General features: G+C 44.8%; 48 protein-coding genes, 4 tRNA genes and 2 rRNA genes (2 of these 54 cut by a window edge). 8 read left to right on the forward strand and 46 right to left on the reverse strand.

What is annotated here, in order from left to right; all coding sequences use genetic code 11:
- From OCU74_RS12200 to trmJ, 16 genes are all read right to left on the reverse strand, one after another.
- Positions 1-38 carry the beginning of a YfgM family protein gene (locus OCU74_RS12200; protein ID WP_087479989.1) on the reverse strand. 577 nt of this gene lie to the left of the window's left edge, so only the first 38 of its 615 coding nucleotides appear in the window; the start codon lies at positions 36-38; its stop codon lies off the left edge, out of view.
- Between the two features lie 47 nt (positions 39-85).
- On the reverse strand, positions 86-1360 hold the full coding sequence (hisS, locus tag OCU74_RS12205; protein ID WP_087479990.1) for a histidine--tRNA ligase: 1275 nt from the start codon (positions 1358-1360) through the stop codon (positions 86-88).
- Positions 1361-1387: 27 nt separating this feature from the next.
- On the reverse strand, positions 1388-2512 hold the full coding sequence (gene ispG / locus OCU74_RS12210) for a flavodoxin-dependent (E)-4-hydroxy-3-methylbut-2-enyl-diphosphate synthase (RefSeq protein WP_087479991.1): 1125 nt from the start codon (positions 2510-2512) through the stop codon (positions 1388-1390).
- A gap of 8 nt (positions 2513-2520) precedes the next feature.
- Positions 2521-3474: a cytoskeleton protein RodZ gene (gene rodZ / locus OCU74_RS12215; RefSeq protein WP_087479992.1), complete on the reverse strand. Its 954-nt coding sequence runs from the start codon at positions 3472-3474 to the stop codon at positions 2521-2523.
- Between the two features lie 456 nt (positions 3475-3930).
- Complete coding sequence (locus OCU74_RS12220; protein ID WP_087479993.1) at positions 3931-5058, reverse strand: bifunctional tRNA (adenosine(37)-C2)-methyltransferase TrmG/ribosomal RNA large subunit methyltransferase RlmN; 1128 nt, start codon at positions 5056-5058, stop codon at positions 3931-3933.
- Positions 5059-5183: 125 nt separating this feature from the next.
- Complete coding sequence (gene ndk, locus OCU74_RS12225; RefSeq protein ID WP_087479994.1) at positions 5184-5621, reverse strand: nucleoside-diphosphate kinase; 438 nt, start codon at positions 5619-5621, stop codon at positions 5184-5186.
- A gap of 81 nt (positions 5622-5702) precedes the next feature.
- The gene (pepB, locus tag OCU74_RS12230) at positions 5703-6989 is read right to left on the reverse strand and encodes an aminopeptidase PepB (RefSeq protein ID WP_087479995.1); all 1287 of its coding nucleotides are present in this window, start codon (positions 6987-6989) and stop codon (positions 5703-5705) included.
- Positions 6990-7159: 170 nt separating this feature from the next.
- Positions 7160-7354, reverse strand: a complete 195-nt coding sequence (gene iscX / locus OCU74_RS12235) for a Fe-S cluster assembly protein IscX (protein WP_087479996.1) — start codon at positions 7352-7354, stop codon at positions 7160-7162.
- Between the two features lie 36 nt (positions 7355-7390).
- A complete protein-coding gene (gene fdx, locus OCU74_RS12240) occupies positions 7391-7729 on the reverse strand; it encodes an ISC system 2Fe-2S type ferredoxin (protein ID WP_087479997.1) in 339 nt (112 codons plus the stop codon).
- 13 nt (positions 7730-7742) lie between these two features.
- Entirely contained in the window at positions 7743-9599 is a 1857-nt protein-coding gene (gene hscA / locus OCU74_RS12245) for a Fe-S protein assembly chaperone HscA (RefSeq protein ID WP_087479998.1), read from the reverse strand.
- Positions 9600-9619: 20 nt separating this feature from the next.
- Positions 9620-10135: a co-chaperone HscB gene (hscB, locus tag OCU74_RS12250; protein WP_087479999.1), complete on the reverse strand. Its 516-nt coding sequence runs from the start codon at positions 10133-10135 to the stop codon at positions 9620-9622.
- Positions 10136-10257: 122 nt separating this feature from the next.
- Positions 10258-10581: an iron-sulfur cluster assembly protein IscA gene (gene iscA, locus OCU74_RS12255; RefSeq protein WP_087480000.1), complete on the reverse strand. Its 324-nt coding sequence runs from the start codon at positions 10579-10581 to the stop codon at positions 10258-10260.
- 64 nt (positions 10582-10645) lie between these two features.
- Positions 10646-11029, reverse strand: coding sequence for a Fe-S cluster assembly scaffold IscU (gene iscU / locus OCU74_RS12260; protein ID WP_087480001.1), 384 nt, complete (start codon positions 11027-11029; stop codon positions 10646-10648).
- A gap of 36 nt (positions 11030-11065) precedes the next feature.
- Entirely contained in the window at positions 11066-12280 is a 1215-nt protein-coding gene (locus OCU74_RS12265) for an IscS subfamily cysteine desulfurase (RefSeq protein WP_087480002.1), read from the reverse strand.
- Positions 12281-12306: 26 nt separating this feature from the next.
- Complete coding sequence (gene iscR / locus OCU74_RS12270; RefSeq protein ID WP_087480003.1) at positions 12307-12828, reverse strand: Fe-S cluster assembly transcriptional regulator IscR; 522 nt, start codon at positions 12826-12828, stop codon at positions 12307-12309.
- A gap of 113 nt (positions 12829-12941) precedes the next feature.
- Positions 12942-13667: a tRNA (cytosine(32)/uridine(32)-2'-O)-methyltransferase TrmJ gene (gene trmJ / locus OCU74_RS12275; protein ID WP_087480004.1), complete on the reverse strand. Its 726-nt coding sequence runs from the start codon at positions 13665-13667 to the stop codon at positions 12942-12944.
- A 199-nt stretch (positions 13668-13866) separates the two neighbouring features.
- Between trmJ and suhB the strand changes: the two genes are divergently transcribed.
- Positions 13867-14670: an inositol-1-monophosphatase gene (gene suhB / locus OCU74_RS12280; RefSeq protein WP_087480005.1), complete on the forward strand. Its 804-nt coding sequence runs from the start codon at positions 13867-13869 to the stop codon at positions 14668-14670.
- A 208-nt stretch (positions 14671-14878) separates the two neighbouring features.
- On the opposite strand, the gene secF is transcribed toward suhB, so the two are convergent.
- From secF to queA, 5 genes are all read right to left on the reverse strand, one after another.
- Entirely contained in the window at positions 14879-15826 is a 948-nt protein-coding gene (gene secF, locus OCU74_RS12285; protein WP_087480006.1) for a protein translocase subunit SecF, read from the reverse strand.
- A 31-nt stretch (positions 15827-15857) separates the two neighbouring features.
- Entirely contained in the window at positions 15858-17714 is a 1857-nt protein-coding gene (secD, locus tag OCU74_RS12290; RefSeq protein WP_087480007.1) for a protein translocase subunit SecD, read from the reverse strand.
- A gap of 19 nt (positions 17715-17733) precedes the next feature.
- Positions 17734-18066 (reverse strand): preprotein translocase subunit YajC, encoded by a 333-nt coding sequence (gene yajC / locus OCU74_RS12295; RefSeq protein WP_087480008.1) that lies wholly within the window; start codon positions 18064-18066, stop codon positions 17734-17736.
- A 111-nt stretch (positions 18067-18177) separates the two neighbouring features.
- Positions 18178-19311 carry a tRNA guanosine(34) transglycosylase Tgt gene (gene tgt / locus OCU74_RS12300; protein ID WP_087480009.1) on the reverse strand — a complete coding sequence of 378 codons (1134 nt, stop codon included), beginning with the start codon at positions 19309-19311 and terminating at the stop codon, positions 18178-18180.
- A 131-nt stretch (positions 19312-19442) separates the two neighbouring features.
- On the reverse strand, positions 19443-20495 hold the full coding sequence (queA, locus tag OCU74_RS12305) for a tRNA preQ1(34) S-adenosylmethionine ribosyltransferase-isomerase QueA (RefSeq protein WP_087480010.1): 1053 nt from the start codon (positions 20493-20495) through the stop codon (positions 19443-19445).
- A gap of 218 nt (positions 20496-20713) precedes the next feature.
- On the opposite strand from queA, the gene OCU74_RS12310 reads away from it, so the two are divergent.
- Entirely contained in the window at positions 20714-21175 is a 462-nt protein-coding gene (locus OCU74_RS12310) for a CBS domain-containing protein (protein WP_087480011.1), read from the forward strand.
- Positions 21176-21265: 90 nt separating this feature from the next.
- On the opposite strand, the gene aceA is transcribed toward OCU74_RS12310, so the two are convergent.
- The 3 genes from aceA to OCU74_RS12325 form a co-directional block, all read right to left on the reverse strand.
- Positions 21266-22576 (reverse strand): isocitrate lyase, encoded by a 1311-nt coding sequence (aceA, locus tag OCU74_RS12315; RefSeq protein WP_087480012.1) that lies wholly within the window; start codon positions 22574-22576, stop codon positions 21266-21268.
- Between the two features lie 234 nt (positions 22577-22810).
- The gene (gene aceB, locus OCU74_RS12320) at positions 22811-24448 is read right to left on the reverse strand and encodes a malate synthase A (RefSeq protein ID WP_315972448.1); all 1638 of its coding nucleotides are present in this window, start codon (positions 24446-24448) and stop codon (positions 22811-22813) included.
- A 564-nt stretch (positions 24449-25012) separates the two neighbouring features.
- Positions 25013-25918, reverse strand: a complete 906-nt coding sequence (locus OCU74_RS12325) for a hydrogen peroxide-inducible genes activator (protein ID WP_087480014.1) — start codon at positions 25916-25918, stop codon at positions 25013-25015.
- A gap of 193 nt (positions 25919-26111) precedes the next feature.
- On the opposite strand from OCU74_RS12325, the gene OCU74_RS12330 reads away from it, so the two are divergent.
- Positions 26112-26723 carry a peroxiredoxin C gene (locus OCU74_RS12330; RefSeq protein ID WP_087480015.1) on the forward strand — a complete coding sequence of 204 codons (612 nt, stop codon included), beginning with the start codon at positions 26112-26114 and terminating at the stop codon, positions 26721-26723.
- 153 nt (positions 26724-26876) lie between these two features.
- Here OCU74_RS12330 and phoU read toward each other — a convergent pair whose 3' ends face one another.
- From phoU to OCU74_RS12350, 4 genes are read right to left on the reverse strand one after another with little or no spacing between them, the layout of a single operon-like run.
- Positions 26877-27584 (reverse strand): phosphate signaling complex protein PhoU, encoded by a 708-nt coding sequence (phoU, locus tag OCU74_RS12335; protein WP_087480016.1) that lies wholly within the window; start codon positions 27582-27584, stop codon positions 26877-26879.
- 34 nt (positions 27585-27618) lie between these two features.
- Positions 27619-28437, reverse strand: a complete 819-nt coding sequence (pstB, locus tag OCU74_RS12340) for a phosphate ABC transporter ATP-binding protein PstB (protein ID WP_087480017.1) — start codon at positions 28435-28437, stop codon at positions 27619-27621.
- 2 nt (positions 28438-28439) lie between these two features.
- Positions 28440-30083: a phosphate ABC transporter permease PstA gene (pstA, locus tag OCU74_RS12345; protein ID WP_087480018.1), complete on the reverse strand. Its 1644-nt coding sequence runs from the start codon at positions 30081-30083 to the stop codon at positions 28440-28442.
- A gap of 17 nt (positions 30084-30100) precedes the next feature.
- Entirely contained in the window at positions 30101-32287 is a 2187-nt protein-coding gene (locus tag OCU74_RS12350; protein ID WP_087480019.1) for an ABC transporter permease subunit, read from the reverse strand.
- Positions 32288-32743: 456 nt separating this feature from the next.
- Here OCU74_RS12350 and ppk1 point away from each other — a divergent pair, with 456 nt between their 5' ends.
- A complete protein-coding gene (ppk1, locus tag OCU74_RS12355; protein WP_087480020.1) occupies positions 32744-34849 on the forward strand; it encodes a polyphosphate kinase 1 in 2106 nt (701 codons plus the stop codon).
- Positions 34830-36335: an exopolyphosphatase gene (gene ppx / locus OCU74_RS12360; protein ID WP_087480021.1), complete on the forward strand. Its 1506-nt coding sequence runs from the start codon at positions 34830-34832 to the stop codon at positions 36333-36335. The genes ppk1 and ppx overlap by 20 nt, the downstream gene beginning before the upstream one ends.
- Positions 36336-36371: 36 nt before the next feature.
- Here ppx and OCU74_RS12365 read toward each other — a convergent pair whose 3' ends face one another.
- From OCU74_RS12365 to phoB, 3 genes are read right to left on the reverse strand one after another with little or no spacing between them, the layout of a single operon-like run.
- Complete coding sequence (locus tag OCU74_RS12365) at positions 36372-37289, reverse strand: PstS family phosphate ABC transporter substrate-binding protein (RefSeq protein WP_234993553.1); 918 nt, start codon at positions 37287-37289, stop codon at positions 36372-36374.
- 38 nt (positions 37290-37327) lie between these two features.
- A complete protein-coding gene (gene phoR, locus OCU74_RS12370; RefSeq protein WP_087480023.1) occupies positions 37328-38629 on the reverse strand; it encodes a phosphate regulon sensor histidine kinase PhoR in 1302 nt (433 codons plus the stop codon).
- Positions 38630-38670: 41 nt separating this feature from the next.
- Complete coding sequence (gene phoB / locus OCU74_RS12375; RefSeq protein ID WP_087480024.1) at positions 38671-39360, reverse strand: phosphate regulon transcriptional regulator PhoB; 690 nt, start codon at positions 39358-39360, stop codon at positions 38671-38673.
- A gap of 293 nt (positions 39361-39653) precedes the next feature.
- On the opposite strand from phoB, the gene rdgC reads away from it, so the two are divergent.
- The 3 genes from rdgC (at position 39654) to OCU74_RS12390 (ending at position 42476) form a co-directional block, all read left to right on the forward strand.
- Positions 39654-40565, forward strand: a complete 912-nt coding sequence (rdgC, locus tag OCU74_RS12380; RefSeq protein WP_087480025.1) for a recombination-associated protein RdgC — start codon at positions 39654-39656, stop codon at positions 40563-40565.
- Positions 40566-40816: 251 nt separating this feature from the next.
- Positions 40817-42217 (forward strand): prephenate-dependent tRNA uridine(34) hydroxylase TrhP, encoded by a 1401-nt coding sequence (trhP, locus tag OCU74_RS12385; RefSeq protein WP_087480026.1) that lies wholly within the window; start codon positions 40817-40819, stop codon positions 42215-42217.
- A gap of 1 nt (position 42218) precedes the next feature.
- The gene (locus OCU74_RS12390) at positions 42219-42476 is read left to right on the forward strand and encodes a YfhL family 4Fe-4S dicluster ferredoxin (protein ID WP_087480027.1); all 258 of its coding nucleotides are present in this window, start codon (positions 42219-42221) and stop codon (positions 42474-42476) included.
- 90 nt (positions 42477-42566) lie between these two features.
- Here OCU74_RS12390 and nfsA read toward each other — a convergent pair whose 3' ends face one another.
- The 15 genes from nfsA to OCU74_RS12465 all read right to left on the reverse strand — a co-directional run.
- Positions 42567-43289, reverse strand: a complete 723-nt coding sequence (gene nfsA / locus OCU74_RS12395) for an oxygen-insensitive NADPH nitroreductase (RefSeq protein WP_087480136.1) — start codon at positions 43287-43289, stop codon at positions 42567-42569.
- A 23-nt stretch (positions 43290-43312) separates the two neighbouring features.
- Entirely contained in the window at positions 43313-43645 is a 333-nt protein-coding gene (locus OCU74_RS12400) for a DUF1904 domain-containing protein (protein WP_087480028.1), read from the reverse strand.
- A gap of 94 nt (positions 43646-43739) precedes the next feature.
- Positions 43740-44048 (reverse strand): PTS lactose/cellobiose transporter subunit IIA, encoded by a 309-nt coding sequence (locus OCU74_RS12405; RefSeq protein WP_087480029.1) that lies wholly within the window; start codon positions 44046-44048, stop codon positions 43740-43742.
- A gap of 513 nt (positions 44049-44561) precedes the next feature.
- Positions 44562-44867 (reverse strand): PTS sugar transporter subunit IIB, encoded by a 306-nt coding sequence (locus tag OCU74_RS12410; protein WP_087480030.1) that lies wholly within the window; start codon positions 44865-44867, stop codon positions 44562-44564.
- Between the two features lie 343 nt (positions 44868-45210).
- A complete protein-coding gene (locus OCU74_RS12415; protein ID WP_234993544.1) occupies positions 45211-46167 on the reverse strand; it encodes an alpha/beta hydrolase in 957 nt (318 codons plus the stop codon).
- Positions 46168-46245: 78 nt separating this feature from the next.
- Positions 46246-47529 carry a carbohydrate porin gene (locus OCU74_RS12420; RefSeq protein WP_087480031.1) on the reverse strand — a complete coding sequence of 428 codons (1284 nt, stop codon included), beginning with the start codon at positions 47527-47529 and terminating at the stop codon, positions 46246-46248.
- A gap of 740 nt (positions 47530-48269) precedes the next feature.
- The gene (locus tag OCU74_RS12425; protein WP_087480032.1) at positions 48270-49214 is read right to left on the reverse strand and encodes an AraC family transcriptional regulator; all 945 of its coding nucleotides are present in this window, start codon (positions 49212-49214) and stop codon (positions 48270-48272) included.
- 3 nt (positions 49215-49217) lie between these two features.
- Positions 49218-51947: a family 78 glycoside hydrolase catalytic domain gene (locus tag OCU74_RS12430; protein ID WP_200807672.1), complete on the reverse strand. Its 2730-nt coding sequence runs from the start codon at positions 51945-51947 to the stop codon at positions 49218-49220.
- Positions 51907-53238, reverse strand: coding sequence for a PTS sugar transporter subunit IIC (locus OCU74_RS12435; protein ID WP_087480139.1), 1332 nt, complete (start codon positions 53236-53238; stop codon positions 51907-51909). Before OCU74_RS12435 ends, OCU74_RS12430 begins: the two co-directional genes overlap by 41 nt.
- A gap of 551 nt (positions 53239-53789) precedes the next feature.
- A tRNA-Trp gene (locus OCU74_RS12440) sits at positions 53790-53866 on the reverse strand.
- A 34-nt stretch (positions 53867-53900) separates the two neighbouring features.
- Positions 53901-53977: transfer RNA gene (locus OCU74_RS12445), tRNA-Asp, on the reverse strand.
- A gap of 92 nt (positions 53978-54069) precedes the next feature.
- Positions 54070-54185 (reverse strand): 5S ribosomal RNA (rrf, locus tag OCU74_RS12450).
- Positions 54186-54266: 81 nt separating this feature from the next.
- A 23S ribosomal RNA gene (locus tag OCU74_RS12455) occupies positions 54267-57155 on the reverse strand.
- Between the two features lie 317 nt (positions 57156-57472).
- Positions 57473-57548, reverse strand: a tRNA-Ala gene (locus tag OCU74_RS12460).
- 95 nt (positions 57549-57643) lie between these two features.
- Positions 57644-57671 (reverse strand) — tRNA-Ile (locus tag OCU74_RS12465); it runs 49 nt beyond the window's last position.

Here is a 57671-nt window from a genome sequence, read left to right on the forward strand (position 1 = left end):
GCTTCAACTTGTTGTTCTTCGGTATCGTAGAGTTCCACGTTTTGCCCTCTTTATTAAACTTCCCAGCTGAATTTCCCGGCAGTCATCACTTGAAAAAATGAGTCAGTTTTTCAATGACATCTGACTGTGCCACTGTTTCCTGAGTTCCGCCGTTCAAATCTTTGAGTACCACCATCTGTTGTGCGACTTCGTCCTCTCCCAGAACCAGCGCAACAGCAGCCCCAACCTTATCAGCCCGCTTAAATTGTTTCTTAAAATTACCGCCACCACAGTGATTCATTACCCGCAGTCCCGGCATTGACTCCCGTACCTGTTCGGCCAGCTTCATTCCTGCTGACAATGTACCTTCTCCGGCAGTCACCATGTAAACATCAACCTGACGTGCAACATCTTCTGTCAGTTCAAGTGCTTCAACCATCAGAACCAGACGTTCCAGCCCCATGGCAAAACCAACCGCCGGTGTCGCCTTACCACCCATCTGCTCAACCAGACCATCATAACGACCGCCACCACATACAGTTCCCTGAGCACCAAGACTTTCAGTCACCCATTCGAATACAGTGCGGTTGTAATAATCCAGACCACGAACCAGACGTTCATTCACCGAGTATTCGATACCGGCAGCGTCAAGAAGTTCACATAAACCGGCAAAATGAGCTCTGGAATCACCATCAAGATAATCTGACAGCTTTGGTGCGTCATTTAAAATCGCCTGAATTTCAGGATTTTTGGTATCCAGAACACGTAATGGGTTGGTATACATGCGACGCTTACTGTCTTCATCCAAAACAGATTCATGTTGTTCCAGAAATTCAATCAGCGCAGTCCGGTATTCCGCACGCGCATCAGGAGAACCAATCGAATTCAGTTCCAGCCGGACATACTGAGCAATCCCCAACTCCCGCCATAAGCGGGCCGTCATCATAATCAATTCCGCATCGATATCCGGCCCATCAAGACCAAACACCTCAACACCACACTGATGAAACTGACGATATCGTCCTTTCTGAGGGCGTTCATGGCGGAACATCGGTCCCATATACCACAGACGCTGTTCCTGGTTATACAGCAATCCATGCTGGATTCCGGCACGAACACATCCAGCTGTACCTTCAGGACGTAAAGTCAGGCTATCGCCATTACGATCTTCAAAGGTGTACATCTCTTTTTCAACCACATCGGTCACTTCACCGATTGCACGACTGAACAGATGTGTCACTTCCACGATCGGCATGCGAATTTCGCTATAGCCGTATGCATTAATAACTTGTTTTACTGCGCCCTCAACCTTTTGCCAGAGCGGTGATTGTGTCGGAAGGCAGTCGTTCATGCCCCGAATTGCTTGAATTGTTTTTGCCACAAGGATTACCGTAAATTCATAATAATGTTAATTGTCTTCGATCTGAGTGACCTGAATACGATTCTGCTGGTCAAGTACTGCTGCTTTGGCCCGGATTCTAGCTTCAAGCTGATGAACTAAATCATCATTGTCGAACCGCTCTTTCTGGCGGACGCCGTCCTCATAAAATGCACTTTTCCGGTTACTGCCAGCCAACCCCAGATGTGAAGCTTCAGCTTCTCCGGGACCGTTTACCACACAACCAATAATAGAAACATCCATCGGCGTAAGAACATCTTCAAGGCGTTCTTCCAGTGCATTGACCGTTCCGATGACATCAAACTCCTGACGGGAGCAGCTAGGACAGGCGATAAAATTAATTCCCCGGGAACGAATCCTCAGTGATTTGAGGATATCAAATCCGACTTTAATTTCTTCTACGGGATTGGCAGCCAGAGAAATACGCAATGTATCGCCGATACCTTCAGCAAGCAACATCCCGAGACCGACGGATGATTTGACCGCTCCGGCTCGAGCACCACCGGCTTCAGTAATACCGAGATGCAACGGTTGATCGATTTTCTGAGCCAGCAGACGATAAGAATCAACAGCCAGAAAAACGTCGGAAGCCTTCACACTCACCTTAAACTGATCGAAGTTAAGACGATCCAGAATGTCGACATGACGCATAGCAGATTCTACCAGAGCTTCTGCTGTCGGCTCTCCATACTTCTGTTGAATATCTTTTTCCAGTGAACCACCGTTGACACCAATCCGGATAGGAATGCCTTTATCCCGGGCACAGTCAACAACAGCACGAATCCGTTCTTCCCGACCGATATTCCCCGGATTGATCCGTAGGCAATCAACGCCGTATTCAGCAACCTGCAGAGCGATGCGGTAATCAAAATGAATATCAGCGACCAAAGGAACGGACACCTGTTTTTTGATTTCCCGGAATGCTTCCGCCGCATCCATCGTCGGAACTGAAACACGGACGATATCAGCTCCCACTTTTTCCAGTGAACGAATTTGAGCGACCGTTGCATCCACATCGGTCGTTCTGGTATTTGTCATCGACTGAACAGCGATGGGAGCACCATCGCCGATAGGAACATCACCGACGTAAATACGTGTCGAACGGCGACGTTTTATTGGGGACTCATGTTGCATATTTTTATCTAAGGTAAACTAAATCTGGCCACTTTGCCGGAAGTATACCCAGAAAGGTCGACAGGTTCACCTGCAAATGTCATTGAAACGCTTTCCGGCGCTCCCAAAATGACTTTAAATGGTGCCTCTCCCCGGAGATGAATGGACTGGTTTGCTTTCTTTAACCCGACGAACAGAGTTTTGCCATTCGCATCACTGATACGAACCCAGCAATCATCCTCAAAGTTCATGGTTAGTGCTTTCAGATCAGCAGAAGAAACTGTCTCGTCTGCTGCGGTCCCAGAAACCGTGCCGGATGAAGTTGCAACAGGTTCTTCTGCAGGTACAGAATCATCCGCGGCCGTGGCCGAATCCTGAACATCCTGAGAAACAGATTCAGTTGTATCAGGTGTCGCAATGTTTTCAGGCTCTGGCTCAACCGGATTCTCAGCTTCAGAAGATTCCTGAGTCAGATCGCTGACCGTAGTAAAATCATCCTTAGTCGCATCGTCTTGTTGACTCTCCGGCGCTTTTTCCTCTTGAATACGCTGAGACGGAACAAGTGTGTCCTGCTCCTGATTCTGATACCACCAAACGGATGAAATACCGATCACAATGGCAACAATGCCAACCGTGATCAGGTTAATACGACTGTTATGTTGCTCACGAGTTGTCTTTCTGGAAAAACTCGTCATGGATAATTCTTGTGCACCACCACCGCAATAATGATCATATGCAGAAAGAATAACCTGATCTTCAATCCCGACCAGTTTGGCATAAGATCGGACATAACCTCTTGTAAATGTTGATACCTTATCGATATCAAAATTATTTTCTTCGAGAGACTGAACAACCGTCAGACGTAACCGAAGCTTGTCCGCGATCTGTTTTTGGGTCAATCCGAGAGACTCTCGCTTTTGCTTCAGGAGTGTCCCGGGTTTAATCTGGTTATCTTCTTCTTTGACTATTTCTGATTCTGTCATCACGTGGCATCTATCTCATGTCTCTTTGCTGTAACCCTATATAAGCATAGCGCTTTATTGATTTTAGTTCTTATTGGTTAACTTATTACTATTACAGCCCAAAATAAAGTTCATATTAGCGTCAAAATTATCAATAACTCAAATAATTTTGATATATGCAATTAAACATTCTAAAGGATATTAGAACTGAAACAACAATGAATTAAGGACGAAAACTCGGTTAAATCAAGGTTTTTCGAGAAATTGACAAAAAACAGGGGCAAATGCAGGATAAAGAGGGCAAGAACGCGACTTTTGTCAACTCATCACACTTCTGATAATTAGTGAAATACCCACCCGGAATTGACAACTAACGGTGATTTATTGAACAAAAATGATTAATTTTTTATACAGGATACCTGCAATTATTGTGAACAGATATCCCATTATAAAAATAACAATAGATAAAACGCTGAATCAGTTAACTGCTTTTACCGGAATTGCATTTTGCTCTTGCTCAGCCAGAATCTTCGTCCGTTTGGTTCGATCGATGACATCACCAACAAGCTGCCCACAGGCGGCATCGATATCATCACCACGTGTTTTACGCACCGTTACCGTGTAGTCATATCCCATCAATGTTTTCATAAAACGATCAATCCGGGAATTACTGGGTTTCCGGTAAGGAGAACCGGGATAAGGATTAAACGGAATCAGATTAATCTTACATGGCGTATCTTTCATTAGCTCGGCTAATTCGTGCGCATGTTCGGTACCATCGTTGACATGATCCAGCAGGATATATTCAACGGTTACTTTTCCACGGTTGGCGTTGGATGAAGCAATATAGTTACGGACCGACGCCAGAAAGTCCTGAATATCCCAACGATCGTTAATCGGCATAATTTCACTGCGTAGTGCATCATTCGGAGCATGGAGAGAAATAGCCAGCGCAACGTCAATTCGCCCGGTCATCTGCTCCAGTCCCGAAACAACTCCAGATGTAGAAACCGTCACCCTGCGCTTGGACAGACCGAATCCAAAGTCATCCAGCATAATTTCTAATGCAGGAAGCAGATTCTTCATATTAAGCAACGGTTCACCCATTCCCATCATCACCACATTGGTGATTGGACGTCGACCCGTCTCTTTTTCCAGGCCAATTTCCCGTGCGGCACGCCAGACCTGACCAATGATCTCAGAAACCCGTAAATTACGGTTAAAACCTTGCTGGGCTGTCGAACAGAACTTACATTCCAGAGCACAGCCGACCTGAGACGACACACATAAAGTTGCCCGGTCATCTTCCGGGATGTAGACAGTTTCTACATCCTGATCACCAACCCGCATCGCCCACTTAATCGTTCCATCCGACGAATGCTGAGCTTCTGAAACCAATGGTGCTCTGATTTCACAGCGGTTTTTCAGCTTCTCTATCAACTTTTTGTTAATGTTGGTCATCTTCTCAAAGTCATCACAACCAAAGTGATAAATCCACTTCATGATTTGATCGGCACGAAACGCTTTTTCGTTCAGCTCTTCAGTGAAAAACTGACGTAATGCGGGGCGATCAAAGTCGAGCAGATTGATTTTTTGTGTGGTCATGGAACCTCTCAGAAACACCGGACATCAAATTCAGGGCGCGAATTGTACAGCCTTTAAGCACTGACAACAAGTCCTCTTCTTCGGTCGACAGATAGTAAAAACCCCGGTCTGGCCGGGGTTTCTCGTTATAAATTAGAGACTCTCGGGCAAATTTCCGAATCAGGGAAAAAGAAAGCAATCTCCCGAGCTGCCGATTCAGGGCTATCACTGCCATGAACCGAATTCAGACGCATACTGATTGCGTAATCAGCACGAAGCGTACCGCAAGCCGCTTCTTCCGGGTTGGTTTTTCCCATTAATTCCCGATAACGGACAATCGCATTCTCACCTTCAAGCACCTGCACCATAATTGGTCCGGAAGTCATGAACTCTTTCAGCGATTCAAAAAATGGTTTTCCCTCATGTTCGGCATAAAAACCACTGGCTTGTTCTTCAGTTAAATGCACCATTTTTGCCGCAACAATCTGCAAACCGGCTTTTTCAATGCGATGATAGATTTCACCAATCAGATTACGCTCAACAGCATCTGGCTTTACGATAGAAAAGGTTCTCTCTAAGGCCATAAAATTATCCTTTCATTTTGTATTTATAGTCATTCAGATATTCAGGCTTAAAGGCCTGAACTGAATTTTATTTCGCCCGTTTTATTCATTCAGTAAACGAGCCAGGGTACGAATACCGATTCCTGTCGCCCCTGCCGACCACTTATCCGTTGCTGACTTACGATAAGTTGCTGCACAGTCAATATGTAACCAACCTTTCTGGTAATTGTCCACAAAGTTCGATAAAAATGCAGCAGCTGTACTCGCTCCCGGTGTATAGTCAGCAGAACTGATATTTGACAGGTCAGCAAAACTGGAAGACAGCATATCCCGATGGAACGATTCCAGTGGCAACGGCCATAATCTTTCATTTTCTGCTTTTGCCACAGAGAGTGCGTGATGACTCAGCGTCTCATCAAAACTCAATAAAGCATGATAATCGACACCCAGAGCATTCTTCGCAGCACCAGTCAGCGTCGCACAGTCAATAATCATTTCCGGATTCTGTTCGCAGGCATAGATCAGACCATCGGCCAGAACCAGCCGACCTTCGGCATCGGTATTCATGATTTCAACTGTTTTACCATTCTTATAAGTAATGATATCTCCCAGCTTCAGAGCCCGTCCGGAAACCATATTTTCAGCACAACATAAAATCAGTTTCACCCGCTTATTCAGACCGCGCAAAATTGCCAGCCCTAGACCGCCGGTAACCAATGCAGCTCCGCCCATGTCAGACTTCATTGTTGTCATGAAGTTTGAAGGTTTCAGGCTATAGCCACCCGAATCGAATGTAATCCCTTTCCCTACAAGACAGGCATAAACCGGTGCATTTTCATCTCCGGTCGGGTTGTAATCCAGTTGCAACATTGCTGAAGTTCTTTCTGAACCACGCCCAACGGCAAAAATACCAGCCCAGCCTTCAGCAAGCAGATCTTTATCTTTCACAATACGATAAGTAACCGTATCAGGTGCCAGTGACTTCACAAACTCCGCTGCCATTGTTGCCAGTTGCCGGGGAGCAACTTCTTCAGCACTCTTGTTAATCACATCCCTAGTCCAGCCTGAAGTTTTGATTCTGGCATCCAATTCCTGCTGCTCATCTTCAGCAAGAGCTTCCCAAGTCAGAGTGTTTAATTTTTTCGGATCCCGGTATCCCTGATAGAAAGCCCAGATAGTTTCCAAGTCCCATTCACTTCCGAGCAATGAAATATTACGCAGACCTTGCCCGTCCATCTTGCGGGCTGCTTTCTGAATGGTCACTAGAGGGGAAGATGATGGATCAATATGAATCGTTATACCGGATTCGGAATAGGAAATCGTCGCATTTTCTCCCCACTGTTCGGGAGCTTTTTCCTGACTTATATATACTGACATATTTACAGACATGGTCTCTCCTTGTCTTTAATTCGCTTTTTTGCCGCTTATTTTTCTGGTTTATTCAGTCAATTTACCATTATATCCGGCAAACATGTCAAATTGATAAAAAGCGGACCTGTAAAGATCCGCTTTCACCTTCATTTATTTTTACAGACAACAACTGTGAAACAACAGTCATACTAATCAATTTCTTCCATCCAGCACAGAATAATTGCCTCTAAAATTTTTTCATTCGAGTGATTCGGATCATCATCGAAACCATCCAAATCCATGACCCACTGATGTAAGTCGGTAAAACGTACATTCTTCGGGTCAATCTCAGGATAAAGTTCGCATAGCTCTATCGCAATATCCCGTGAATCGGTCCATTTCATCATTTATTCCTGTTTAATACCTGGCAGCAATAAAGCTTAATGATCTTCAGCTGCGTGGTTCAATGTATATTTAGGGATTTCGATCACCAGATCTTCATCAGCAACTTTTGCCTGACAGCCAAGCCGGGATTCGGGTTCCAGCCCCCAGGCTTTATCCAGCATGTCATCTTCCAGCTCATCACTTTCTTCAAGCGAATCAAAACCTTCCCGTACGATAACATGGCAAGTGGTGCACGCACACGACTTCTCGCATGCATGCTCAATCCCAATACCGTTTTTCAGCGCTACATCAAGAACTGTTTCTCCGGTTTCAGCCTCAAGTACTGCGCCTTCCGGACACAACTCTTCATGAGGTAAAACAATAATCTTTGGCATGTTTGTATCTCAACTACTCAATATCATCCACAGACTGACCAGCCAGCGCTTCACGAATCGATTTATCCATACGACGTGAAGCAAACGGCTGACTTACTTTATCAATGTCTTTGATTCCCTGCTCAATCGCATCGGCATCATCACCATTTCTCAAAGCGATCAGCGTCTCTATCGCCGTCAGAAGCTCGCCTCTTTCCTGCTCATTCAATAGTTCGTCACCATCAGCCTGCATTGCAGCAATCAAACCTTCAATGACCCGGTCAGCTTCTACACACTGTTCCATCAATGCTCTGGCTCTCATATCTTCTTCTGCATGAGCCATAGAATCTTTGAGCATGTTTGCAACTTCGTCATCACTTAAACCATAAGACGGTTTCACCTGAATTTCAGCCTGAATTCCGGTACTTTTTTCCATCGCCGTCACGGAAAGCAGACCATCAGCATCAACCTGATAAGTTACCCGGATATGCGCAGCGCCAGCAGTCATTGGTGGAATGCCTTTCAGAGAGAAACGCGCCAGCGATCGACAATCGTCAACCATTTCCCGTTCTCCCTGAACCGTATGGATCATCATGGCTGTCTGACCATCTTTAAATGTTGTAAATTCCTGAGCACGGGCAACAGGAATAGTCGTGTTACGGGGAATAATTTTTTCCACCAGACCACCCATGGTTTCAATTCCCAGAGACAACGGAATAACATCCAGTAACAACATTTCCGAATCCGGTTTATTACCAGCCAGAATATCCGCCTGAGTCGCAGCACCAATAGCAACAACTTCATCGGGATTAATACTGGTCAGCGGCTGGCGACCAAAAAATTCACCAACCATTTCACGTACGAATGGCGTCCGGGTTGAACCACCGACCATCACGACTTCAATCACGTCTTCGGCATCAACATCCGCATCTTTCAGAGCCCGGCGGCAAGACATCAGCGTTTTTTTCACCAAAGGCTGAATCAGTGCTTCAAACTGGGTACGGCTCAGTTGTCCGTTCCATCCCAGAACAGAAATATCTGCTGTTTCAGCATCAGAAAGATCAATTTTCGCCTGAGATGCCGCATCCAGTAACATCCGGTACTCTTCAGCACTCAGAGCATGTTCAATCGCAATACACTCTTTCAGATGATCCGCAATAAGATGGTCAAAATCATCACCACCAAGAGCGGAGTCTCCTCCGGTCGCTAATACTTCAAATACACCTTTTGACAGACGCAGAATAGAAATATCAAATGTACCGCCCCCCAAATCGTAGACCGCAATGACGCCTTCCTGACCTGAATCGAGACCATAAGCAATCGCAGCAGCAGTTGGTTCATTCAGTAACCGCAAGACATGCAGCCCGGCGAGTTTAGCGGCTTCTTTGGTTCCGGCACGCTGAGCATCGTCAAAATAAGCGGGAACGGTAATGACAACACCAGCCAGCTCACCACCAAGCGTTTGCTCCGCCCGACGAGCCAGTGTTCTGAGGATATCCGCGGAAACCTGAATTGGATTTTTGTCACCCTGTGCGGTCTGTAACACAGGTAAACCATGATCACTGGATTTAAACCGATAGGGTAAATGAGGATAACGCTGTTCAACGTCATGCAAAGAACGACCGATCAGTCGTTTCACCGAAATAACTGTATTTTCTGGATCTCGCTGTGCTTTTTTTCTGGCCTCAATACCGACCAGTATTTCTTCCTGAGAATAATTCACGACAGAAGGGACAATACTCTGCCCATTCGCATCAGGTAGTGTCTCGGCCGAACCACTCCGGACCGAAGCCACCAGAGAATTTGTTGTACCTAAGTCAATGCCTGCAGCCAGCTTGTGTTGATGAGGTGAAGCACTCTGACCAGGCTCAGCAATTTGCAGTAATGCCATTGGGCTTTCCTTTTTCTGAACTAACCGAGAAGTTTCTCTTCGGCCCGTTCGATTTCATGTCTTAGTTTGGCAATAAACTTGAGTTTCCGGACTGAATCAGCAGCAACTTCCCATTGAGATTGCTCCAGTTCTTCTCGCAGGCCAGTCAATTGCGTTTTATACATTTTGCTGACTTTGCCTTCAAAATCGATCAGTTTATCATGGGCATCAGTATCGCTTTCAAGCATTTCCAGCTCTTCACGTAACAACATCTGCTCCATCAGGAATTCCGGATCCTGCATAGTCTGCTGCTCGCTGCGAAGATCAATTCCCTGAAGGATTAACAGATATTCAGCGCGGCGAATATCATTTTTCAGTGTCTGGTAGGCATCATTAATCTCAGATGCTTTCTGTACCGCAACTAAACGCTCCCGTTCTGAAGCCGTCGCAAAATTGTCCGGATGAAAGCGTTTCTGCAATTCCCGGAACTGAGAAGAAAGAAGGCTACCATCCAGATTAAACTGAATTGGTAGCCCAAATAATTCAAAGTAATTCATGTTAATATCAGTCCTGACTCATCGGCTATCCAATTCAACATTAACGCTTCCTGACTTCCGATGTCGTCGTACACTCGATTGTTGTACGCATGGATGTTGTCATATGAATGGGAACTGCTATGTTAAACATTAAAGCTTTCACCACAACCACATTCACTTTTCACATTCGGATTGTTGAATTCAAAGCCTTCGTTTAACCCCTGCTTGACATAATCTAACTGAGTGCCGTCAAGATAAACCAGACTCTTTGGATCAATGATAACTTTGACACCATGTTCCTCAAAGATCTGATCTTCTTCGTTTACTTCGTCAACAAATTCCAGTACATATGCCATGCCGGAACAACCCGTTGTTCTGACACCTAAACGTAAGCCAATTCCCTTTCCCCGGTTTTCTAAAAAGGTACGGACTCGATCTGCTGCAGTTTCAGTTAAGGTGATGGCCATACAACTCTAACCTTAAAATCTAGTGGGTTTGAGGAGGGAATCTCAAAGATTCCCTCGATTTCTTTTAAAGCTCGTGCTTTTTCTTGTAGTCCGCAACGGCTGCTTTAATCGCATCTTCAGCAAGAATTGAACAATGCACTTTGACAGGAGGCAATTCAAGTTCTTCCGCAATTTCAGCATTCTTTATTGCTGCAGCTTCATCAATTGATTTACCTTTAACCCACTCAGTTACCAGCGAGCTGGAAGCAATCGCACTACCACACCCATAGGTCTTAAATTTTGCATCTTCAATGATGCCTTCCGGTGAAACTTTAATCTGCAGTTTCATAACGTCACCACACGCCGGAGCACCTACCATACCACTTCCGACACTCGGATCTTCTTTATCAAAAGAACCGACATTGCGTGGATTCTCATAGTGGTCAATTACTTTATCACTATATGCCATGATGATTACCTCATATCCTCTATCGCCGGGAAGAAATTAATGATGAGCCCACTCAACAGAACTCAAATCAACGCCTTCCTTGTACATATCCCATAGAGGAGACATGTCGCGTAATTTATCTACAGCTACACGGATTTGCTCAACCGCGTAGTCTACCTCTTCTTCCGTCGTAAAACGACCAAACGAAAAACGAATCGAGCTATGAGCCAGTTCATCGTCCATCCCCAGAGCACGTAAGACATACGAAGGCTCCAGACTGGCAGAAGTACAGGCACTGCCTGATGAAACAGCCAGATCTTTCAGAGACATCAGTAACGATTCACCTTCAACATACGCAAAACTGATGTTCAGGTTATTCGGAAGACGCTGTTCTAGATCGCCATTGATCGTTACCGCTTCCATCCCTTCAAGCCCGGCCAGCATACGATCCCGCAATTTCTTCGCATGATCATAGTCTTGCTGCATTTCTTCTTTGGCAATCCGAAAGGCTTCGCCCATCCCAACAATTTGATGTGTTGGAAGTGTACCGGAACGGAATCCACGCTCGTGGCCGCCACCATGCATTTGAGCTTCCAGACGAATCCGTGGTTTACGGCGAACATAAAGCGCACCAATACCTTTCGGCCCATATACTTTGTGGGCGGACAAAGAAATCAGATCAACTTTCAGCTTCTGCACGTCGATCGGTAATTTTCCGGCTGATTGTGCTGCATCGACATGAAAAACGATTTTGCGCTCCCGACACAGTTCACCGATTGCTTCAATATCCTGAATCACACCGATCTCATTGTTCACATGCATAATAGAGACAAGAACTGTGTCATCACGCATTGCAGCTTCCAGCTTGTTCAAATCGATCAGACCATTTGATTCCGGCTCAAGGTATGTGACTTCAAAGCCTTCACGCTCAAGCTGACGACAGGTATCCAGAACGGCTTTATGCTCTGTTTTACAGGTAATGATATGTTTACCTTTCTTGCCGTAAAAGTGTGCTGCACCTTTAATCGCAAGGTTATCAGACTCAGTTGCGCCCGATGTAAAAACAATTTCTCTTGAATCAGCATTCAGCAATGCTGCAATCTGCTCACGTGCCGTATCAACAGCTTCTTCTGCCTGCCAGCCATAACGGTGAGAACGAGATGCCGGGTTACCATAAATACCATCGACCGTCATGTACTGAACCATTTTTTCAGCAACACGAGGATCAACCGGGCATGTCGCTGAATAGTCAAAATAAATAGGCAGTTTCATTTTCTACTCCAATGTAAAACTAGCAACTATGACCGCGCATTCGCTTCAAGAGACACAGGCTCGGTCGGAACCAAAGATGAATTCTGCTGTGTGCGCCCCTGAGTAACTGCAAGGTCTACATTCTGTCGATCTGAAATTTCTATTACTTCGTTATCATTCATCAGATCGCCCAGTGTGATGTTATTGAGAAAATCACTGATTCGGGAACTTAAATCACACCAAAGTGTATGAGTCAGGCAGCGGGTTCCTCCCTGACAATCCCCTTTTCCTGAACATTTGGTTGCATCGACGGATTCATCGACCGCACCAATTACATGTCCGACAGAAATAGCATAAGCTTCAGCACCCAGGCGATATCCGCCTCCCGGTCCCCGAACACTTGCTACCAGCCCTGCTTTACGCAGTTTTGCAAATAACTGCTCCAGATAGGACAAAGAAATCCCCTGGCGCTCAGAAATATCAGCCAGCGGTACTGGATTTTGTTGCGAATGCAGAGCCACATCAAGCATGGCGGTCACTGCATATCTTCCTTTTGATGTTAATCTCATAATCACTTGTATCCACACCGTTTATGTGGATAGCAGTGTGACATAACCAACCAAATGGGTCAAGTATTTGTTTGACTAATTTAGTCAGGTATTTAACCTTTCGTTTACAGTGGTTATTTTGACACCTTTTCAATCGAAGTCAAAATACCTCTTAATATATTGATTTCCTGAGATTCAGGTCGGGCACGACTAAACAAACGACGAAGTTTATTCATCACCAGATTTGGCTGATCTTCGGAAATAAACTGAGTCTGAAGCAGAACTTTTTCCAGATGCTGATAAAAGCGTTCCAACTCTTCATGACGCGGATAATCCACTGTGTCCTTCTGATGAGGAAAAGCTGATGCCTGCCACTCCAGATGAGCAACTCTGATCTCATAACAAAGGGTTTGTACCGCCATCGCCAGATTCAGAGAACTGTACTCCGGGTTTGCAGGAATCGCCACATGATAGTGACACTTTTGTAGTTCTTCATTCGTCAGACCGGTGCGCTCCCGACCAAAAACTAATGCTACCGGGGCTTGTTCACTTTCCAGAACAAAACGTTCTCCACATTCTCTCGGTGTCAGCATCGGCCAGGATAAAGTTCGGGAACGGGCACTACTGCCAACCACAAACTGACAATCAGCAACCGCTTTTTCAAGAGAATCCACGACAGTCGCATTCAATGCGATTTCACTGGCTCCGGCTGCCATTGCAATCGCCTGAGCATCAACTTCACATTGAGGATCAACCAAAACCATCTGTCTGAGTCCCATGACCTTCATCGCCCGGGCTGCTGAACCTATATTGCCTGAATGGGAAGTGCCGACCAGAACGACTTTCACTTGACTGAGCATGTGTAATTCTACTTTCTTCGAGATTAAACGACTTTATAATTAAGTGGCTGCCGATATTATCATAAAGCAGACAAAAATAGTCAGGTTCTGAGAGAAATAATCACCACTACAGAACACAATTTAACCACTTCCCTTTTCAGAGAACTCTGGTATACTTCGCCCGCTTTTTTCGTTCTTTAACATCCGTTGGGAAACTCGTATGCATCCAATGCTTAATATTGCTATTCGTGCCGCACGAAAAGCAGGCAATCATATTGCTAAATCACTAGAAAATGCTGAAAAAATTCAGTCCACTCAAAAAGGTACGAACGATTTCGTTACTAATGTAGACAAAGAAGCTGAGTCTATTATTGTTGACGTTATCAAAAACTCATATCCGGAACATGTCATTATCGCAGAAGAAAATGGTGTGATTGAAGGAAAAGATCAAGACGTACAATGGATCATCGACCCACTGGATGGCACCACTAACTTTCTCAAAGGACTTCCCCATTTCTCCGTCTCCATTGCTGTTCGCATCAAAGGGAGAACAGAAGTTGCCTGTGTTTATGACCCAATGCTGAATGAGTTGTTTACAGCACAACGCGGTGCGGGTGCACAGCTAAACAATTCCCGAATTCGGGTCAATGCACTCAAAGATTTACAAGGCACTGTTCTGGCAACCGGTTTTCCTTTCAAACAGAAACAACATGCTGAATCTTATCTGAAAATCGTTTCTGCACTGTTCACTGAATGCGCAGACTTCCGCAGAACAGGTTCTGCTGCTCTGGATTTATGCTACGTAGCAGCCAACCGTGTCGACGGTTTCTTTGAACTGGGTCTGAAGCCATGGGATATGGCTGCCGGTGACTTGATTGCCCGCGAAGCCGGCGCAATTGTCACTGACTTTGCCGGTGGAACTGAGTATATGAAATCAGGCAATATCGTTGCTTCCAGTGCTAAAGTAACCAAAGCAATCCTGAAACATGTCCGCGAACAGGGTAATGAAGCAATTCTGAAGTAATTATTTCCTGCCATGCACTCACTGCATGATAAATACGTGAGAATGGATGGTCTGAACACAAAAAAACCGCTGCAATCAGCGGTTTTTTTATATCTGACAATTAACGCGTCATATGAACATCACTCATGCAACTGTTCCATCCTGCTCATCAGAATGGTCACTTCCACCAATCCAATGAGCAAAATGACATGCTGTGTGAGTTTAGCCGTTAAGGCAACTCGTCAAACTCTGCCCCTTCTTTTTCAATCTGAGGCTGAAGTAAGTGCTCACGCTGAATACCCAGCTTGAGAGCCAGTGCCGAAGCAACATAGATTGAAGAGTATGTCCCGACGGTAATCCCGAGCAACAAGGCCAGAGCAAAACCGTGGATCATTGCACCACCTTCAACAAACAGAGCGATGACAACAAACAAAGTGGTTCCGGAAGTAATCAAAGTCCGGCTTAACGTTTGAGTAATAGAATTATCCATTACTTCAGCAGACTCACCCTTCCGCATTTTCCGGAAATTCTCCCGAATCCGGTCAAACACCACGATAGTATCGTTCAGTGAGTAACCAACCACTGTTAACAGTGCCGCGACAATAGTCAGATCGACCTCAATCTGTAACAGAGAGAATATTCCCAGAGTAATGGTCACATCGTGAGCCAAGGCCAGAACCGCACCAGCAGATAAACGCCATTCAAACCGCATCGAGACATACATCAGGATACAGATCAATGAGACCAGAATTGCCATGCCACCAGCTTCTGTCAGTTCATCACCAACATTCGGACCGACAAACTCAATACGGCGCATTTCAACATGCTGACCCGTTCCGGAATTAATTGCACTGATGATTTGATTACCCAGCGTTTCCCCGGCAACATCTTTGCGGGGACGAAGACGAACCATGACATCTTTGGCTGAACCAAAGTTTTGAACGGTTGCATCTCCGAAACCTTTGGCTTCCAGAGAACTTCTGACCTGTTCGAGATCTGCCGGCTGCTCAAAACTGACTTCAATCAGAGTTCCGCCAGTAAAATCAAGCCCCCAGTTAAATCCCTTGGTTGCGATCATCACAATGGACGCGATAATTAATAACGCCGAAAAAGCGAAGGTAAACTTCGACCAACGCATGAACCCGATCGCGTGCTTTGCTTTTAGAATTTGAAACATATCTATTCCCAGCTTTTCATGGTGACGACTGTTAGATCGACAATTTCTTAATTCGCTTGCCGCCATAAAGCAAGTTCACCACACAACGTGTACCAATAATGGCAGTAAACATTGAGGTGAGAATACCAATGGACAGTGTCACGGCAAATCCTTTGATTGCCCCGGTTCCGACAGCAAACAGAATAATTGCAGTAATCAGCGTTGTGATATTCGCATCGGCAATCGTACTAAACGCATTGGCATATCCCTGATGGATGGCCTGTTGCGGATTACGCCCCTCAAGAAGTTCTTCCCGGATCCGCTCAAAGATCAATACGTTAGCATCCACGGCCATACCGACAGTCAGGACAATACCGGCAATTCCCGGCAGAGTCATCGTCGCCCCCGGAATCATCGACATCACACCGACAATCAAGACTAAGTTAGCTGCCAGAGCCAGATTCGCAATCAAACCGAACTTACGATAGTAAAGCGCGGTAAACAGCATGACAGCGACCATACCCCAGATACATGCCAGAACCCCCATATCGATGTTCTGCTGCCCCATAGACGGACCAATTGTCCGCTCCTCAACAATAGAAATCGGAGCAATCAACGCACCGGCACGCAAAAGCAATGCAAGGTTATGCGCTTCAGCAGAAGAGTCGATACCGGTAATTCGGAAGCTACGGCCCAGAGCAGACTGAATGGTTGCCTGGTTAATCACTTCTTCATGTTTACTCAGAATGACTTTTCCTTCAGGCGTTTTACGACCACTGTCTTTATACTCGGCAAAAACAGTCGCCATCAGCTTCCCGATATTTTTCTCGGAAAATGCAGCCATTTTACTGCCGCCTTCACTGTCGAGAGAAATATTGACCTGAGGACGGCCATATTCATCAGCACTGGAGCTCGCATCAGTAATGCTGGCACCGCCTAGAATGACACGTTTTTTCAGCACGACCGGGCGGCCCTGACGATCCTGTTTGACTTCTGTTCCCGGAGGAACTCGTCCAGCCGCAGCCGCTGCCAGATCAACACTGGTATCAACTTCGCGGAATTCCAGCGTTGCCGTAGCACCCAGAATCTCTTTCGCCCGGGCTGTATCCTGAACCCCTGGCAGTTCAACAACAATGCGGCTGGCACCCTGACGCTGAACCAATGGTTCGGCAACACCCAGTTCATTCACCCGGTTTCTTAAAATCGTAATATTCTGTTCAACCGCATAATTACGAATTTCCTGCAAGCGAGCTTCAGTATAAGTTGCCGTCAACACATAACGTCCCTGACTGTCAGTCGCAAGAATCGTCATATCACGGTGTTTCGGTTGAAGTACATTGACAGCCTGATTTGCCTGCTCTTCATTACGCAGAACAACTTCCAGACGCTGATTATCGGCTGTATGAACAGCACGGTAACGGATTTTCGCCTCACGAAGTTCGGTCCGGAAAGCGTCTTCTTCCTGTGTCAGCAATTTGTCCATGGCGGCATCCATATCAACTTCCATCAGGAAATGAACACCACCTCTCAGATCAAGCCCCAGCTTCATCGGTGTCGCACCGATAGATTCGAGCCAGTCCGGGGTTAATGGAGCAAGGTTTAATGCCACGATCATATTGCTATCAAGCGCATCACGTATTGTGTCCCGGGCACTCAATTGTGTATCGGTACTATTAAACCGGACAAGAACAGAGCCGTTTTCTAAAGCGGCTGATTTATAAGAAAGGTGCGCTTTATCAAGCGACCGGGTGACAGAATCCAGCGTTGCCATATCAACGGAGGCACCACGCGCCCCAGTTATCTGAACAGCCGGATCTTCACCGTAAATATTTGGAAGTGCATACAGTGCAGAGATGGCGATGACAAATACCACCATCAGATACTTCCATAATGGATAACGGTTCAGCACAGCGAGGATCCTCTAGCTGTTATAGAGATTTAAGCGTACCTTTTGGCAACACTGCAGTAACGAAGTCCTTTTTAATCACAACAGGATTATTCGGGTTCAGTTCAATGGTGATGAAGTCATTATCTTCAGCAATCTTAGTGATTTTGCCGACCAGACCACCACTGGTTAACACTTCGTCACCCTTTGACATAGAAGACATCAGACTTTTATGCTCTTTTGCACGTTTGGCTTGTGGGCGATAGATCATGAAATAGAAAATCACCGCAAATACAGCCAGCATGATCAGCATTTCAAAACCACCACCCTGTGGTGCACCTTCGCCCGCAGCGTGGGCAACAGAAATTAAACTCATTGAGAAACGTCCTCTCGGGTTATTGTTGTTAAATCGTATTTAGTCTTATAGTTGGGTTGCGCCATAAGAATTTCAACCATTTGGTGCTTTCCTGCCTATGACGCAATCAGATCAGACTTTAGCAAGCGGCGGTACATCACGCTCCCTGCGAGCATAAAATTCCTCGACAAAAGCATCGAACCGATCTTCTTCAATCGCCTGACGAATGCTTGCCATCAATCTCTGATAGTAGCGAAGATTATGGATGGTATTCAAACGGGCACCCAAAATTTCGTTGCAACGATCCAGATGATGCAGATAAGACTTGGAATAATGTTTACATGTATAGCAATCACAATGCGGATCCAACGGTGTTGTATCTGTTTTGTGTTTAGCATTGCGAATTTTTACCACACCACCGGTCACAAACAAATGACCATTTCTGGCATTACGAGTCGGCATCACACAATCGAACATATCGATACCGCGCCGCACACCTTCAACCAGGTCTTCCGGTTTTCCGACACCCATCAGATAGCGTGGCTTATCTTCAGGCAACTGCGGACAGGTATGTTCCAGAATCCGGTGCATATCTTCTTTCGGTTCACCAACTGCCAGACCACCGACAGCATATCCGTCAAAGCCGATCTCAGTCAGACCTTTGACAGAGACATCGCGTAGATCTTCGTACACGCCACCCTGAACGATCCCGAATAATGAATTGGGATTTTCCAGCTGGTCAAAATGCTCCCGGGAACGCTTTGCCCAGCGCAGTGACATTTCCATCGACTGTTTCGCTTCAGTATGGGTTGCCGGATAAGGTGTACATTCATCAAAAATCATCACGATGTCTGATCCCAGATCTCTCTGAATCTCCATCGATTTTTCCGCATCCATAAAAATTTTTTCACCGTTAACCGGGTTACGGAAATGGACACCTTCTTCAGTAATCTTACGAATATCACCAAGACTGAAAACCTGAAAACCACCGGAATCGGTCAGAATCGGCCCTTGCCAGTTCATAAAGTCATGCAGATCACCATGCATTTTCATAATTTCCTGCCCCGGACGTAACCAGAGATGGAACGTATTACCCAACAGGATCTCAGCACCGGTATCTTTAACCTCTTCAGGGGTCATTCCTTTTACCGTGCCGTAAGTTCCAACCGGCATAAACACCGGTGTCTGTACAGTACCCCGTTCAAAAGTGATCTGCCCGCGCCGGGCATTTCCGTGTTTCTTTTTCAGTTCAAATTTTAACTTCACAACGCCTCCAAAGTGCCAGAGAAACAATCTGACGGTCTACGAGAAACTCTCTCATACGAATGTTCTTTACAAACATCCTCAGCTTTCTGCTGTGTCCCCGGAGCATTCTGAAATGCTCCGGAGTTAGATTCTTAATTCACGCGCTTTTCAATGAACATCGCGTCACCATAGCTGAAAAAACGATATTCCTGCGCAACCGCATGGCGATATGCCGCCATTACATTTTCATATCCTGCAAATGCACTCACCAACATGATCAATGTCGATTCCGGCAGGTGAAAATTGGTAATCAGGCAGTCTACGACCTGATACTCATATCCCGGATAAATGAAAATATCGGTATCACCGAAGAAAGGAGCCAACGCCCCACCATTTTTCAATGCCTGCTGCGCTGCGCTTTCCAGTGAACGAACCGATGTTGTTCCGACAGCAATGACACGCCCGCCCCGTTCACGGGTCGCAGCAATCGCCTCCACTACCGACGACGGGACTTCAACATATTCAGCATGCATATGGTGATCATTGATATTCTCAACCCGTACCGGCTGAAACGTTCCGGCTCCGACATGAAGTGTCACGTAAGCCATTTCGACACCTTTCGCCGCTATTTGTTCAAGCAAATCAGTATCAAAATGTAATCCGGCCGTCGGTGCCGCAACCGCACCCGGTTTCTGGTTATATACGGTTTGATATCGCTCTTTATCCGCGTCTTCATCAGGCCGGTCAATGTAAGGCGGCAAAGGCATGTGACCAATTTCGTTCAAAACATCCAAAACCGCAGCTTCACTCTCCAGATGAATCTCAAACAGAGCATCATGGCGGGCAACCATCGTTGCCGGATAATCGTCATTTTCACCTAGAAACAGTGCTGCTCCGGGACGTGGTGCCTTTGAAGAACGGACATGAGCCAATATACTGTGCTCATCCAGAACCCGTTCGACCAACACTTCGATCTTACCGCCGGAGGCTTTACGGCCAAACATCCGCGCCGGAATCACCCGGGTATTATTAAATACCAGTAAATCTCCCGGACGAACCAGATCCAAAACATCTTTAAAAGTCCCGTCCGTCACATCCCCGCTATTTCCGTTCAACTGTAACAAACGGCTGGATGTCCGTTCAGCTTTTGGATACCGGGCGATCAATTCATCGGGCAGGTCAAAATGAAAATCGGAAACTTGCATTACTCTTTTTCTATCCTGTCATTCGCAGCGCGGTAGTATATACGGAAATAGCCAAGGACGGCAGAGTATTCCATTGATTCGTACCAAATCCGCAATAATTTTTTCAGTAAAAGAAGAAAATTGTCTCGACCTCTCATATCCTCCGGCAAGAAAAAACTATATTCATAATAACTTGTATTCTCTGAAAAGATGATCGCCACTTCGGTAAGGAGTTCGCTATGATCAAGATAGAAGACATGATGACCCGCCATCCGCACACCCTCACCCCGACAAATACGATCGAAGAGGCTCGGGCCTTTATGGAAAAACACGACATCCACCATCTGCCGATCGTGGATCAACATAAAAAGATTAGGGGAATAGTCTCACAACGAGACATATTACAGGCTCAGCACTCCTGCCTGAATCGTGATATCTCCCCGTCAACAATCTTACTGTCACATCCGCTGTCTGAAATTATGCATACCCAGATGATTACGGTCTCTCCCAACGCCGGATTAAAAGAAAGTGCCCTATTTATGCAAAAACATAAAGTCGGTTGCCTGCCGGTCATTCACCATGATCGTCTGGTTGGGATCATTACCGACAGTGACTTTGTTGCCATTGCAATTAACCTGCTTGAATTGCAGGAAGAAGTTGAACCTGACGAAGTTGATGAGGATGCAGAAGACAGCTTTTAGAAATAAAAAAAGAGCAGCTAAGGCTGCTCTCTCTGCGAAATTACAACTCTGATTGCAAAGCAACGATTGCAAGGTTACTGCTTTTAACGCTCAGAACTGATCTTCTTCTGTCGAACCGGTCAATGCAGTCACAGAAGAGTTTCCGCCCTGAATCGTATTGGTCACCCGGTCAAAATAACCGGTGCCGACTTCCTGTTGATGGGCAACAAATGTATATCCCCGTTCAGCCGCTTCAAATTCAGGACGCTGAACTTTTTCAACATAGTGACGCATTCCCTCTCCCTGAGCATAGGCATGTGCCAGATCGAACATGTTGTACCACATGTTATGAATACCCGCTAAAGTGATAAACTGATAACGGTATCCCATGTCTGCCAATGATTGCTGGAAGTGTCGGATGGTTTCTGCATCCAGATTTTTCTCCCAGTTAAATGAAGGAGAGCAGTTATAGGCCAGAAGCTGCTCCGGATACTGTTCATGAATTGCCTCGGCAAAACGGCGGGCTTCATCCAGATCCGGTTTTGCGGTTTCACACCAGACTAAATCGGCATAAGGAGCATAAGCCAGCCCCCGGGAGATCGCCTGATCAATTCCGGCTTTCACCCGGTAGAAACCTTCAGCAGTCCGCTGTCCGATAATGAAATCCTTATCATAGGGATCACAGTCGGAAGTCAACAAATCAGCAGCATTAGCGTCAGTCCGGGCAATAACCAGAGTTGTTGTCCCTGCCACATCGGCAGCCAGCCTTGCCGCAATCAGTTTTTGTACCGCTTCCTGAGTCGGTACCAGAACTTTGCCGCCCATATGACCACATTTTTTCACCGATGCCAGTTGATCTTCAAAATGGACACCTGCAGCGCCAGCCTCAATCATATGTTTCATTAGTTCATAGGCATTGAGAACCCCACCAAATCCTGCTTCCGCATCGGCAACAATCGGCAGGAAGTAATCAATTCCCCCTTCATCTTCCGGCGTCATACCATTTGCCCATTGGATTTGGTCTGCCCGGCGGAATGAACTATTGATTCTTTTGACGACCGCGGGAACGGAATCAACCGGATAGAGGGATTGGTCCGGATACATTGCCGAAGCCGTATTATTATCGGCCGCGACCTGCCAGCCCGACAGATAGATCGCTTCAATACCGGCTTTTGCCTGCTGAACGGCTTGTCCGCCGGTCAAAGCTCCCAGACAGTTTACATATCCTTTTTTCGCCTCACCGTTCACCAGTGACCAGAGCTTGTCAGCACCACGTTGTGACAGGGTATGTTCCGGCATCACCGAGCCCCGAAGTGCAACGACTTCTTCTGCGGTGTATGTCCGTTTTACATGCTTCCAGCGTGGATTGGTTGCCCAGTCTTTCTCTAGTGCTTCAATTTGTTGGCGACGAGTCAGAGTCATAGTGTTATCCCTCATTGTGTACCGAATGATCCCGGTAGTCCTTCTTCCTTTTTCTTTATCAATACGACATTGATTGATATTGAAAAGTCTGTTTCACGTTTTTAATTCATTTAATTCTTATATCTGCCGCTTCCCGGCTGTTTTCCTTACTCCGGTAATGAACGGAGTATGGACAGCCTGATTTTTATTGATGAAGCGACTCACTCTCCACACTGAACGCTTTCCCATACCGGACTACGCCAGATACTCGTATCCCGGAACAGTTAAGAAATCAGTTAATTCATCACTGGTTGTCAGACGTTTCATCAACTGAGCCGCCTCATCAAACCGCCCTTGTCTGAAATGTTCTTCGCCAATTTCCCCCCGAACCACTTCAACTTCTTCGGCAAGATAACGCTCAAACAATGCCTTCGTGACCGTTTCTCCGTTATCCAGTGTTTTATGATGCTGAATCCATTGCCAGATAGAAGTCCGGGAAATCTCAGCTGTGGCTGCATCTTCCATCAATCCATAAATCGGGACACAACCATTGCCAGAGATCCAGGCCTCGATATACTGAAGCGCAACACGGATGTTATGACGCATACCTTGCTCGGTTCGCTCCCCTTCACAGGGCTGGAGCAAATCGGCTGCTGTCACCGGTGCATCATGATCCCGGGTCATCATCAGTTGATTGGACTGACTGCCAAGAACTTCGTTAAAAACAGCCATCGCCGTATCGGCAAGACCGGGGTGAGCAACCCAGGTTCCATCATGTCCGTTGGTTCCTTCCAGTAGTTTGTCCTGACGGATTTTTTCCTGAACCTGGGCATTCCGGGCCGCATCTTTCACGGGAATGAAAGCTGCCATCCCGCCCATGGCGAAAGCTCCACGCCGGTGACAGGTCCGGATCAGCAAACGCGAATAGGCGTTAAGAAATGGCTTATCCATGGTGACAACCTGTCGATCCGGAAGCACCCGATCCGGATAATTTTTCAGCGTTTTGATATAACTGAAAATATAATCCCAGCGACCACAGTTCAGGCCGACGATGTGTTCTTTCAGAGAAAACAGAATTTCGTCCATTTCAAACACAGCCGGAAGCGTCTCGATCAGAACTGTGGCTTTAATCGTGCCGGTATCCAGTCCGAAATACTCTTCAGTGAAATGAAAAATGTCACTCCACCATTTAGCTTCCTGATAACTTTGTAGCTTGGGCAGATAAAAATAAGGGCCGCTGCCTTTTTTCAGTAATGCCTGATAATTGTTGAAGAAATAGAGCGCAAAATCGAACAGTGCTCCGGGGATCTGCTGCTGATCAAATGTGACATGTTTTTCCCGGAGATGCAGGCCGCGAACCCGGCATATCAAGACTGCCGGATCATCACATAACTGATAAGACTTACCGCTTTCCGGCTGTATATAGCTAATTGTACCGTTGACCGCATCCTGAAGATTGATCTGTCCTTCCAGCATCTTCGACCATACCGGAGACATCGAATCTTCAAAATCAGCCATGAAAACTTTTACATTTGCATTCAGTGCATTAATCACCATTTTCCGATCTGTCGGTCCGGTAATCTCGACTCGCCGATCCTGCAAGTCCTGAGGTATCCCCAGAATCTTCCATTGTCCGGCGCGTATATCCTGAGTTTCCGGTAAAAAATCGGGTAATTCTCCCTGATCAATTCTCTCCTGCCGACTTACCCGACGTTGCAGTAAAGTTTCGACCCGGGAAGTAAAGCGTGCACAAAGCTCTGCAAGGAACACTTGGGCCGCTGGTGAAATGATATAGGATTGATCTTCAGGTACAGCCCCCAGAATCTGTAGCCTCTCAAGCATTTTTCCTTGCCCGCCAGACAATGTTTGTTCATCAGCCAATGGTTCCATCATTGCTCCCTCTTATATAAACCAATTCACTTAATTGCATATTAATTTTCATTTGTAAATTTAAAACAACATATTCAGATCGTCAAATTTGTCATCTCAATTTTGATATCATTAACAATGTTTCAAATTTACAGTTTTTTCAATCCACCTCAAACTAGACATAAGTCTTAACCAAGCATGATAAACTCTAGAAAATAAATAGATAAATGAAAACCCTGCCGATGAACAAAAAGTAAAATTCGAAGTTTCATTCTGTTTGAACAATCGAGACAAAAAGGAATTTAATTTCGTAATAAAATTACACAAATAAAGCATAAATTCATCTCATCAGTACGCTCTATTTTTCCAGAGAAAAGCGATTACCTGTTGATTTCATATAGATTTGTAGAGGAAGCAGCTCAAAACAGACACAAATTAATCTGTAAAATTGACATTGTGAATATTTTTGATTTTATGAAAGCTTCAATCGATGGATGCTGTAAAATTTTACAAACTTTGGGATTTAATCAGAATAAAGCTCTATAAAAAGAAAAACCCAAAGCATAAAACTTCGGGTAAGACCTATAGCTAAAGAAGTTCTGAAACAACTTCAGATAATTGATGAAAGACCTGACTACGGGAAGAACTGGGACGCCAGACTAAACCAATCAGACGAAATGCACTTTGACCAGGCGGTTCGACAACAACCAGATTCTGGTTCTCCAGCAGGCCATGCTTAATTGCCATTTGGGGAATAAACGTCGTACCCAGTCCGTTTGCTACCATCTGAACCAGAGTATGTAAACTGGTTGCCATAAACGGATTAATTTTTTCCTTCTCCGTCAACTGACAGGCCGAAACCGCATGCTCAGTCAGACAATGCTCGTTTTCCAACAGGAACACAGATTCGTCCGGCAGATCATCATAACGGATCGGAACGGGAATCCGGTCAGCCTGACTTTTACTGATAATCATCCGGAACGGATCTTTTCCGACAATCCGGCTTTCCATATTCCCGATATCAACCGGCAATGCTAAAACCAGTACATCCAGCTCACCATGACGTAACCCTTGCAGCAAATTACTGGTTGTATCTTCCCGCAGTAACAGATGAAGTTTCGGGAAACGGCTATTCACTTCCTGAACTAAATCCCCCAGCAAGAAAGGCGCAATCGTCGGAATACAGCCGACTCTGAGCTGTCCTTCCATCAAATCTCCCTGACAGAGTTTTCCCATCTCGATCAGATCCTGTCCTTTCGCCAGTAATTCTCTGCCCTGCTGAACGACCTGTTCTCCGGCATGTGTGAATACCAACGGACTTTTCTTGTCCTTTTTCTCATATAAAGGACAACCGATTAACTCTTCCAGAGTCTGAATACCTTTACTCAGCGTTGACTGACTGACAAAACAACGCTCAGCGGCTTCACTGAAATGACGGGTTTCATAAAGAGTTACCAAGTAGTGAATTTGCTTTAAACTCGGCCATTTACTCATAAGATCATTAATATACGGGTTCGAATTTGTCTGGAGGATAGCATATCTCAGTTCATCGTTTTTTTCGATAAACTCAATCTATTTATTTCGCTTTTTCCTATACTATGATTTGTCTATAGTTTGTCTGGTACAAACACGGACCAAACTGATTTCGGTTAGTTTGGAAATAATTATATTCTTAGGAGCAAAAAAAATGGTACTAGTTGGTCGTAAAGCCCCTGATTTTACTGCTGCTGCTGTTTTAGGTAACGGTGAAATCGTTGATACATTCAACTTTGCAGAATTTACTAAAGGTAAGAAAGCAGTTGTTTTCTTCTATCCACTAGACTTCACATTCGTTTGCCCATCAGAACTGATCGCATTTGATAAACGCTTTGAAGACTTCCAGGCAAAAGGCGTTGAAGTTATCGGCGTATCAATCGATTCTCAATTCTCACACAATGCATGGCGTAACACCCCTGTCGACAAGGGTGGTATCGGTGCTGTGAAATACCCACTGGTTGCTGACGTAAAACACGAAGTTGCCAAAGCATACGATGTTGAGCATCCAGAAGCTGGTGTTGCTTTCCGTGGTTCTTTCCTGATCGATGAGGAAGGTGTTGTACGTCACCAGGTTGTTAACGATCTGCCTCTGGGCCGTAACATTGATGAAATGCTGCGTATGGTTGATGCACTGAACTTCCACCAGACTCACGGTGAAGTTTGTCCTGCACAGTGGGAAGAAGGTAAAGCAGGTATGAAAGACTCTCCTGACGGCGTCGCGGCTTACCTGTCTGAGCACACTTCAGACTTAGATAAGAAATAACACAAACTTGCCAGTCCTCAACACTGGTCAATGGTTGGATAAAATAAATAAAGAATGATTACTTGCCCCAATCATGATTAAGTAAAGTCTATATAAAGTTAAAACCGGAGCAATTACTCCGGTTTTTTATACCAACCGCATTCGTTTTATCCTTCAGGAATCCGTCTTTAAAACATCATCGAGCGACTGATCGCCCAAATGTCGGACATCTTTTCCCTTAACAAAGTAAATAATGTATTCACAGATATTCTGACAACGGTCTCCGACCCGCTCAATCGCACGGGCAGACCACATGACCTGCAGGATATGAGGAATATTCTTGGTATCTTCCATCATATAGGTCATTAACTGCCGGATAACCGCTTCATATTCGGAATCCAGCCGATCATCTAATTTATGGACCTGAGCCGCAGCCTCAACATCCATCCGGGCAAATGCATCCAACACCTGATGCAACATTGCGATAGCCTGACGGCATAATGGTTCCAGAGAAACCTGAAACTTGCGTTCTTTCGAAGACGGACTTTCAATCGCCACATGTGCCATTTTGGTGGCAACATCCCCGATACGTTCCAGATCCGTGATCGTCTTAATAATGGCAATAATCAACCGTAAATCTTTTGCCGTCGGTTGTCTCTTGGCAATAATCCGGGTACACGCATCATCAATAGAGACTTCCATCGCATTGACTTTATGATCATCCCGGATGACCTGACGGGCAAGCTCCAGATCTTGTTTATGCAGCGCCTGCATCGCATAAGATAACTGTTGCTCGACCAATCCTCCCATGGTAAGAACATGGGTCCGTATTGCTTCAAGCTCAGCGTTGAACTGTCCGGAAATATGGCGACCAAACTGCATAATACCTCTCTTAATCCGTGGTTATCTGTGGCACTCACCCGTAGCGCCCGGTGATATAATCTTCGGTCTGCTTTTTCACCGGTGAAGTAAAAATAGTATCGGTGTCAGCATATTCGACCAGTTTCCCCATATGAATGAAGGCCGTATGATCACTTACTCGCGCGGCCTGCTGCATATTATGGGTCACGATCACTACCGTATACTTGGTTTTCAGGTCATTGATCAACTCTTCAATCGTCAGTGTCGAAATCGGGTCCAGAGCAGACGTCGGTTCATCCAGCAACAGAATCTCCGGTTCAATAGCAATCGCCCGGGCAATGACCAGACGCTGTTGCTGCCCACCGGATAATCCGAATGCGTTTTCATGTAAACGATTCTTTACCTCTTCCCATAGCGCAGCTGCCCGCAGTGAACGCTCTACAGCATCATCAAGCGCCCGGGCATTCTTAACGCCCTGCAAGCGAAGGCCATAAATGACATTTTCATAGATCGACTTAGGAAAAGGATTCGGACGCTGAAACACCATCCCGACCCGTCGGCGTAAGGTTGCAACATCAACAGAAGGGGCATAGATATCCTGTCCGTGTAACTTCACCTTCCCCTCAACCCGACATCCTTCAACCAGATCATTCATCCGGTTCATACAACGTAACAACGTTGATTTACCGCAGCCGGAAGGCCCGATAAATGCGGTGACTTGTGCTTTAGGAATCCGCATAGAAATATGACTGAGTGCAGCCGTTCCCTGATAGAACAGACTGAGATCATCAATCTCAATCGCGGTCTGTTTATCACTGAGATGCTTCACATCAATCGATGGCTGAAACCCCAAAGTCTGATTCAGAGGAAACATGGTTAATCCTGTCCCATTGTTTTGTATTTCTCCCGCAAATTATTCCGGATACTGATCGCAGTCAGATTCAGGGCAACAATCACGGCAACCAATAAAAATGATGTGGCAAAAACCAGCGGGCGTGCAGCCTCAATATTGCTGGTCTGAAATCCGACATCATATATGTGAAATCCCAGATGCATGAATTTCCGTTCCAGATGAATAAAGGGAAATTCCTGATCAACCGGCAAGCGCGAAGCCATTTTGACCACACCGACTAACATCAGAGGTGCAACTTCGCCGGCAGCTCTGGCGACTGCCAGAATCAGTCCTGTAATCATAGCAGGACTGGCCATCGGCAATACTACCCGCCAAATCGTTTCAAACTGCGTCGCCCCTAAAGCCAGAGAACCATGACGCACAGAAACCGGAATCCGGCTTAATCCTTCTTCCGTCGCAACAATCACCACGGGCAACGTTAATACGGCCAGAGTCAGAGCCGACCAAAGCAATCCGGGTGTACCGAAAGTCGGTGCCGGTAAGCGCTCAGCGTAAAACAATGCGTCAATCGTCCCACCAATGGTATAGACAAAGAAACCGAGCCCGAAAACACCATAAACGATAGAAGGCACACCAGCCAGATTCATCACCGCCACCCGAATCATCCGGGTTAGTGCATTTTCATCAGCATACTCATGTAAATAGATTGCCGCCATCACACCGAGCGGCATCACGATCACGGACATGATAATAACCAGTAAGATCGTCCCGAAAATTGCAGGGAAAACCCCACCTTCTGAATTTGATTCTCTCGGATCATCCGCAATAAAGTGCCAAACCTGCTTGCCCCAGTGCGCAATCTTCCCGGGAAAAGACATATCATTGGGATACCAGACATCAAGAATCTGATTCACCGGAATTTTTATCGTGTCACCACGCATATCCTGCACCAGCAGCGCCTGCATTCTGAGTTTTCCCCGTAATGCATCCAGCGTATGAGAAACCGCCGTCAGTTTCTGGTCCAGCACCAATTTCTGTTGCTGGTACTGTGTCAGATATGCTGCGTCTACAGTATGATTCAGCTCTCTTTTCCGTTTCTCAAGACGAAGCTTCTCTACCTGACGGCTCCAGACCTGAACTTTTTCGTTCATCAGCGTCTGAATCTGCTGACGTAATTGCTCCGACTCCTGCAATCCAGCCAGAAGCGCGGTATCAATATCTTCTGCCATCTCATCATCAGCAAGCTGATAACCCACCGGTTTGCCAAAAAACTGGCCATCCCGGACTCGATCAATCACAGCCCAGCCCAGAGGCTCAGCAGGTGTGGAAACCTGATTCTTCAGAACCGAAATAAAATCTGACGGATAGATATCCCGGTTGGCTATTTTTATATGCAAACGAGTAATCGATTCTCCGTCTTTTACCTCTTCAGAATGGCTTGAGTAAGCGGGTAAATGGGATGCCAGTACTGCTTCCTGATCATATAACTGTCCAATCAAACGTTCGCCGGATGAAGTCTGCCATGACAACAACGGTGTCGGCCAGAAATAAGTCAGCCCTTTCCAGCCGATAAGCAGCAATAGCCCCAGCACTGCCAGCAGACTGAAACTCACCGCACCACCGGTCAACCATACCCAGGGAGAGCCGGACTTAACCCAATTCACCATTTAATTCAGTCCTAACATTACAGTGCCCGATATTTTTCCCGCAGGCGCAGCCGAATCCACTCCGCCAATGCATTGACTAAAAACGTAAAGACAAACAAAAGCAATGCGCCCAGAAATAGCAACCGATACTGGCTGCTACCGACTTCTGCTTCCGGCAGCTCAACCGCAATTGTCGCTGCCAGTGTCCGCATCCCTTCAAAAATATTCCAGTCCATAATCGGTGTATTTCCAGTGGCCATCAGCACAATCATGGTTTCTCCGACAGCCCGTCCCAATCCCATCATCACAGCAGAAAAAATCCCCGGACTCGCCGTAAGCAAGACGACATGAGTCAGGGTTTGCCAGGGTGTCGCTCCCAATGCTAGTGAGCCATCGGAAAGATGTTTCGGAACAGAGAAGATTGCGTCTTCTGCAATAGTAAAAATCGTCGGAATCACTGCAAATCCCATCGCAATTCCCACCACCAGAGAGTTACGCTGATTGAAATCAATACCATACTGCGCCATAAAGACCCGGATATCGCCATGAAACAGCCAGGTTTCAATATCAAAACCAACCGGCAGCACCAGAACCATGACTACAGCCAGGACCGGAAGTAAGATTGCAGCATGCCAGCCACGCCGGACAGGTCTGCGCCACCGTTCAGGGAAGAAATGCCAAATCAGACCAAACAGTACGGTTGATAATGGCAGCAGAATGCACATCACAACCACCGACACCAGATGCCTTTCAACAATCGGAGCCAGCCACAGTCCGGCCAGAAAACCGATAATGACCGTTGGTAATGCTTCCATCAGCTCAATGGTTGGTTTCACCTTGCGCCGCATCCGGGCAGACATGAAATACGCAGTATAAATCGCGGCCAGTACCGCAATCGGTACAGCAAAGAGCATCGAATACATTGCAGCTTTAATGGTGCCGAAGGCAATAGGCATCAGACTGAATTTCGGCTCAAAACTGTCAGAGGCAGCTGTAGACTGCCAGACATACTCAGGTTTGGGATAGTTCTCATACCACAGTTTCTGCCACAATGCAGAAAACGAAATTTCCGGATATCCCAGATGGATCTCAGCCAGACTCAGACGCCCTTTCTCATAGGACACCAGATATTTTTCATTCTCAGACAGAGCCACCAGCTCCGGTAATTGCTTAAAAACAGGTTGGGATAGAACCTGTTTATGATTGGTTACCTGATAGTTCCGGACCTGGCCATCGTGATGAAATGAGAAAAATCCCTGATGATAGGCGTCGGCAAGGATCATACCGGTCCGGAGACCTGTCTTGAATTCCCTGATCGGCATCAACTGCCTTTTTTCTTCGCGGATCACGTCAAACCACTGTGTAACCTGACCATCCCGGTGTCGTACCAGCAGAGAATCCCCTCCCGGCAATAGAATCATTTGTACAACTTTTCGTTCGCTCTGGCCTTCTGTAAGATCAACAACCTCCCGAACCCGGAATGACGTACCGGAACGGATAGCCACGATTAATTGTTCACCTTCACGAACATATAAAGTATCGCCATCAGGAGTCACCAATAACTCATCGGCTTTGACTTGGCCGGGGAAACGAAACTCAGTGACATCCGCGGTATCCTGCCGGTAGGTCAGCACACTCAGTGCACCACGATCACTGGAAAAAGCCAGCGTCAGACGGTTCGGTAATACGGAGAAAGTAAATTGTTGTACATCAGCAGGAACATATTCGTTCAGGCCCGATGGCAACTCTAATTGTTCCACTCCCGGGACAAAAAGATCCTGCCCGTTCTGTAAGCGGTGGGAAAAAAGCGGACGGGCAATTTCAAGCTGATGCTTCTGTCCCAGCACAGCAAACCATTCCCCGGCAACAGCACTCTGTTCCGGCATGAAAGGGAGTTGCTTGTGCCAGACCGGCTCCTGATGCTCATCCTGAGTCGACCTGAATATCATTTCTCCCTGACGATCGAGCATAAATACATATTGACCGTGTTCACCAACCGATAGCTGAATCGGGGACGACTGGAGGGAAACTTCAGGATGAGCGGAAGACACAGTGATATCAGCACTGGAAAACAGGGGCAGAGCAACCCAGATCAGATAAACAAAAATTAAGACCAGTGCTCCAAGTACACTGACACCACCAGCACTGACAGCAAAACGAATCAAGCGATCTTTGACAAGGCGCTTTTTGTCCGCTGCTTTGAGTGAAAACTGAGGGTGTGGCATGCTAGTCCTAATCAATCTGACCCATATCAATGATACTGAGAGCAATTCCCGTCTTAAATTCCGGCTGAAAATCAGACGTGGTATCGTCTGGACACACAAGCATATGTCAATGACGTGACAGTTATATTACAGCAACCGATAACCGCCTGAAATAACAAGTGACTCATTTTCCCTGACTTTATCGATTCCTCCGGAGGATGGTTTGCAGGACCTACGACTTCATTCCAACAGAAGAAATGCTGCCCTGCTCATACTGAGATGAACGGAAGTCTTATATACTGAAATAAAAATGTAACACAAAACACATAACTTTCTTTTTTATTACTGATAGTTATGTCTGTTTGGTAGATAGTTCCGAAATCAGGTTCAGATCACCATCAACGACAAACTGTCATTCTAAATATCGCACTATAAAAACCCCTGTCCATTCCGGGATTTCATGAAAGGTCTGAACGCATGAGTGCTGAGAAGTTATATATAGAAAAAGAATTAAGCTGGTTATCTTTTAATGAGCGGGTTCTCCAGGAAGCTGCTGACAAGTCTGTGCCTCTCATTGAACGGATACGTTTTCTGGGTATTTTTTCCAATAATCTGGATGAGTTCTACAAAGTCCGTTTCGCCGATGTCAAACGACGTATTCTGATTGATCGGGAACACGGTGGTAACAGTAGTTATAAACACCTGCTCTCCAAGATGCAAAGCAAGGCACTCAAACTCAATCTGGAATTTGAAGAGCTTTACAACGAGCTAATCAAAGAAATGGCCCGGCGTCGAATCTTCTTAGTCAATGAATCCCAACTGGATGAATTTCAGGAGAAATGGGTCAAAAAATATTTCAGAAATGAAGTCATCCAGCACATTACTCCCTGGCTGCTTAACGATGAAGCCGATATGCTGCAATTCCTGAAAGATGAATACGCCTATATTGCAGTCGAACTGAAACAAAATGACCATTCTCACTACGCCCTGATTGAGATTCCGACTGACCATTTACCACGGTTTATCATGGTACCGGAACAGAAAGGGAAACAACGCAAAACAATTATTCTGCTGGACAACATTATCCGTTACTGTCTGGATGATATTTTCCGGGGTTTCTTTGAGTATGACGAACTGAATGGTTATGCCATTAAAATGACCCGTGATGCCGAATATGACCTGAGTCATGAAGTGGAACATAGTCTGCTTGAACAGATGTCCGAAGGGCTGAGTCAGCGCTTAACAGCAATGCCGGTTCGCTTTGTCTATGAAAATGCCATGCCCGTTGCGATGTTGCAGTTTCTGTGTGATAAGCTCAAAATTTCCAATTATGATAGCCTGCTCCCCGGAGGCAGATACCATAATTTCAAAGACTTTATTTCTTTCCCGAATGTGGGCCGGGACTATCTGGAAAATAAACCGCTACCGCCAATGAAATGCGCTGATTTTTCTGGTTTTGCCAACAATTTCGATGCCATCAAACAACAGGATATTCTGCTCTACTATCCCTATCACACCTTTGAACATATTACCGAACTGGTCAGACAGGCTTCATTCGATCCCAAAGTGCTGAGTATCAAAATCAATATTTACCGGGTTGCCAAAGATTCAAAACTGATGCACTCCCTCATTCATGCGGTAATGAATGGCAAGCAAGTCACCGTTGTTGTTGAACTACAGGCCCGTTTCGATGAAGAAGCGAATATCGAGTGGTCGAGAATCCTGACTGAAGCAGGAGTGCATGTCATCTTCGGTGCTCCGGGACTGAAAATCCATTCCAAACTATTGCTCATCAGTCGCAAAGAAGATGAAGAAATTGTCCGTTATGCACATATCGGCACCGGAAACTTTCACGAAAAAACAGCCCGGATCTATACCGATTTCTCGTTGTTAACTGCCGACCCGGAAATCACCAATGAAGTGCGTAGTGTATTCGGCTATATCGAAAACCCATACCGGCCGGTAAAATTCAGACATCTGATCGTCTCGCCCAGAAACTCTCGTTCCCGCCTGTATGAATTGTTAGATAATGAAATCGCCAATGCCAGAGCCAACAGAAAGGCAGCCATTACTCTGAAAGTGAATAATCTGGTTGACAGAGAATTATGTAACAAGCTTTATGAAGCCAGTTCTGCCGGGGTCGATATCAGGATGATCATTCGGGGAATGTGTTCTCTGGCTCCCGGAATTGAAGGGGTGAGTGAAAACATTCGTATCATCAGTATTGTTGACCGTTTCCTTGAACATCCACGGGTTATCATTACCCACAACGACGGAAATCCACTGGTTTATATTTCTTCCGCTGACTGGATGACCCGTAATATCGATCACCGGATCGAAGTTGCTACTCCAATCCGTGACGAACGCCTGAAAAAGCGTATTATCGATCTGATCAATATTCATTTTACCGATACGGTCAAAGCTCGTTGGATAGACAAAGAGATGAGCAACCGATATGTTAGCCGTGGTAACAGAAAGAAAATACGTTCGCAGATTGCGATTTATGACTACCTGAAAAATGTCGAAAAGCAGACACGAAAGCAGAAGGCGATAGAAGTAAAGGATGATGAAAACACCCGCTGAACCACGGCATATTGCCGCAATTGATTTAGGTTCAAATAGTTTCCACATGGTTGTGGCACAGGTCGTCGATCAGGACCTCCAGCTCGTCAGCCGCCATAAGCAGCGTGTCCGGCTGGCCTCCGGGCTGGATGAGAACAAAAAGCTCAATGCTGAGGCAATTGAACGAGGGCTGGATTGTCTGGCGATGTTTGCCGAAAGGATTCAGGGATATTCACCTGAAAATGTCCGTATTGCCGCAACCCACACGTTGCGTCAGGCAACCAATGCCCAGAAATTTATTGAAAAAGCACGGGCAGTTCTTCCCTACCCGATTGAAATTATTCCCGGAATGGAAGAAGGCCGCTTAATCTATCTTGGCGTTGCGCACACTCAGCCTCAGTCCGATTCAATGCTCGTTGTCGATATTGGTGGCGGTAGTACGGAAATGGTTATCGGTCACGGATTTGAGGCGCAGCTCGTCAACAGTCTTCAGATGGGATGTGTCAGCTATAACCATCGATTCTTCGCTCAGGGAAAACTGTCCAAAAAACGCTTTGCTCAGGCATTCCTTGCTGCAGAGCAGAAACTGGAATCCGTTGCCCGCCAGTACCGTAAAAAAGGCTGGCAAAGTGCCTTTGGTTCATCCGGCACCATAAAAGCAGTCCGGGAAGTTCTGGTGGGTATTGGCTACGAAGACGGCATTATAACCGCCACTCGTCTGGAAGCACTAATCGATAAACTCTGTGAAAAAAGTCAGGTTGATGAGCTGGAACTGAAAGGCCTCAATGATGAGAGAAAACCGGTTTTTGCCGCAGGTGTTGCCATTCTTTACGCCATTTTAAAAGATCTGAAAATCAAAGAGATGCATTTTTCACAAGGAGCATTACGTGAAGGACTGCTGTACGAGATGGAAGATCGGCTCAAATACTCGGATATCCGCCTGAGAACAACAGAAAGTCTGGCTCAGAAACACCGGGTCGATCTGGAACATGCAGCCAAAGTAAAAGGCCTCGCCCGGGAGCTATTTGATCAAGTCTGTGGCAAAGCCAGAATTCCGGCCCAGAATCATGAACTGGTTGATCTGCTGGAATGGGGCGCTCTGTTACATGAGGTTGGGCTCAGTATCAGTTTGCAGGGATATCATCGTCATTCGGAATATATCCTGCGCTATACCAATATGCCGGGATTTAACAGTGAACAGCAATTGGTGCTCTCCACTCTGGCCCGTTTTCAAAGAAAAGCGCTGAAACTGAATGAAATGCCGGATTTCACACTCTATAAGAAAAAGCAGGTGATCCAACTCATCCGCATCCTCAGACTGGCAATTGTACTCAACGGGCAGAGAAATGATGATCCTTTACCGCAGATTTTCCTAACCGTTCAGGATGATATATGGTCACTCACCAGCAACGATCCTGTATGGCTGGAAAACAATAAGCTGCTTCATGCCGACCTGACAACAGAGCAACAGTGTTGGGAAAATATCGGCTGGACCTTACTGTTTTAAAAACTATCCGGATTTAAAAACTATCCGGAGTAAAACTTACTCTAACCCTACTTTCGCCAGTTCTTGTCTGGCTATCTCGGGAGAAACCGGCACATATCCGTCTTTGGCGACCAGTGCCTGACCTTCCCGGGAGTAGATAAACCGGATAAATGCAGCCTCAACCGGTGTCAGTGCCCGCTCGGGGCTCTTATTAATATAGACATACAGATAACGGGATAACGGATAGTCTCCGGATAGAATATTATCCCGGTTTGGAAATACATAATTCTCTCCCCTGCGGGATATCGGAACTAGTCTGACGCCAGAAACTGAGTATCCGATGCCGGAATAACCAATCGCATTCATTGATGAAGCAACCGACTGAACCACCGATGCCGATCCCGGTTGCTCATTCACTCTGGGACTGAAATCTCCGCCGCACAGTGCATGGCTTTTGAAATAGCCATAAGTTCCCGAGACCGAATTACGGCCAAATAACAGAATCGCCCGTTGCGCCCAGTGAGATTTGATTCCCAATTGCGACCAGCTTGTCAGATGCCGGGGTTCACCACAACGTAACGTTGTTGAAAACATGGCATCGATCTGCTGAAAGCTCAGTCCCGGAACCGGGTTATCCTGCTGAACAAAAATACCAATCGCATCAATCGCAACCCGAAGCGCCGTCGGTTTATAGCCATATGCCTGTTCAAACGCTCCGACTTCCCGGTGCCGCATAGTCCGGCTCATCGGTCCCAACTGGGCCGTTCCCTGCGTCAGAGCAGGAGGTGCTGTCGAAGATCCGGACGCCTGAACCTGAATATTAATATTCGGATAGTAGGACTGAAACGCTTCAACCCATAAAGACATCACGCCAGCCAGTGTATCAGAACCGACCGAGAGTAAACTTCCGGAAACTCCAATCTGTTTCTCATATACAGGCAGAGATGCTGCCTGAAGAGAGAATCCGCTCCACATCCAGACAACACTGACCCACAGCCACCATTTCAAGCGAATCATGACTGCACGACCAGACGTTTAGGCAAGACAAAAGAAAACTTACTGCCAACCCCGACTTCACTGTGAATATCAAGATGTGAGTCATGGTGTGATAGTGCATGTTTGACGATTGCCAGCCCCAGGCCACTGCCGCCGGTATCACGGGAACGGGCCTTATCCACCCGGTAAAAACGTTCAGTCAGACGGTGTAGATGTTGTGGTGCAATCCCTTCACCAGAATCTTCAACTTCCAGACAGGCGCCCTGATAACCTGAAAACCAGCGTACATAAATATCTGCACCGGGTGGTGTATATTTCACCGCATTATAAACCAGATTAGAAACGGCACTCCGAAGCTGGTCTTCATCTCCCAGAACTTTCAGATCATGATCGATTTCGAAATGTAGCTGGTGCTGATTGTCACCACTGAGACTGATCGCTTCTTTCTCAAGCACCTGAAGCATTGCCGGGATATCAACAACATCTTCCAGCTCATGCATCGGGGCTGCTTCTATTTTGGACAAAGTCAGCAGTTGATTAACCAGACTATTCATCCGGGTCAGCTGTTCCGTCATTACCTGATGAGCTTTCCCCCACATCGGTCCTGACATCATATCCGGATCTTCCGTCATCTCCAGATAACCCTGTAACACAGTCATAGGAGTCCGGAGTTCATGAGAAACATTAGCAAAGAAGTTTCTCCGCATCCCTTCAAGCTGTTTCAACTGAGTCACATCTCGAACCACCAGCAAATGTTCCCCTTTGGTATAAGGAACAATCCGCAGTTCCAGCATCCGGTCAACATTCAGTGGCGAATGTATTTCCAGCGGCTCTGAAAAATCATTTTTTTCAAGATACTTAATAAAATCAGGTGCCCGCAGCAGATTTGATATGGGTTGCCCTTCATCCTCAGGCCAACGGAAACCCAGCAGATGCTGTGCCAAACGGTTACACCAAACAATATTGCCTTCATCACGGAATACAACAACACCATCCGGCAAAGATTCGGCACCATTACGGAAACGACGGATAAGATTGGTTAATTCTTTACGCTTTTTACGCTGGCGTTGCTGGAGATGGTAAATACCATTAAACAGATATTCCCACTGTCCTTTCCCGGACGGAGGTCCCAAACGGCGGTCATCCCACAACCAGGCCGAAAGACGAACCTGATTACCCAGATGCCAGAGCAGTTGAATGGCTGTTGCGATCAACAAAAGCCAGGGCATATACCCGAATATCCAGCCGATGATCAGCCAGGGAAAGTAAAAAAAAGCCAGCCCCCAAGCCAGCCTTTTCCAGGTTAGACGTTCGACCATCTCACTCCTCTGCTGTTCTTCAACAATACCGTAACCATCCGTTAGGCTTTGGTTGAAAAACGATATCCGGCACCACGGACGGTTTGAATCAGCTTATCATGTCCGGCATCTTCCAAAGCCTTACGCAAACGACGGATATGCACATCGACCGTTCGGTCTTCAACATATACATTCGTTCCCCAGACATTATTCAGCAACTGTTCCCGGCTATATACACGTTCCTGATGAGTCATAAAGAAATGCAACAACTTGAATTCTGTCGGCCCCATCTCAAGCGCTTGATCGTTTGCCGTTACCCGGTGAGAAACCGGATCCAGCTTCAGCCCCTGAACATCAATGACATCTTCCAGCGCTGTGGGTGTAACCCGGCGGATGACCGCTTTTAATCTGGCTACCAGCTCTTTAGGAGAGAATGGTTTGGTAATGTAGTCATCAGCACCGACTTCCAGTCCCCGCACCTTATCTTCTTCTTCTCCACGGGCAGTCAGCATCACAACCGGGATATTTCTCGTTAGCTCTTCCCGTTTCATGTGCTTGATAAAATTAATGCCGCTTCCGCCCGGAAGCATCCAGTCAAGTAGAACGAGATCTGGAAAAGGTTCTGCAAGTTTGTTTATTGCGGTGTCATAATCTTCTGCTTCAACCGCCTGATAACCTTTCTGTTCAAGAACAAAGCACAACATTTCTCTAATCGGTGCTTCATCCTCAACAACGAGAATCCTTCTTGACATATCAGATTAGCCTTTGTTTTTTATCAACGCTCAGCATTATTAAAAATAATTATGACACTTTTGTGACCTTTGAAAACAAATTTTCATATAACTTTCGTCTCAGATTCATAGTTATTCCGACTCACTTCTAAAGTATTTTGTAATGTTAGTTCATCAAATCTGGTGTCATACGATCAATTATCACGGAATCGATGCATTGGGTTAACCGGGTCCAGATATTTGAAAATCGTCAGGGACATTTACTGGCTTTTGCCCTATGATGTCCCGCTTGATTACGGGACAAGAGAAACTTTATGTGGTTTAAAAACTGTATGGTTTATCGTGTAAACCGCGATATCCGCTTCAATGCCGACCAATTAGAAAAACAACTTCATGAATTCCGCTTTACACCATGCGGCAGTCAGGATAAGCAAAAATTCGGCTGGACGAGTGTAATGGGTAAAGATGGCGATATGCTGACCCATGTTTCTGAAGACCGTATTCTTGTTTGTGCCAGAAAAGAAGAGAAAATCTTACCGGCATCGGTCATTCAGGATTCTCTTGCCAGCAAAGTCGAAGCACTTGAGGCAGAAGAAGGCCGTCCGGTTAAAAAGAAAGAAAAAGATACGCTGAAAGAAGATATTATCATTGATCTGCTTCCCCGGGCCTTTAGTAAAAGCCAGTACACTTATTTGCTGATTCTGCCTTCGCTGGGCCTGATCGTCGTTGATGCAGGCAGTTATAAAAAGGCAGAGGATGTGATTGCCCTCCTCCGTAAAACCATGGGAAGTCTTCCTGTCATTCCGGCTATTCCGGAGAATGCTGTGGAAACCACCATGACCGAATGGGTTCAGGGCGGGAATCTACCGGCAGGTTTTCAACTTCTGGATGAAGCGGAGTTAAAATCTTTGCTTGAAGACGGCGCGACTGTCCGCTGTAAAAAACAGGATTTAACCAGTGACGAAATCATGAGTCACATTGAAGCCAGTAAAGTTGTCACCAAACTGGGCCTGAGCTGGCAAGACAGAATCACTTTCATGCTTGCCGATGATGCCAGCCTGAAACGACTTCAATATAGTGATGAGCTAAAAGATCACAATGAAGATATTCCGCGGGAAGATCGGGCCGCTCGCTTCGATGCAGATTTCTCATTAATGTGTGGCGAACTCAGTGCCTTTCTGCCGAACCTGTTTGAAGCTCTGGGCGGTTTACCTGAAGCCGATTAATTTATTTGTTGTCAGAAGATGGTCTATCCATCTTCTGCTCCTCCAGCCCTAAAGCTCCTGAAATCACGTAATTCTGCGTTTCCTTCCCAAAATAAATAGCCAGAAAGCACATTAAACCCGTTATCCGGAAATGAGTGAGTGTATCCTGGAAACAAAGCTAGGATCACATCCGGTTTTGACGTAAAATTCGCCCCCTCCAATACCATCAGGTGGTGTTGGCCTGACTTGTGATCAGATTTGGAATAGAAGCAATGACAACAGAAAAACAATTTGTACCAGAACTCCTTTCTCCGGCGGGTAGCCTGAAAAATATGCGTTACGCTTTTGCATACGGCGCAGATGCGGTTTACGCAGGACAACCGCGCTACAGCTTGCGGGTCCGTAATAACGAATTCAATCATGAAAACCTGAAGATCGGGATTGATGAAGCCCATGCTCAGGGAAAACAGTTTTATGTGGTCTGTAATATTCAGCCCCACAACTCAAAACTGAAAACCTTTATCCGCGATCTGAAACCGGTCATCGATATGGGGCCGGATGCATTGATTATGTCCGATCCAGGATTAATCATGATGGTTCGGGAAGCTTTTCCTGACATGCCAATTCATCTATCGGTTCAGGCCAATGCCGTCAACTGGGCAACCGTAAAATTCTGGTCCACTCAAGGCGTTACAAGGGTCATACTTTCCCGGGAGCTGTCTTTAGAAGAAATTGAAGAAATCCGTGAAAAATGTCCGGAAACCGAGATCGAGATATTTGTCCATGGTGCGCTTTGTATGGCCTATTCCGGCCGTTGTCTGCTTTCCGGCTACATTAACAAACGCGACCCGAATCAGGGAACCTGTACCAATGCCTGCCGCTGGGAATACAAGGTAGAAAAAGGAACCGAAGATGCTGCCGGGCAGATTGTTGAACAATTCGATCCGAATACACCACAAGCGATAGAAGTTCAGGAAGAACGTCCGGAAAATACTATTGGTTTAGGTAAACCCAGTGACGATGTGGTATTGCTTTCTGAAAGCCATCGCCCGGATGAAAAAATGGCCGCTTTTGAAGATGAGCATGGTACTTATATCATGAACTCAAAAGATCTACGTGCCGTACAGCATGTTGAACGCCTGACGAAAATGGGAATCCATTCACTGAAAATCGAAGGCCGGACGAAGTCATTCTATTACTGCGCCCGTACGGCTCAGGTTTATCGTAAAGCAATTGATGACGCCGTTGCTGGTAAACCTTTTGATGAATCCCTCATGGGAACACTGGAAAGTCTGGCACACCGGGGTTATACCGAAGGTTTCCTGCGTCGCCATACTCACGATGCCTATCAGAACTATGATTACGGATATTCTGTTTCCGATAGCCAACAATTCGTCGGTGAGTTTACCGGTAAACGTCGTGGAGATCTGGCAGAAGTTGAAGTGAAAAACAAGTTCTGTCTCGGAGATAGTCTTGAACTCATGACCCCACAGGGCAATATCATCTTTACACTTGAAGCAATGGAAAACCGCAAAAGTGAAACCATTGACGATGCCAAAGGAAACGGACATTTTGTTTATATTCCTGTCCCTGAAGATGTCAGTCTGGATTATGCACTATTGATGCGTAATCTGAATGCCGGTCAGGATACCCGTAACCCAACAGGCAAGTAATATGGCACTACTGATCACCGGTAAATGTACCAATTGTGATATGTGTGAACCTGAGTGTCCGAATAATGCGATTTCATTTGGTGAACAATTTTACGAAATTGACCCGAATCTCTGTACAGAGTGCAAAGGCCATTATGATCAACCGACCTGTCAGTCGGTTTGTCCGATAACGAATTGCATTATTACCGATCCGGAACATATCGAAACCGAAGATGAGCTGTTGGAAAAATTCGTTATCATTCAGGGATTAACCAGATGAACGGATATTTATCCCTCAGGGTTACAATAAGTTAGATATCCGCCCAGTGAACATAAAAGTAAAAGCCCAATCCGACGATTGGGTTTTTCTTTATTTATTTGCCAAACCTTTACTGTTCAGATAATCACGGATATAAGGCCGCGATTCTTTACTCAGTTTTGTTGTTACTTGCTCCGACCATCCTTGTTGCTTCGTATTCGTAGAACGATGCTGATAGTAAGTCTGCATCGTCTGGTCATATTCGGTAATCAAAGTCTGATCCAGTGGCTGATAGCTATTTTCGTGCACAATAACTTTTGGGCTCAGGCGCGGTTTCAGTTGTGGATCCTGATCGGGATATCCCAGACACAAGCCAAACAGTACTGCTGTATATCGTGGTAATGCCAACAGTTCATCAACTTCTTTCGGAGAGTTACGCAATCCACCAATGTAAACGCCTCCCAGTCCCATTGACTCTGCGGCCAACAGACAATTCTGCGCCATAATTCCGGCATCTATAGCACCAATCAATGTCAGCTCGGTATAGTCTGGTTTTACTTCCGGGTTTAATGCAGCATGACGCTGATAATCAATACAGAAGACTAAAAACTCTGCGGCACTTGCCACATAAGGCTGATTCCCCGCCAACTGAGCCAAAGTTGCACGTTTATCCTGATCCGTTATCCGGATGACTGAAACTGCTTGTAACAGACTTGACGAAGATGCTGCAATACCTGAAGCAATAATCGTATCCATCTGCTCTGATGTAATCGGCTTTTCTTTAAAAGAGCGAATCGATCGATGCCCCTGAATAGTTTCAATTACAGAATTCATTTTATCTTTCACCATTTCCAGAATTAATAGTGCTGAGCATTATCATAGTAATGAGTGGGAGTCAGTGCGGTAAAAATAACTGCGACATCAATGTCTTCTCCAATTACTTCTCTTACCTGACGGGTAACCACCTGCGCGACCTGATCCTGAATATCCTGACCACGATCAAACCACAGAACCTCAACAAATGGATAGGCTTGAGATACTTCCCCTTCCTGAAAGAAGGTGGTGTAGATGTATTCGAATGTGAAATCTTCGCGGGGAGAGTTCATCGGTGACAAAAGCTCATCAACCAATGATTTAGAAAGAATCTGAACGGTCTGCGGTTCAACCGCACGAAAGCGAAAATGGGGCATGCTAACTTCCTCTTTTTCAGGGCATGATAGCATGCTTTCCTTAAAGCTGGTGAATGTTATGAATACTTCTCAACATCCACAGAGCTGCGGGCGATTATGCCTGTAGCTTGCGATGAATAGCAATTAACTCTTCAATCAGTTCACGTGCCAGCATTGAAGTCATAATATGATCCTGAGCATGAACCATGATGAGGTTGACAGGTACTTTTCCCTGACCTTCATCCATTCCGATTAACTCAGTTTGTACACCATGGGCGCGCTTAGCCGCTTCGGTAGATTGCTCCAACAAACGGTCAACTTCTTCCCATTGCCCTTGCTTTGCACTTGCCAGTGCTTGCATTGCCAGACTTTTTGATTCACCAGCATTGATGATCAATTCCATAACTGTTGATTCGAGATCCATAATATTACTCCAGGTAATGATACTCAAATAGCTATAAGAGGTAGTTTCAGTACAACAAACCAACGCAGCAACAAGACTGAGATTTGAGTCATAATCGCTCTGTGGCAAATATCATTCACGATAGTCCGGAGCATAGTGAGCTCGTTCCGCGAGAGTTTTCTTAAAGTTACTTGAGTATATCTTTTTATCATGAACAAAATCTGATCAAAGTAGCACCAGATTTAATCAACCTGATTAAATTGTTACTTGTTTATCATTCCGGTAGCGCTGATACTTACCCAAAGCATACCTAAATTTGTCCATTACTACTTTTACAATATATAATAAACACCAAACTTAGTTTTAATATATTGCTACTATAAAAAATTCACTATATTTAATTTCACCAAACACACATGAAATATATATGAGACAAAATTAATTTTCGTGAAATATAATGTTCATCTATCAACTTATAGATGAACACATAAATTCGTCACCTGAATACCAGGTTAATTAAGTATGAAAAGATGATTACTTCAACATTGCCAATGCATTGGTCAATATTTTATCACCGTTCATCATTCCGTAATCCATTTGATTAATAACATCAATTGGCTTACCTACACTATCGGCTTTCGCTTTGAAATCATTAAGTTTATATTTGATCTGAGGACCGAGCAGAAAACAATCATACTTGTCGAGATTGGCATCGAACTCATCAAGACCAACTGCATTTACCTCAACCTCAATATTTTTACTGGCTGCCGCTTGTTGCATTTTCTTAACGACCATACTAGTAGACATTCCTGCAGCACAGCATAGTAAGATTTTAGCCATTGTTTTTACCTCTGTTCATGTATCCAAATTTGAATGTAATACTTCTTTTATGTCGATATAGTACACCAATGCTGTAACCGGTTACAGCTAACGATCGAATTATCGCTAAATAATGTGAATACCCTCATATAATAGAAATAAACAATCTTTAAAAAATATCAAACTGGTAACATTTTAACGGTTATCGTAATAAAAGAACATCAATTCAAGTAAGAACAATCTGATTGGCAATACGTAGCCATAAAGACTGAAACATATTACCAACCAGACAATCACGACATTTATAGAGTTAAGTTTAAACTTCAGAATTATAAATTAAACAGCACTCTATAATTCATGTCACTTATTTTAATTTTTCATCCAGGAATTTAATCACAATATCCATAATTTCTGGTTGGTACCACAAGAAACCTGCATGATCAGCACCTTTCACGGCATAAGCTGTCGACTCAATTCCTTTATTGAGTAATGCCTTATGCAGCATTGTTGACTGACTTGGTGAGACGACATTATCTGCATCACCATACATGATCAGGAACGGCGGGGTATTCTTTGAAATGTAAGTGATCGGATTGGCCTTTTTAGCCTTTTCAAGATCACTCAGGATAGAACCTCCACCCTGCCATGGAATCCCATTAACCATCATCGCTTCAGGAATCGCCGGAGACTTATGCGCTTCTTTGATTTCATCAGAGAAATCATCACCAACTTTGGTTAAATCAGAAAGTCCGTAAAAATCAACTGCGGCCTGAACGTCACTGCTTTGATCAAGATACGGCCCCTTATCAAAGTCTTTCATCCCATTAGTCGTTGCCGCAATTGCAGCAAGATAACCACCGGCAGACTCGCCCATGACTGCAATTCGGGTTGGATCAATACCATATTTTTTCGCATTGGCTCTCAGGTATCTGATTGAAGTTTTAACATCTTCCAGAATACCAGGGAAAGTCACCATCGGTACAACTCTGTAATTAATACTAGCAACAACATAACCTGCTCTTGCCATATCAACCCGCTGACCGATAAATTTGGTTTTTGGTGCATCCATAAAACCACCACCGGTGACAAATACCACGGCCGGAAGAGGTTTTGGTGAATATGGCTGAATCACATCCATCGATAACTGAATCGGACGTCCCATAATGTTATACGTTTGATCGTAAACAATATCAGATGTCATACGAATTGGGGGAACAGTCATCTTTACGTCTAACTTGATGCTATCAGCCGGACCGGCTGATGCTGTCGCAGAACCGACCAGCAAGGCAGATAACATCAAAACATGTTTCATTTTTATCATGTCAAAACTCCATTTAATATGAATTATACTTATAAGAAATAAATATCATATCAGGAAAAATTCTAAACTGCGATGTGATTAGAACCAGACTTCCATACGATAACCGAAGCGCCATTCAGATTTTTCATTCAGGAATGTGAGTTCTTCATCACCACCAACATAAGCAACCGTTACGTCAATTTTTGGTGCAACCCATGGCAGAGATTTAAGCTGAACTGCTGGACCCATGGCCAATTTATAGGATGTTCCGTCAACACCATCGTTACCATCTTTATTCCAGGTCCGGTTAACGATCGCTTCATACTGCATTGACAGATTTTCAGTTAAGGTTTGTCCGACAGTAATCCCTGCGAAAATACCGGTTTCGTCAGCATTGCCATAATCACCAATACCACCAAATCCACCATCATTTACATGGGTTGTTCTTTTGTCAGTATTTTCTCTGTATGATTTTTCCAGAATCAATGCAGGTCTGATATTAAAACCTTCAATACCCATGATTATTCCGTAGGCAGAAAGTCTGGCAGAAATATCACCATCTTCGCTCAATGCACTAATCCGGCTGGTATTCAGATACTGAGCAATCACCCCTTTACCGACCTGAGCTTCTAGTGTCAAATCACCATCTAAGCCCATAAAGGAATCATATTTATATTTACCAAACACACTCAACGCTTGCTGAGTATCATTGTGGAAACTCTCTAACTCTTTCAGATAAGTCGCACCAAATTCAGCTTTACCGACTCTATATGCTAAATCCAAAATTTCTCTTGAACCTTCAATAGCCTGAACTGGTTGATTATTAACATCGCCACTAAAACCTGCATAGTCGATCTGACTTGTACCAATAGAAATATCAAAATTTTTACTGTTATAACCAATACCAGCATCAATATTTACTTCTTTAATGTTGTAAGCAAACACCTGAACTCGATCACTAAAGTAGCGGCGCCCCGCCCAGATATTGGAATCTTCAGGCAGGAAAGACAAACCACCTAAACGGGCATAGTTCTGGCTTGCTTCAACATCTTTGTTACCATAACCAACCAATTCAAAGGTGAAGTCTGCCCACTGCCCTTCTTCATAGATATCTTCCCAGCGTTTATTCAGAGACACAGCAGTCCAGTAATCATGCCAGTATGTGTTCCCCAAGTCGCCCATTTTCCCGCGAGGATCTTGGTTTGGCCCGGTTGGATCCATATGTAGCGCCAAGTTTTTAGGTTTACCTGCTTCTTTTCTGAAATTCGAAGCCACCATAGAATAACCATGGAACTGGACACTATCATCAGCAAAAGCTGGGGCTGATATAGTAGGTAGTGATACAGCAGCAGAAATTGCTAAAGCTAAACTCAATTTCTTCATTGTTAATACTCCACTTTAGTTAAATTCGTCACGTTATAATTAGTTTGTTTCTACTTCCGGCAAAGAAATAGAGAACTAACAAGATATAGTGGAAATGACATAACTTTATTTTTAAATTAATCGCTATGCAGTAAAAGCAAACAATATGTCCTAAAATGTTGACCTAATTAAATATGAACCCAATGGAACAACAATCTAAGAAAAGTTAGATGATATTTATCATTAACTCCCTTCAGAAAATTCAATTAGACATTTGTCGAGCGAAAAGAATATATAATATTATTTTGCTTTAATTCAATGTTATTCACTATGTCTATAGTGCCAGTATAAGCCTATTCTCCGTGATTTTTATATCGAATGTTGCACAATTTATTGTCGATTATTGCACTGAAAAACATATGCAACTACAGTTATATGAATTTAGATAGCCAATATGCCCCCCAGGAATCCATAAACCATAATCATCTGATTTTAAATCATTTTTTATTTACTCAGAGAATTCACTATCTATCATAGTCCTGGATTGATCTCACGATTTTTATTGACCCGATAATGGAAGGTGCAACACTAGTGCAATCCTTCAAGGCAAATAAAGGAACATAAAGGAACATAAAACAATGTGTCTGATTAACTAGGGGATAAGGATATAATGAATTGAAATAACTTGAATCTTTATGGAAAATCACACTTATAAACTAAGTAGCTATCGGATGTACTAAAAACAGATAATGTAGCTAGAACTATTTGGCATGATCCCTGAAATACTTCAAACTTACGTTATATTTATCTCTGAACACCTTATAAAAGTGGGAGGCATTCTCATAACCGGTCATATTAATGACTTCCATAATAGAATAATCGGTATTTTTTAACAGATAGATCACTCTCTCCATACGCTTTTCTAGTAAAAGTTCACTGAAAGTTTTACCGGTAAAGTTTTTGAGTAATCGACTGATTCTATAATTTGGTTGATTCAGCTGATTTGATATTTCTTTAAGACTGGCATCCTGATAATTATCTTCGATATACTTTAATACCATAATGGCCAGAGAATCATTGTAGTTCACACTGACATAGTAATCACTCGAGTCAATATTACATAGTAATTCAGTAATCAGAAGTCCGACCAAGAAGTGAACTTTAATTTGTTTGATCAAATTATCGCCATATATTTCACAAATAATTTTCTCAACCAACTCTTGTATACACTGATTATCACCAACTTTGAAATGGATATGCTCTCCATGTCTTTTCTTGCCATTGATAGAGGCAAGTATAAATTCAGTAATCAGATTTTCACTATCAAATAAAGATATAAGACGCCCAAAGAATTCTGGTTCTATAATAAAGTTAATAATAATATCTTCATCGGATGCAGCTTCTATTTCATGCGTAGCAAACTGATTAAGCAATAAGATTTCGCCTTGATTTTGCACGATATCTTTACCATTTACATTTTGCCGCATCTTTCCCTGATACACATACACAAGTTCAATATATTCATGTGAATGTAAAGGGACTTCAATAAATCGAGTTTGCTTCTCAATAAAGATATATTCATCTTTAAAAAATTGACGCTCTACACGTTTTTTAAAGACATGATTAAATGTCGAATTCTGGCTTAAGAGCTTCAGTTCTCTGTCGGTGTACGCAAGCAGCTGATTATGAACTTGGGCGTCTAACATATCTTACCTTACATCAATCATTTCCTCTTGCGGTAGTACAACAGTATTCAATTTTATGTTCAACTCTCCAGTGTCAATTATGTCGACATAAACATGTTTTTTCTCAACATGAACTACATTCATATGCCGGACAGAATCTTCATATGCTCGATCAATAATCAACATACAACGCTTCAGGTTAAATGGAACTTTAATATACAGTTCAATTAACTCATTGTTTCTGGACCAGTTACACGTCACCACTCCCTGAGGTGTCTCATAACTACAATCAACAAAATCAATACTGGTATCAAAATACGGCTTAATGTTAATTATGTCAGAACCGCAAGAATCATCACAAATTTCTATGCCTCCGAGCCCTTTATAAAACCATGAAGCATAAGAACTGAACATCGCATGATTACAAGAGCCATTCTTATTTTCTCCGAAAAACTCTTTTAATGCTAAATTGTTATCTCGCAGCATGTGTCTGATACCATCTTCATGGTATAGCCACTGATACAAAATATGATTTAAGTCATATTTTCTGAATAGTTCATAAGCAAAGCTCTGCCCAAATATCCCTGATGTTATTTCAAAATTATTTGACTCAATCAAGTTCACCAAAGCATCAATCAGATATCCTGGCTCATCTTCCAGCGCAAAGTAAATCGCAAAAATATAACTTGTCTGAGTACGATCAGCATAGCTCCCATCATCATTTCGATATCGGTTGATTATCTCTTGTTTTAAAGAATCAGCCTTCTGAGAGTAAGCTAGCCACTTGTCATTAAGGCCAAGTTTCTTCGAAAAGTCAGAAATCAGAAGAAAGTGGAAATAGTGAAAACATGTTGCTGTAAAATTAATTGCCGGAGAACTTTTCTTAAAGTTTTTAGGGTTAGCATCCTTACTTCCCCAGTCACCCAAACAAAAATCACAAATCAGCTCTGGATCAAGACTACTCAAATGCTCAATTTGCTTCTCCAGAAATGGGTATACATTTCTGATAAGTTCCAGATTGCCATAGTACTGGTAATGAATTTTTAACAGATACGGAACAACTAACTGCCATCCTAAAGGACCGGCACCATCTCCGGTACCATTAGTTTTGATCCCCATGAAAGGTGCTGTTTCCGGCATACCACCATTCGGACGCATATCGTTAATGAAGTCGCCGATAGTTTTTTCATAGAGCTTTGCTGTATTAAACATGAAGACTTGCGATGTAGCCAAGGCTACCATGTCACCACCATAGGCTAAGCGCTCTCTGGCACAGTCTTCAAATACAGCATGAATATTATTCAGCTTGGTATTTTTAGCAACATCATGCAATTCATTCAGGAAACTATCAGAGCATCGAAAATATCCGACTGGGTTCAGCTCAGTATGCACACAGATGGCTTCAAGTTCCTGGATATGCTCAATATCAATTCCCTTCAGCTCGACATACCGGAAAGAATGATAGGTAAATTTATTGGTAAACCTGAGGGTTCCATCTCGGCAAATACAACGATCTCTCTGTTCTGCCAATTCAGGTGCTCCAGCACCACCAGGGACAGTAAAATCATCCGCAACCTGCTTACCAACAAAGCCAGCCAATGTTGAGGCAGTATTTAAGGTTTTATCTTCATTGATCTCTTCACTGTACAGAAAATCAATCACCTGATTTTCATGCCCCATAAAGCTAATATCGATAAAACCGCTGATTACTTCACCAAAATCAACAACAATTTTACCATCCTCAGCAGGAATAACTTCAACTGGTTTAACAACACGATTTTGGGTAACTTTTTCTATATAACTGGGTTTAAGGACGCCTTTTGGTCCTTCGACTTTCATCGCATTTGTCCATGAAGTATCATGAAAATCAATCATATCACTTTCATGTTTATGCAAACGAAAATCTAAAACCTCACCCAGATAGATATTGTTAAACAAGTATGGTCCTTCAGCAACAAGCCAGGATTCATCCGTCGGAATGGTTTCCCATTCCGTACCGGTTTGAATAACAATATCAGCTAACAATTTAGGCTCGCCAATCGTCAACACATTCCGTAAATTATATTTACCAAACAGAGTTAACGGAGCAGGGTTATACCACCCATTACCTAGTTCAACGAAGAGATCATTTTCACCAGGTTTTAAAAATGGCTGAATATCGAATGTGTCATAAAAGATGGTCTTGTCGTAATTCGTCCAATCGTTATTTAGTTCGTATCTGGAAACTTTTTCGCCATTGATATATAGGTTGTAGTACCCAAGACCAACAAGGTGAATATAAGCCTTGTTGATCTCATCAGCTATATATATTTTTTTCCTGATAACTGTATTTCTTGACTCTTGATAAAAATCAACCTCATCCTGAAGTGCTTTACCATTAGAAATCCAGCAACCTTCAAACTCTCCAAAATTTCCAGTGACAAAAGAATTAACCAATTTTTGTTCTTCACCTGAATCACCATAGAGATGGACTTCAGTAACATATTCGGTACTCTTCTCAAGTTGAATATCACTAATGATACAACTATTATCACTCCCAGAGTTATCTTTAGAGAAAACAACTTGACCATCTTTTATTACATATACAACATAACGACATTGCTTAAAATTAGCATACCAACTCACATTGATAGGTGTTTGATCGACAACAATTGATCTCCCACTATCATTTATCTTTAATTCACTATCGCTCATAACTAACTCGCGGTTGTATTTATTTAACAGAGTCACCATCTGCTGTTGCGAATTCAGCATTTTCTAACTCTTGATTTTGTTCTTCTTCTGTTTTTTCTTCAGCAACAGCGATTCTGTCTGCAACCTTGAAGAAGAAGTACCAACCTGCAAATCTTACAAATAACGAAATAAACTGGAATGCGGCTATTTTCCAACTACCCTGCATGAAACCAGACACAATAATTGGCATACCTGCTGGTGTAGCAACCCCGGCAACAGCAGGCAAGACACCAGCAACCGTCAGATAGTAAGCAGCACCAAGTGTCACACTATTTAGCAGGATATAAGGAATTGCCAGAGCAAAGTTCATGACCAATGGAACACCATAAGCCATTGGCTCACCAATCGTAAAGATAGCCGGAGCAAATGACAATTTACCCAAAGTTCTGAAACGTTGGCTTTTCGCAATAAATGCCAGCATAAATGCAAGTGGCAACAAGTCACCCGCGGTATATGTCATGAAGAATGCAAAACCAGTAATATTTGGAGTCGCAGCACCTGATGAGTATGCAGCCAACTGTGCCGCATCCATCGCAAACCAGATAGGAGCAACAATACCGAGGGTAATCGCATGACCATGCAAACCAAAGAACCAAAGTGTTTGAGCGATGATTGATACAAGAATAACTGAACCAATACCGGACCCAAGAGATGTCAGAGGTGCCTGGATAATTTCGTAAATGATACTATGAATACTGCCTAAACCATTCATTGTGATGGTAGCTGAAATTACAGTAAACATAGATAGAATAACGATACCGGGAATCAGTGAAGAAAATGATTTTGATATAAACTCAGGAACACTGTCCGGCATACGAATAATCAGCCCTTTCTTCGTTATTGCAACAAAAATCCTTGTTGAAATAATAGCGACTAATATACCCGTAAATAACCCCATCGATCCCAGCCATTGATTAGGAATACTAAAGGCCTGCCCTAGTGGGCCCATCTCACCCAATGTGTATGGTGTCAGAATAAAGAAGGAGATCATCGATATCAGACCAGCCGTAAAGCCGTCAATATCAAAACTTTTTGCCAAAGTATAAGACACCGAGAATGTAACAATAACTGCTAGGAAATTGTTGGTAAAATTAATTGGAATATCAAAGAATTGTACTAGATTGTGCAACTCTAAGAATTCTTGATATGAGGCTACTGGAAATACTTTTAATAAAGTAGCAATAGAGCTCATGATTGTCGCAGGCAAAACAAGCATCATACCGCGCATTATTGCTTGTAAGTACCTGTTCTGGCCTATTTTCTGCATTAACTCCAGCATCTTTTCTTGTGCCACGTTTAGATTAAGTTCCATAAATATACGACCCATATAATATTTAATAGATAATTTCTTATTTCAAATAATTGAATAAAAAACCAACTAATTGAATCCTTAAGATCCCCTGCATCTGATGCTGTAAGATCTCTAGCATGAAAACTGCTATTGCTACTCATCTTAAAGTATCAGTGAATTGCAAGTTATATCGAACGTTGCAATCCTCATTGACGATTTTTGCATTAACTGTCATTCATGCTCTGTATAGGTATACACCGTACACATGTGACTGTTAGTGAAGTCTATCTATAGCTCAAGAGAACTAGGATAGAGGCAATCAGAATAGAGATGTAGTTAACAATACGTTGGGTGTCAAAACTATGATGTTTCACTACAACAAAACAACAGAGGATGGCGAAAATTGCAAACCAGTCATCTAATGAGAAGTATGGGATCTATCTTTACCAAGCCTTAGGGGTTACCAGATAGTTTAAGTGAAGATAGATTTAGAGATGTGATTATTTTCTTACTATATACAAAAAACCCGCTCAATGAGCGGGTTTCGTTTTGCATAATTATGCAATTTGTAATGGCAGGGGTGGAGGGATTCGAACCCCCAACACGCGGATTTGGAATCCGCTGCTCTGCCAATTGGAGCTACACCCCTGTAACCGACTTAATAAGCCGAAAGTATTAATAAGTGGCGGAGCGGACGGGACTCGAACCCGCGACCCCCGGCGTGACAGGCCGGTATTCTAACCAACTGAACTACCGCTCCACTTTTCAATCTGTCTGCTAAATCAAGTCTGATGCAACTGCTGCTTCATTTAGCCTCGTTCTCATCTTCTCAAAGACAAAAACATAATGTAAGCCTGGCGATGACCTACTCTCACATGGGGAGACCCCACACTACCATCGGCGCTGTTTCGTTTCACTTCTGAGTTCGGCATGGAATCAGGTGGGTCCAAAACGCTATGGCCGCCAGGCAAATTCTTCTAATCCGGAAAGCTGTATTCTCATATCCACAATCAAGTCTCTTCAGAGCCCTAAAACCCCTTCGGTGTTGTATGGTTAAGTCTCACGGGCAATTAGTACAGGTTAGCTCAATGCCTCACAGCACTTACACACCCTGCCTATCAACGTTCTGGTCTCGAACAACCCTTCAGGACACTTTAAGTGCCAGGGAAGACTCATCTCAGGGCTCGCTTCCCGCTTAGATGCTTTCAGCGGTTATCGATTCCGAACTTAGCTACCGGGCAATGCGATTGGCATCACAACCCGAACACCAGAGGTTCGTCCACTCCGGTCCTCTCGTACTAGGAGCAGCCCCCTTCAATCTTCCAACGCCCACGGCAGATAGGGACCGAACTGTCTCACGACGTTCTAAACCCAGCTCGCGTACCACTTTAAATGGCGAACAGCCATACCCTTGGGACCGACTTCAGCCCCAGGATGTGATGAGCCGACATCGAGGTGCCAAACACCGCCGTCGATATGAACTCTTGGGCGGTATCAGCCTGTTATCCCCGGAGTACCTTTTATCCGTTGAGCGATGGCCCTTCCATTCAGAACCACCGGATCACTATGACCTGCTTTCGCACCTGCTCGAGCCGTCACTCTCGCAGTCAAGCGGGCTTATGCCATTACACTAACCTCACGATGTCCAACCGTGATTAGCCCACCTTCGTGCTCCTCCGTTACTCTTTGGGAGGAGACCGCCCCAGTCAAACTACCCACCAGGCACTGTCCTCAACCCGGATTACGGGCCTAAGTTAGAACATCAAACATACAAGGGTGGTATTTCAAGGTCGGCTCCACAATCACTGGCGTGACTGCTTCAAAGCCTCCCACCTATCCTACACATGTAGGCTCAATGTTCAGTGCCAAGCTGTAGTAAAGGTTCACGGGGTCTTTCCGTCTAGCCGCGGGTACACTGCATCTTCACAGCGATTTCAATTTCACTGAGTCTCGGGTGGAGACAGCGTGGCCATCATTACGCCATTCGTGCAGGTCGGAACTTACCCGACAAGGAATTTCGCTACCTTAGGACCGTTATAGTTACGGCCGCCGTTTACCGGGGCTTCGATCAAGAGCTTCGCATACGCTAACCCCATCAATTAACCTTCCGGCACCGGGCAGGCGTCACACCGTATACGTCATCTTACGATTTTGCACAGTGCTGTGTTTTTAATAAACAGTTGCAGCCACCTGGTATCTGCGACTCCCGTCAGCTCCATCCGCAAGGGACTTCACCATCAGGAGCGTACCTTCTCCCGAAGTTACGGTACCATTTTGCCTAGTTCCTTCACCCGAGTTCTCTCAAGCGCCTTGGTATTCTCTACCCGACCACCTGTGTCGGTTTGGGGTACGATTTCTTGTGAACTGAAGCTTAGAGGCTTTTCCCGGAAGCATGGCATCAATGACTTCACTACCGTAGCAGCTCGACATCGTGTCTCAGCCTGTTGTGGAACCGGATTTGCCTAATCCCACAGCCTACGCACTTGAACCTGGACAACCGTCGCCAGGCCCACCTAGCCTTCTCCGTCCCCCCATCGCATTCACAACAAGTACGGGAATATTAACCCGTTTCCCATCGACTACGCCTTTCGGCCTCGCCTTAGGGGTCGACTCACCCTGCCCCGATTAACGTTGGACAGGAACCCTTGGTCTTCCGGCGAGGAGGTTTTTCACCCCCTTTGTCGTTACTCATGTCAGCATTCGCACTTCTGATACGTCCAGCATGCCTTACAGCACACCTTCAGCCGCTTACAGAACGCTCCCCTACCCAATATGATAAATCACATTGCCGCAGCTTCGGTTTACAGCTTAGCCCCGTTACATCTTCCGCGCAGGCCGACTCGACTAGTGAGCTATTACGCTTTCTTTAAATGATGGCTGCTTCTAAGCCAACATCCTAGCTGTCTGAGCCTTCCCACATCGTTTCCCACTTAGCTGTAATTTGGGACCTTAGCTGGCGGTCTGGGTTGTTTCCCTCTCCACGACGGACGTTAGCACCCGCCGTGTGTCTCCCGGATAGTACTTACTGGTATTCGGAGTTTGCAAAGGGTTGGTAAGTCGGGATGACCCCCTAGCCTTAACAGTGCTCTACCCCCAGTAGTATTCGTCCGAGGCGCTACCTAAATAGCTTTCGGGGAGAACCAGCTATCTCCGGGTTTGATTGGCCTTTCACCCCTAGCCACAAGTCATCCGCTAATTTTTCAACATTAGTCGGTTCGGTCCTCCAGTTGATGTTACTCAACCTTCAACCTGCCCATGGCTAGATCACCCGGTTTCGGGTCTATATCCAGAGACTAAGCGCCCAGTTAAGACTCGCTTTCGCTACGGCTCCCCTATACGGTTAACCTTGCCACTGAATATAAGTCGCTGACCCATTATACAAAAGGTACGCAGTCACAGGACAAAGCCTGCTCCTACTGCTTGTACGTACACGGTTTCAGGTTCTATTTCACTCCCCTCACAGGGGTTCTTTTCGCCTTTCCCTCACGGTACTGGTTCACTATCGGTCAGTCAGGAGTATTTAGCCTTGGAGGATGGTCCCCCCATATTCAGACAGGATATCACGTGTCCCGCCTTACTCGATTTCACTTAAGCAGCGCTGCCGGTTACGGGGCTGTCACCCTGTATCGCGTGCCTTTCCAGACACTTCACCTGACGCTGCCTATGCTTAAGGGCTGGTCCGATTTCGCTCGCCGCTACTTTCGGAATCTCGGTTGATTTCTTTTCCTCGGGGTACTTAGATGTTTCAGTTCTCCCGGTTCGCCTCATTAACCTATGGATTCAGTTAATGATACATGCTTATGCATGTGGGTTTCCCCATTCGGAAATCTCAGACTCAAGTGGCTCTTACTGCCTCATCTGAGCTTATCGCAAGTTAGTACGTCCTTCATCGCCTCTGACTGCCAAGGCATCCACCGTGTACGCTTAGTCACTTAACCATACAACCCGAAGAAGTTTCAGATTGCACTGTCAGCAACCAAAGTTGTCTCTCATTGATTTACATGAGCGAGAGACTGGTTTTGCCGGACTCAATTGAATACATACATTAAATGTATTCCAAGAACACTTGATTGTGTTGGTCTTTCTCTTTCGAGAAAGTATTGAGAACTTTTACAAGTAATCTGTTGTTTCTTTAAAAACAACCATTACTTTGTCAGCTTTCCAAATTGTTAAAGAGCAAGATTTTACTTCATTCAAAGCAAAACCATTTCTAAATATTCTCTTTCTTAACACTCTAAAAAAGAACACTTAAAGATGGTGGAGCTATGCGGGATCGAACCGCAGACCTCCTGCGTGCAAGGCAGGCGCTCTCCCAGCTGAGCTATAGCCCCATCGCGGCATATTGCAAATTTTCTTATGCAAGGCAAGTTATGAGGAAGCATATCAATAATATGCGACGAATAACTTAACACAGCAGAAGGAAATTTGGTGGGTCTGAGTGGACTTGAACCACC

This window comes from Vibrio mangrovi (assembly GCF_024346955.1).
GTDB classification, from domain to species: Bacteria; Pseudomonadota; Gammaproteobacteria; order Enterobacterales; family Vibrionaceae; genus Vibrio; species Vibrio mangrovi.

Coding starts and splice junctions, on each gene's coding strand:
- ispG (WP_087479991.1), bottom strand. CDS start 2,512: ATGCAACATGAGTCCCCAATAAAACGTCGCCGTTCGACACGTATTTAC.
- rodZ (WP_087479992.1), bottom strand. CDS start 3,474: ATGACAGAATCAGAAATAGTCAAAGAAGAAGATAACCAGATTAAACCC.
- OCU74_RS12220 (WP_087479993.1), bottom strand. CDS start 5,058: ATGACCACACAAAAAATCAATCTGCTCGACTTTGATCGCCCCGCATTA.
- ndk (WP_087479994.1), bottom strand. CDS start 5,621: ATGGCCTTAGAGAGAACCTTTTCTATCGTAAAGCCAGATGCTGTTGAG.
- pepB (WP_087479995.1), bottom strand. CDS start 6,989: ATGTCTGTAAATATGTCAGTATATATAAGTCAGGAAAAAGCTCCCGAA.
- iscX (WP_087479996.1), bottom strand. CDS start 7,354: ATGAAATGGACCGATTCACGGGATATTGCGATAGAGCTATGCGAACTT.
- fdx (WP_087479997.1), bottom strand. CDS start 7,729: ATGCCAAAGATTATTGTTTTACCTCATGAAGAGTTGTGTCCGGAAGGC.
- hscA (WP_087479998.1), bottom strand. CDS start 9,599: ATGGCATTACTGCAAATTGCTGAGCCTGGTCAGAGTGCTTCACCTCAT.
- hscB (WP_087479999.1), bottom strand. CDS start 10,135: ATGAATTACTTTGAATTATTTGGGCTACCAATTCAGTTTAATCTGGAT.
- iscA (WP_087480000.1), bottom strand. CDS start 10,581: ATGGCCATCACCTTAACTGAAACTGCAGCAGATCGAGTCCGTACCTTT.
- iscU (WP_087480001.1), bottom strand. CDS start 11,029: ATGGCATATAGTGATAAAGTAATTGACCACTATGAGAATCCACGCAAT.
- OCU74_RS12265 (WP_087480002.1), bottom strand. CDS start 12,280: ATGAAACTGCCTATTTATTTTGACTATTCAGCGACATGCCCGGTTGAT.
- iscR (WP_087480003.1), bottom strand. CDS start 12,828: ATGAGATTAACATCAAAAGGAAGATATGCAGTGACCGCCATGCTTGAT.
- trmJ (WP_087480004.1), bottom strand. CDS start 13,667: ATGCTCAGTCAAGTGAAAGTCGTTCTGGTCGGCACTTCCCATTCAGGC.
- suhB (WP_087480005.1), top strand. CDS start 13,867: ATGCATCCAATGCTTAATATTGCTATTCGTGCCGCACGAAAAGCAGGC.
- secF (WP_087480006.1), bottom strand. CDS start 15,826: ATGTTTCAAATTCTAAAAGCAAAGCACGCGATCGGGTTCATGCGTTGG.
- yajC (WP_087480008.1), bottom strand. CDS start 18,066: ATGAGTTTAATTTCTGTTGCCCACGCTGCGGGCGAAGGTGCACCACAG.
- queA (WP_087480010.1), bottom strand. CDS start 20,495: ATGCAAGTTTCCGATTTTCATTTTGACCTGCCCGATGAATTGATCGCC.
- OCU74_RS12310 (WP_087480011.1), top strand. CDS start 20,714: ATGATCAAGATAGAAGACATGATGACCCGCCATCCGCACACCCTCACC.
- aceA (WP_087480012.1), bottom strand. CDS start 22,576: ATGACTCTGACTCGTCGCCAACAAATTGAAGCACTAGAGAAAGACTGG.
- aceB (WP_315972448.1), bottom strand. CDS start 24,448: ATGATGGAACCATTGGCTGATGAACAAACATTGTCTGGCGGGCAAGGA.
- OCU74_RS12325 (WP_087480014.1), bottom strand. CDS start 25,918: ATGAGTAAATGGCCGAGTTTAAAGCAAATTCACTACTTGGTAACTCTT.
- OCU74_RS12330 (WP_087480015.1), top strand. CDS start 26,112: ATGGTACTAGTTGGTCGTAAAGCCCCTGATTTTACTGCTGCTGCTGTT.
- phoU (WP_087480016.1), bottom strand. CDS start 27,584: ATGCAGTTTGGTCGCCATATTTCCGGACAGTTCAACGCTGAGCTTGAA.
- pstB (WP_087480017.1), bottom strand. CDS start 28,437: ATGTTTCCTCTGAATCAGACTTTGGGGTTTCAGCCATCGATTGATGTG.
- pstA (WP_087480018.1), bottom strand. CDS start 30,083: ATGGTGAATTGGGTTAAGTCCGGCTCTCCCTGGGTATGGTTGACCGGT.
- OCU74_RS12350 (WP_087480019.1), bottom strand. CDS start 32,287: ATGCCACACCCTCAGTTTTCACTCAAAGCAGCGGACAAAAAGCGCCTT.
- ppk1 (WP_087480020.1), top strand. CDS start 32,744: ATGAGTGCTGAGAAGTTATATATAGAAAAAGAATTAAGCTGGTTATCT.
- ppx (WP_087480021.1), top strand. CDS start 34,830: ATGATGAAAACACCCGCTGAACCACGGCATATTGCCGCAATTGATTTA.
- OCU74_RS12365 (WP_234993553.1), bottom strand. CDS start 37,289: ATGTGGAGCGGATTCTCTCTTCAGGCAGCATCTCTGCCTGTATATGAG.
- phoR (WP_087480023.1), bottom strand. CDS start 38,629: ATGGTCGAACGTCTAACCTGGAAAAGGCTGGCTTGGGGGCTGGCTTTT.
- phoB (WP_087480024.1), bottom strand. CDS start 39,360: ATGTCAAGAAGGATTCTCGTTGTTGAGGATGAAGCACCGATTAGAGAA.
- rdgC (WP_087480025.1), top strand. CDS start 39,654: ATGTGGTTTAAAAACTGTATGGTTTATCGTGTAAACCGCGATATCCGC.
- trhP (WP_087480026.1), top strand. CDS start 40,817: ATGACAACAGAAAAACAATTTGTACCAGAACTCCTTTCTCCGGCGGGT.
- OCU74_RS12390 (WP_087480027.1), top strand. CDS start 42,219: ATGGCACTACTGATCACCGGTAAATGTACCAATTGTGATATGTGTGAA.
- nfsA (WP_087480136.1), bottom strand. CDS start 43,289: ATGAATTCTGTAATTGAAACTATTCAGGGGCATCGATCGATTCGCTCT.
- OCU74_RS12400 (WP_087480028.1), bottom strand. CDS start 43,645: ATGCCCCATTTTCGCTTTCGTGCGGTTGAACCGCAGACCGTTCAGATT.
- OCU74_RS12405 (WP_087480029.1), bottom strand. CDS start 44,048: ATGGATCTCGAATCAACAGTTATGGAATTGATCATCAATGCTGGTGAA.
- OCU74_RS12410 (WP_087480030.1), bottom strand. CDS start 44,867: ATGGCTAAAATCTTACTATGCTGTGCTGCAGGAATGTCTACTAGTATG.
- OCU74_RS12415 (WP_234993544.1), bottom strand. CDS start 46,167: ATGATAAAAATGAAACATGTTTTGATGTTATCTGCCTTGCTGGTCGGT.
- OCU74_RS12420 (WP_087480031.1), bottom strand. CDS start 47,529: ATGAAGAAATTGAGTTTAGCTTTAGCAATTTCTGCTGCTGTATCACTA.
- OCU74_RS12425 (WP_087480032.1), bottom strand. CDS start 49,214: ATGTTAGACGCCCAAGTTCATAATCAGCTGCTTGCGTACACCGACAGA.
- OCU74_RS12430 (WP_200807672.1), bottom strand. CDS start 51,947: ATGCTGAATTCGCAACAGCAGATGGTGACTCTGTTAAATAAATACAAC.
- OCU74_RS12435 (WP_087480139.1), bottom strand. CDS start 53,238: ATGGAACTTAATCTAAACGTGGCACAAGAAAAGATGCTGGAGTTAATG.